This window comes from Streptomyces sp. MCA2 (assembly GCF_023544705.1).
Classification (GTDB): Bacteria; Actinomycetota; Actinomycetes; order Streptomycetales; family Streptomycetaceae; genus Streptomyces; species Streptomyces decoyicus.
On sequence record NZ_JAMJFM010000019.1, the window covers coordinates 1 to 55969 of the forward strand.

Consider the following 55969-nt stretch of genomic DNA (forward strand, 5'->3'; position numbering starts at 1 on the left):
CCCATGGACCAAGCACTGCGACTGATCCCGTCGACAGTCGGTACCCACCACCCCGAAGGCCCCGACGCCACGATCGTCGACATCGGCGGCCCCGACGCAGACGGGCTCGCCCGGTACCTCCTCAGCCTGGCCACACCCCTGCGAGTCCTGTCACCGGAGGCTGTACGGCAAGCCCTGCTGCGCCGTACCCAGGAACTCATCGAGGACAACGCGAATGGTCAGCCCCGGTAGCGACGTGGCACGAGAACGAGCGCCGAGCCCAAATGACGCGAGCAACGAGCTACTGATCGAAGAGACCCTGCCTAAGGCCCCTAAGGCCCGCCCGCCCTCGCCCCGTTCAGGCACCGCCCCCGGACTCGTGACCGTCACCGCGTGCGTCGAAGCGGCTGCGAGCGCTCTCGATCTCGTCGAGGTACCGGCGCGTCCACGCGCACATGCCGTTGACCGTGGCGAGCAGCGCCTCGCCCGCTTCGGTCAGGCGGTACTCGACGCGCGGCGGCACGGTGGCGTACACCTTCCGGTGTACGACGCCGTCGCGTTCGAGGCCGCGCAGGGTCTGGGTGAGCATCTTGTGGCTGATGCCGTCCACCGCGGTCCGCAACTCGGTGAAGCGCAGCGTCCGGTCGTCCAGGACGTTGATGATCAGCAGCGCCCATTTGTTGGCCACGCCCGCGAAGATCTCGCGGGCCAGCGAGTCGGCGCGCGTCACATCCGCGTCGTCGGGATGGCGCTTGTCGTCGGGATGGCGCTTGATCTGCTCGGTCACCACGAGGTGCCCCTCTCACCGAAAAGTGAGTTCGTCCTGCAGGGAGCCTACTTCCCTCGCGAAAGCCACCCACATGCTCGTACGCCGGCCGCCGCTCCTTCTGTGACGTCGTGCGATGAGGGCCGGAGGTCCTCTCGGCGTACCGCCGTGCCTCCGGGCCTATCCTTGTGGTCCAGCAGCCGTCCCCCGTACTTGCACTACGGGGGACGGCTGTTCTGTCGGTTCGCTCAGCAACTCCCTTTCCGGTCGGACCGGTTCAGGCGAGCTGCGGTTCGTCTCCGGCCGCGGTGCGCGAACCGGGGCCGGGCCTCAGGTGGTGCAGATGGACAGGGTGCTGGACGAGGAGACGCCCCCGCTGGTCGCGGTGTAGCCGGCGAACAGCACCTGCCCGATGTTGAGGGTGGCCGTGCAGCTGGCGTTGCCGCTCGCGTTGGCGACGGCGGTGCACACCACGGGGCCGGCGGGCCCGTCCAGGTGGAAGGTGACCGTCGCACCCGGAGTCGCGCCACTCGCGCTGAACGTGGCGGTGGCGAAGGCCCAGGGCAGCGGGGGGACGTTGAGCCGGTAGCAGGCGGGGTGCGCCGTGAGCCCCGTCGCCGCGCCCACGGTCACGGTGCCCGTTCCGGAGACGCCGACACAGGTGCAGGTGGTGCTGGCGGCCAGCACGGTGGCCGTGACCGTGGTGCTGCCGACGGGCAGCGTACTGGTCGTGACGCTGGCCTGGCCGGATGCGTTGGTGAGGCCGATTCCCACGGGCCCGCTGGTGGTGCTGAACAGTACGGTCGCGCCCGGGACCGGGACCCCGCCGCAGGTGACGGTGGCGGTGAGGGTCACCGGCTGACCGGCGGTCGGCTTGGCGGGCGAGGACGTCACGGTGACGGCGCAGCTCTGTGCGGCGCCGACGGTCACGGTTGCCGTCGCGGCGACACCGACACAGGTGCAGGTGGTGGTGGCGGCGATCACCGTGGCCGTGACGACGTTGGCGCCCGCCGGCAGCGTGCTGGTGGTGACGACGGCCTGTCCCGCGGCGCTGGTCACGCCGATTCCCACGGGGCCGCTGGTGGTGGCGAAGAGTACGGTCGCGCCCGGGACGGGTACGCCGCCGCAGGTGACGGTGGCGGTGAGGGTCACCGGCTGGCCGGCGGTCGGGTTGGCGGGCGTGGACGAGAGCGTGACCACGCAGTTCTGCGGCGCGGTGACGGTCACGGTTGCCGTCGCGGCGACGCCGATGCAGGTGCAGGTGGTGGTGGCGGCGATCACGGTGGCGGTGACGACGTTGGCGCCGGCCGGCAGCGTGCTGGTGGTGACGGTGGCCTGTCCCGCGGCAGTGGTGACACCGACTCCCAGGGAGCCGCTGGTGGTGGCGAAGAGTACGGTCGCGCCCGGGACGGGTACGCCGCCGCAGGTGACGGTGGCGGTGAGGGTCACCGGCTGGCCGGCGGTCGGGTTGGCCGGCGTGGACGACAGCGTGACCACGCAGTTCTGCGGCGCGGTGACGGTCACGGTTGCCGTTGCGGCGACGCCGATGCAGGTGCAGGTGGTGGTGGCGGCGATCACGGTGGCGGTGACGACGTTGGCCCCGGTCGGCAGCAGGCTCGTGGTGACGGTGGCCTGTCCCGCGGCAGTGGTGACACCGACTCCCAGGGAGCCGCTGGTGGTGGCGAAGACCACCGTCGCGCCGGAGACGGGTACACCGTCGCAGGTGACGGTGGCGGTGAGGGTCACCGGCTGGCCGGCGGTCGGGTTGGCCGGCGTGGACGACAGGGTGACCACACAGTCCGTCGCGGCCGTGACGGTCAGGGACGCCGTGACGGCGCCACTGGTGGCACCGGCGGCAACCACCGCGCCCGACGTGGTCCCTGTAAAGGTGACGCTCGCATTGCCGAGGGCGTCAGCGACTACCGACTGCGGGGCGACCGCGTCGTAGGTGAAGGTGATCACTTCCCCCGGTACGGCACCGGTGACGGCGGCTGTGAAGGTCTGGCCCACCGTGACGGTGGACGGAGTGAGGGTGAGAGCGAGTGCCATATTGGACAGCCCCTTTCGAAGGCTCCATGAAAGGAGGTGGGGAGCTGCTGCACGCCGGAGGACAGGGAACCGTCCGAGCGCGCTCACCTGCCGGGGGTGCCCTGAAGAACACGACGAAACCGCATCACGCCGGCAGCCGTCCATGGTCCCCCGACAGGGGATGGGCACCCCACCGTCGGTAGCACCGATTGAAGCGACCGGCCCGACGCCACACCACAGCCGGAGACCGGGTTAGCTCAAATGGCGCAGCGTGCATCGACGCGCCGTACCGACCCTTCGGCCGCCTGCCGACACGACGAAGGCCCCCGCCGGGCGACGGGGGCCGATCGTTCGGAGCTGCTGCCGGGACTCAGGCGGGGAACTGCCCGTCCTTGACGGCCGAGACGAACGCGGACCAGCCGCCCGCAGGGAAGACGAGCGCCGGGCCGTCCGGGTTCTTGCTGTCACGGACGGGGACGAGGCCGTGGGGCTGGGCCCGGGTGAGGGCTCGGGAGAATTCGAGGCACTCCCCGCCGTTGGCGTCGCTGTAGGAGGACTTGGTCCAGGCGAAGTCGCGGGTGAACTCGATGCACAGCCCGCCGTTGCCTTCGCTGTAGGACGACTTGACCCACTCGGCAGCGGCGAGATCCAAGTCGGGGTTCATGCTTGATACTCCTTCAGCAGCGTCTTGATCAGAGACAGCGATTGAGCCGGGGACAACGCATGCGCCCTGAGCAGATCATAGTCATGCAGGGCGGGTTCGACCGTTTGTGCGGACTCGTGCATCCGGTTTCCTACCCGCGTCTCCGTGTACAACACGGTGGGAGAGTCTGGGAAGCGCAACATGGTGAAGGGCATCGTGGATGTTGCGGGAATACCCGCCGAGAACGGCATGACCTGGAGCTCGACGTGTGGTGACGTGGCTACCGTCAACAGATAGTCAAGCTGCCCGGCCATGACCTCCGCGCCACCGACGACGGTTCGCAGGCACGCCTCATGAAGGATGAGCCACAGGAACGGCGGGACGTCCCGCTCCAACACCTCACGCCGCCGTAGCCGGGCCGCAACCTTGTCCTCGATCCCCTCCACACTGGCCTGCGGGTTGGATACGCGGAAGACAGCCCGCGCGTAGTCCTCCGTCTGAACGATGCCGGTCACGAGGTTCGTCTCGTAGGTCAGAATCCGCGAAGCCTTCCGCTCCAGGTTGAGGTACGGGACGAACCACGACGGGTGATCGCCCTCGTCGATCCGCCGCAGCAATCCCTCGAATAACTCACCTGTCCCGAAGGCAGTGTCACAGCCCTTGGCGAACCTCGCGCTGGGCCTGGGCAACATCTTCCCGGCCTCGACCCTGCTGACGTACGCCTCGGAGTAGCCCGCGGCTCTGCCCAGGTTCCTCTGCGTGATCTTGCGTGCGAGACGTACCTGTTTGACGTCACGCCCGAAGCGCTGGAGCGGGTTCAAGTGCTGGGGTGGGGTTGTCTCGTCCAATGACCTGACCTCTCGTCGTGTGATCGCGGGCAGCATCACGGCAGGCAGGCGACTTGCGCGCTGTCTGTTAAGTCCCCCGATTCTATTGCCCGTCGCGTTATCCGAGTGACCAAATGACTACACCCGGTATTCGACTTGGAGTGACGGAGTGGACGACATGACCGACCCTGTCGCGCGGCTTCTGCCGTGGGTGGGCCCGGAGGGCAAACCGTGTTTTCTCGTGAGCGACGGGACCGGCTACGTGTCCCGCGTCGCCGACAGCATCGAGGCGGCGCAGCTCGGTTCGGCCGCCGACCTCACCGAGGAAGCGCTGCGCGTCCTCGCCGAGTGCACCTGGACGCCCGGGGAAATCCACCTGCTGGCCGTCGAGTTGACCGCATCGCTCATCGACGTACGCCGGATCGCGGAGAGCCGGGGCGCACGCCTGCCGGCACCGGACCACGATCCCGACGTGAGCGCCACGGGTCGGGAGCACCCGCAGACGATGCCGTAGGGGGCGCCGCCAGCGGGCGTCCGGGACGGCGGCTAGGCCAATGCCTCCAACTGCGCCAAGTCCCCCTCCGTAAGGGAGATATGGGCCGCCTCCAGGTTCTCGTCCAGATGGCCGGGGGAGCCCGTGCCAGGGGTGGGCAGCAGTACGGGGGAGTGGTGCAGGAGCCAGGCCAGCGCGATCTGGCCGGTGGTGGCGCCGTGCCGGGCGGCGACCGCGGTGAGCGTGTCGTCCGCGCCGTCGGCCAGTGCGCCATGGCCCAGTGGGAACCAGGGCAGGAACGCCGTGCCCTGCTTCTCGCACAGCTTCAGTACGTCCTCCGCCGCGCGGTCCAGCAGGTTGTAGCGGTTCTGTACGGACGCGATGGGGGTGATCTCCTGCGCCCGGGTCAGTTCGTCGGCGTCGATGGAGTCCAGTCCGATGTGCCGGATCTTTCCGGCCTGTTGCAGCTCTCGCAGCGTGCCCAGCTGGTCGGCCATCGGTACGTCCGGGTCCAGCCGGTGCAGCTGGTAGAGGTCGATGGTGTCGGTCCGCAGCCGGCGCAGGCTCGCCTCGCACATGGCGCGGAGCTGTTCCGGGCGCCCCGCGATATGCCAGATGTCCGGGCCGGTACGGACCACTCCGCCCTTCGTCGCGATGACCAGGTCCGCCGGATACGGGTGCAGGGCGCGCGCCACCAGCTCCTCCGCCACGTCCGGGCCGTAGTTGTCGGCGGTGTCGATCAGGGTGACCCCGCGCTCGACGGCCCGGCGCAGCAGCGCGACGGAGCGCTGCGGATCGTCGTGCCGCGGCCCCCAGTAGCCGGTGCCGACGAGCCCGCCGGTCCCGAATCCCAGCCGCCGGACGGACAGCTCGCCACCGATCGGGAAGACGGTGTCCACAGTCCGGTCCCCCATAGCCATGTCCCCCACAGTCACGTCTCCCACCATCACGTCCCCCACGGTCTCGGCCCCACAGTCACAGCCCCCACAGTCACAGGCCCCTCGGCTTCCGCATCCGTTCCGCTTCGGCATCCATCCGCTTCAGCATCCAGGAAATGCGGGGCCGGAGCGGGGCGCGGTTCATAAGATCAACCGGTGCCTCCTGACATATCACTGTTCACCCTGACCATGCTGTGCCTGGCCGCCCTCGCGGCGGGCTGGATCGACGCCGTGGTGGGCGGTGGCGGATTGCTGCTGCTCCCCGCCCTGCTCGTCGGCCTGCCGCACACCCCGGCCGCGTACGTCCTCGGGACCAACAAGTCCACCGCCATCGTGGGCACCACCGCGGCCGCGATCACCTACGTCCGCAAGGCCCCGATCGATGTGCGCACCGCGCTGCGCATCGGGCTTGCCGCGATGGCCGGGTCGGTGGCCGGGGCGTTCTTCGCGGCCGGTATCAACAGCGAGGTGCTGCGCCCGCTGATCATGGCCGTCCTGCTGGGGGTGCTCGCCTTTGTGCTCTTCCGCCCGGCCTTCGGGACCGCGCCCGCGCCTTCGGGGCCGGTGTCCCGCACACGGGTCGTGGCGGCCATTCTCGTCGCGGGCCTGGGGATCGGCTTCTACGACGGGCTGATCGGGCCCGGGACCGGTGCGTTCCTCATCGTCGCGCTGACCGCGATCCTGCACATGGACCTGGTCAGCTCCTCGGCCACCGCCAAGGTCGTCAATGTCTGCACCAACATCGGCGCGCTGACGATGTTCGCGATCCAGGGCACCGTGCTGTGGCAACTCGGCGCCCTGCTCGCGCTGTTCAACCTCGTCGGCGGCATGGTGGGGGCCAGGATGGCGCTCAAGCGCGGCGCCGGCTTCGTCCGTGGCGTCCTGGTGGTCGTGGTCGTCGCCCTGCTGTGCAAGCTGGCGTACGACCAGTGGCTGGCGGTCTGAGCCACGGCCCGTCCGGTGAGCCACGGCCCGGCCGGTGCTGCCGGGGCCGCTCCGCTCAGAACCGGCAGTGGTACATCCGCGCCATGTCCCGCACCGCGGGCACCTTCAGCGACGCGCGGGCGGCCAGCCGGTAGGCCGCCGGCAGTTTCTCGATCCCCGGGATCTCCAGGGCGCTGAGGTGCTCGACGATCTCCAGCTCCGGGCTCAGCCGCGCGATGCCCGCGGGGTCCGTGCCCCAGTGCAGCCGTGCGCCGGCCTTCACGACGACGCGGTTGAGCCGCTGGGCGCGGATCGCGAAGCGGCTGAAGGCGTCGAAGGCCAGCTCACCGCCCGGTACGTGGGCCATCAGCCGCCGCAGCAGCGCCGTACCGTCCTCCTCGGTCAGATACATCAGCAGCCCCTCGGCCACGACCATCGTCGGCCGGTCCGAGGGGATCTGCGCCGTCCATGCCGGGTCGGTCACGGAGGACGGGATGGCGGTGTAGCCCGCGCGCTCCGGGTAGAGCTCCCGCCGCAGCGCGATGACCTCCGGGTAGTCGATGTCGTACCACCGCACCCCCGGGCCGGGGCCGAGACGCTGGACGCGGGTGTCGAGGCCGCAGCCCAGATGCACCACCGTCGCCTCCTCGTGCCGGGCGAGGAAGCGCGCCGTCCAGACGTCCAACTGACGGGCGCGCAGCGCGACTCCGGCCGCGTCGCCGGGGCTCAGCCGCATTCTGGTGAAGTCGTAGTCGAGCCGCCGCACGGTGTCGGCGGCCGTGGTGTCGCCGAGGATCGGATTCTTCGCGCGGCTGTCGATCGCGCGGCCGTAGAGCGTGGCGAGGAGGGTTTCCTTCTCCTCGGTCAGCTGCACCTTCGCACTCGGACTGGTCATACTCAGGAGAGTACATAACATTCAGAAAAATGTGAATACTAGAAAGATGGCTCCACCCCGGGGCCGCTAATCCCGCATCGCTCCCGCGCTCGCCGTGGGGCGCGCCCCCGCCGCAATCTCCGTGACGGCCGTCAGCAGCACCGCCGAGTCCTCGACGGCCAGCAGACCGTGCCGCTCGCGAGGATCGGCGACTTGACCGGTCGTCAGCTCCAGGCCGCCACCGGCTCCGGTCAGCCGGACCCGGCCGTGCAGCACCTGTAGGCTCGCCGCCGGCGGTGCGTTGTGTTCGTCCAGCTCGGCGCCCGCGACCAGCGCGATCACGGTCTGCCGCAGCGGGCCGTCGCGCAGGAAGAGCCGGGCACTGCGCCCGTGAGCGGAGGCCCTGGCCTCGTCGAGCTGTTGGCGGGCGAGCGCGTCGAGATCGTCCATGATGCTGGCCTTTCGCGTGCGGACCGGCGGCTGGGCTCCCTCTCCATCGTTGCCGGTGCACGGGGGGACGCAACCGGGGGCTCCGGCGCGGCCCCCGGCGCACGCGGTCCGAGCGGGGCGGCGTCCGGGTAAATACCGTCGCGGGGCGGGCCCGTCACTTACGGGATGATCATCTCGGTCCGTACGATGCGGTGCGGTCCGGTGTCCTCGGTCAGGTGTCCTCGACCGATGCGGCCCACCGTCCCGCCCGTCCCCCCACCGCGAAGGATGCGCCACCGTGGCCGACCCGACTGCCCCGAACCCGCCGCCCGATCCCACCGGGCGGCCGGCCCGATTCCTGACCGTCATGACGACCATCGACAGCGAAGCCAAGGCCGGGCAACTGGCGCGCGGTGCGATCGAGGGCAGGCTCGCCGCCTGTGCGCAGATCAGTGCGCCGGTGACCTCGGTGTACCGCTGGGGCAACGCGGTCGAGTCCGGTCAGGAGTGGCAGGTGCTGTTCAAGACGGCCGAAGCGCGCTATGCGGCGCTGGAGGCCTATCTCCTGGAGACGCACGACTACGACACCCCCGAGATCATCGCCACCCCGGTCACCCACGGTGGTGCCGGCTATCTGTCCTGGGTCGCGAAGGAGACGAGCTGACGTGCAGCGAGAGAACACCGGCCGCGACGCCATGACGCGCGCCGAGCAGGCCAGGCCCGGCAGCCGGCGGTGGCGGAGGGCCACGACGGCCGTCCTCGGCGTGGCGATGTGCCTGGCCGCCGCACCCCTCGTCCACGCGGTCGAGGACGCCCCGCGCGAGGCGCCGAGCGCCAACAAGCCCAGCCCCGATCCGGCTGCCACCTGGACCAGCCGGGACGCGGCCGCCTACTGGACGGCCGACCGGATGGCGGCTGCCGCGCCGGCCGAGGGCGATGCCCCGGCCGAACCCACCGCCCCGGAGGCCGGGCGCGACACCGCCGCCCCGTCCGCCGCGCCCGCCACGCGGTCCGCGACCCGCTCCGCCGCCCGATCCGACGCCACCGCACGGCACTTCGGCGGTATCCCGTCCGTCGGCGTGCTGTTCTCCGTCGACGGGGACACCAAGGCGCACCACTGCACCGCCAGCGTGGTGCACAGCCCGCACGGCAATCTGATCCTCACCGCCGGGCACTGCAATCCGGGAACCAGGGCGGCATTTGTCCCGCAGTATCGTTCCGGCGCGACCACCCAGCCGTACGGGGTCTGGGCGATCGACGACACCTTCGCCTACCCCGGCCGTGGCACCACGGGCGCCGCGGCGGACCTGGACTTCGCCTTCGCCACCGTCGCCCCCGACGAGGACGGCCGTCCCCTGGAGGAGATCACCGGCGGCAACACCCTTACCGCGACGCCCGGTTACACCAACGACGTCACCGTCGTCGGCTACCCGAACGTCCGCCACGACCCCGAGGACCGGGCCGTACGCTGCGCCGCCCGCACCAGCCGGCTGACCGGCACCCATGAACTCCGCATGGAGTGCGGCGGGTTCTACGGCGGCACCTCCGGCAGCCCCTGGCTGACCGACTTCGACGAGGAGAAGGGGACCGGCCGGGTCATCGGGCTGATCGGCGGCCTCAACGGCGGCGGCCCCAAGGGCCCGGACAGCGACCGCATCTCCTACAGCCCGTACTTCGGAGCGAAGGTCCTCGACCTCTACACGCGCGCGTCACAGGCGTGATCGGCGGGGGGACGGAGGCGCACCCTGGCGGCGCGTCTCCGTCCCCTGGCGGAGCGCCTCCGGCTCCCTAACGGAGCGCCTCCGTCACCCCCTTCTCGTGCGGGCCGAGGAAGTGCGGATCGGGCCGCAGCAGTGCGTCCGCCGCCGCCTTCCCGGCGGCGAGGATCTCCCGGACACCGCCGTACGCCCAGGTCACATCGTGCTTCGCGGCGACCCCGACGCCGTATGCGTCGACGCCGGCCGCCGTGCACAGCGCCAGGGCGCGCCGGATGTGGAAGCCCTGGCTGACCAGCACCGCCCGGTCCACACCGAAGATCCGGTGCGCCCGGCTACAGGAGTCCCAGGTGTCGAAGCCCGCATAGTCGCTGACGATCTTGTGCGCAGGGACGCCGTGCCGCAGCAGGTAGGCGCGCATCGCGTCCGGCTCGTCGTAGTCGTGCCGGCTGTTGTCGCCGGTGACCAGGACCGCGCGGACCGTGCCCCGGTCGTACAGCGCGGCGGCCGCGTCCAGCCGGTGGGCGAGGTACGGCGACGGGGCGCCGTTCCACAGGCCCGCGCCGAAGACGATGGCGACGGGCGCGGCGGGCACGTCCGCGACACCGCGCACCCGCGGGCCCGCGGTCGCGTTCAGCCAGGTCGCGGGCGCCAGCGCCAGCACCGTCAGCGCCACGACGACCTGATAGGCGCGGCGGCGGCCACGCCGGGTCCGCGGCAGCCGTAGCCGGCGTGCCCCGCTCCGTATGCGCCGCCCCAGCCCCGGCCCCAGCGCCCGCATCCCGTGCCCCCGTCCCCGATCACACCTACCGTGATCGATCTCGCAGGCAGCGACGCCCACCGCGCCGTGATGGTTGCACCGGCGGCCTGGCATCGTGGCAGAGGGAACACCCTGTCCCGGAGAGGAAGCACCGCCATGACCAGCGAGCCCGAGCGGCTGCCGTTCTTCGTCTACGGAACGCTGCGCCCCGGCGAGGCCAACCACGCCTGGGCCCTGCGCGGCCGGACCGCGGCCGAGGAACCGGCCCGCATCGGCGGCGCGCTGCTGTTCGACGGCCCCGGCTACCCCTACGCCACCACCGGACCCGCCGAGGCGGTGGTGCACGGCGCCCTCGTCCGGCCCCGCGACACCGACTACGACGAGGTGTGCGCCACCCTGGACCGGCTGGAGGACTACGCCCCCGGCGACCCGGAGAACCTCTACGAGCGGGTGCCCACCGAGGCCGTGTGCGCGGACGGCAGGACCGTACGGGCCTGGGTCTACCTGGCGGCCGCACCCCTCGCCGCGCGGCTGCGCGCCACCGGCACCCCCATCGAGGGCGGCGACTGGCCGGCGTCGAGGGCGGCGGCCGGCTGAACGGCCATGGGGGGACGGCGGGGGTGGAACGGCCTCGGGGGACCGGTCGAGAGGCGGCGGCCGCCGTGCGAACGAGACCGGTGCCCGGCCCGCCCGAGCGCCGCCGCGGCAGCGGACCGCACCCCGGTTAACCTGGACGACTCCTCTCCAAGGGCGCTCCCGCAATCCCCGGCGGGCGCCTTGGCCGAGGCCCCTTCCCGTACCGCAGAACAGGTGTGACCCGCGTGGCTTCCTCCCCGTCCTCCCCCTCCGCCGCAACCGCCCCCGCGCCGCTGCCCAAGGCGGAGCTGCATCTGCACATCGAGGGCACTCTGGAGCCCGAGTTGGCCTTCGCGCTCGCCGAGCGCAACGGCGTCACGCTGCCCTACTCCACCGAGGACGAGCTGCGCCGCGCCTACTCCTTCGCCGATCTCCAGTCCTTCCTGAACCTCTACTACGCGCTGATGGCGGTGCTGCGCACCGAGGACGACTTCGCCGACCTCGCCCACGCCTACCTCGCCCGTGCCCAGGAGCAGGGCGTACGGCACGCCGAGATCTTCTTCGACCCGCAGGCGCACACCGCGCGCGGCGTCCCGATCGGCACGGTCATCAACGGCCTGGCCCGCGCCCTGGACAGCGCCCAGGAGACCTACGGCATCAGCACCCGCCTGATCATGTGCTTCCTGCGTGACGAGAGCGCCGGGTCCGCCCTCGCGACCTTCGAGGCGGCCCGCCCCCACTTCGACCGGATCACCGCCGTCGGCCTGGACTCGGCCGAGGTCGGCCACCCGCCGTCGAAGTTCAAGGAGGTCTTCGCGCTGGCGCGGGAGGCCGGGCTCAAGTGCGTGGCGCACGCGGGGGAGGAGGGGCCCCCGGCGTATGTGTGGGAGGCCCTCGACGTCCTCGGTGTGGACCGGATCGACCACGGAGTGCGGTCCCTGGAGGACGAGCGGCTGGTGGCCCGCCTGGTGGCCGACCAGGTGCCGCTCACCGTCTGCCCGCTGTCCAACGTCCGGCTGCGGGTCATCGACGACCTCGCCGACCACCCGCTGCCCGCGATGCTGGACGCCGGGCTGCTGGTGACCGTCAACTCCGACGACCCCGCCTACTTCGGCGGCTACGCGGACGACAACTTCACCGCCGTACGCGACGCCCTCGGCCTCGACGGGGAGACCCTGCGCACCCTCGCCCGCAACTCCTTCCGCGCCTCCTTCCTCGACGAGGCGACCCGCGCGGAGTACCTGAAGGAAGTGGACGCGCACCGGGCGTAGCCGGGAGCCGGCGGCAGGGGCGTGGGTTTCTCCCCTGCCGTCCGCCCTTCCTTTCCGCCGTCCTTCCTCTGCCGCCCGTCCTTCCCCGCGCCGGCCGCCGGTGCGAGGCGGAGGGAACACGAAGTTCGCCGCGGGGAAACGGCACGGCAACGCCCGGCTGCCACGCTCACGCCATGACGGCGCCGCTACCGCACCCGACCTCCGCGTCCTCCGCCCCCCTCGGCAAGGAAGACCTCGCCGCCGAGATCAGCGCACAGCTCAGCACCCAGCTCCGCCGGGTCCGGCTGCGCGGCTTCCGCCACCCGGCACCCCCGGCCCCCACCCTCGTCGCCGTGGCACACGGCAGCCGCGACCCCCGCGCCCTGCCCACCGTCCGGGCGCTGCTCGACCGGGTCCGGGCGCTGCGCCCCGGCCTGCCCGTACGGCTCGGGCACATCGAGCTGAACCGGCCGCTGCTCGCCGACACCCTCGCGGAGCTGCACGGTGCGGCCGTCCTCGTGCCGCTGCTCTTCGGCCGCGGCCATCACGTCACCCACGACCTGCCCGCCGCACTGGCGGCCGCACCCCACCTGACCGGCCGCACAGCCGAGCCCCTCGGGCCGCACCCCCTCCTCGCGGAGGCCCTGCACGGCCGCCTCCTGGAGGCCGGATTCCCCGGGGACCGCTCCCCGCGCACCGCCGTGGTCCTGGCCGCCGCCGGCTCCCGGGCCGCGCGCTCGGCCCAGGACACCGAGCGCACCGCACACCTGCTCTCGGCCCGGCTCGGCGGCACCCCCGTGGTGCCCGCGTACGCGTCAGCCGCCGCCCCCACCGTCGCCGAAGCCGTCCGCGCGCTGACCGCCCGCGGCCACGACCGGATCGCCGTCGCCGGCTGCTTCACCGCCCCCGGACGCTTCGCCGCCCAGTGCGCGGCCGCCGCCCCCGGCCCCGCCGCCGCGCCCCTGGGCGACCACCCCGCACTGGCCCGTCTCGTACTGCACCGCTACGACCAGGCGCTCCTGGCGTGCGACCAGGCGCCCCTGGCGCGTACCGGATCCGACCCCGAGAGCGCCAGGGCGGCTACCGTCGCTGTATGACGGGCACACCACCGACCATCCCCGGCTACACCACGGCCGACACCGAACGCTGGGTCCCCGAGCCCGACAAACGGCCCGGACGCACCGCCTTCCAGCGCGACCGCGCCCGGGTGCTGCACTCCGCCGCGCTGCGCCGGCTGGCCGGCAAGACCCAGGTCGTCACCCCGGGCGCGCTCACCCCCGCCTGGGACGCCAGCCCGCGCACCCGGCTGACCCACTCCCTGGAGTGCGCCCAGGTCGGCCGGGAACTCGGCGCCGCCCTCGGCTGTGACCCGGACCTGGTCGAGACCGCCTGTCTGGCGCACGATCTCGGCCACCCGCCCTTCGGGCACAACGGCGAGCAGACTCTCAATGAAGTCGCCGCGCCCTGCGGCGGCTTCGAGGGCAACGCCCAGTCGCTGCGGCTGCTGGCCCGTCTGGAGCCCAAGCGATTCGTGCCCGCACCGGACGGCTCGACGGTCAGCGTCGGCCTGAACCTCAGCCGCGCCGCCCTCGACGCGGCCACCAAGTACCCCTGGCCGCGCGGCGCCCACCCCACCGACCCCGGGTCCCCGAAATTCGGGGTCTACGAGGACGACCTGCCGGTCTTCGACTGGTTCCGGCAGGACACGCCCGACGGGGCGCAGAGCTTCGAGGCGCAGGTCATGGACTGGTCCGACGATGTGGCGTACTCGGTGCACGACGTCGAGGACGGGCTGCACGCCGGGCACCTCGACCCCAACCTCCTGCTCGCCGACGCCGAGCGCGCCGAGATCTTCGCGGTCGCCGGTGCGCGCTATGCGCCGGGCGCCGGGGAGGGGGAACTCACCGCGGCGCTGGACCGCCTGCTGGAACAGGAGTGGTGGCCGCACGGCTACGACGGCTCCGCGCTCGCCCAGGCCCGCCTGAAGGACGCCACCAGCCAGCTGATCGGCCGCTTCTGTCTCGCCGCCGAGGCCGCGACCCGGGCCCGGTGGGGGAGCGGGCGGCTCACGCGCTACGGGGCGGAGCTGGTGGTTCCGGCCGAAACGCGGCTGGAATGCGCCGTTTTGAAAGCCGTCGCCGACCGGTACGTCATGCAGCGCCCCGACCAGGAAGCGCTCCGTGCCGACCAGCGTGTGGTCATCGCCGAACTGGCCGAGGCGCTGCTCGCCCGCGCCCCCGACGGCCTTGATCCGCAGTTCCGTTCGCTGTTCGACGCGGCCCCCGACGACACCGCACGGATGCGTGCCGTCATCGACCAGATCGCGGCCCTGACCGACATCTCGGCGCGCTCTCTGCACGCCCGTCTCACCCGAAAGCCTGGTCACACCAAGGCCAACAGAAGGTGACCCTAGGGGGGGAAGCCCCTCTTCCCCCCTCACGCTCCGTGCGGGACGCTCGAACCCGGCCGTTCTCGAACGGAGCACCCTGACATCAGTGAACAGAGAACCCTGACCACCGCGCACGGGACACCCGTTCAGCAGCGCACGGGAACCCCGACGGCACCGAAGGCATCCATCGGGGGAAGGCAGACCGGGGGCACACCGGGGGGCGTTTACGGACGCGGACGCGGACGTACGGCACCGCAACGAGGAGGAAGCAAGTGGTCGACGCACACCAGACGTTCGTCATCGTCGGGGGTGGCCTGGCCGGCGCAAAGGCCGCGGAGACTCTCCGCGCGGAAGGGTTCACCGGCCGGGTGATCCTCATCTGTGACGAGCGCGACCACCCGTACGAGCGCCCCCCGCTCTCCAAGGGGTTCCTGCTCGGCAAGGAAGAGCGCGACAGCGTTTTCGTCCATGAACCCGCCTGGTACGCCCAGGCACAGATCGAACTGCACCTGGGCCAGCCCGCCGTCCGCCTCGACCCCGAGGCGAAGACCGTCCGTCTCGGCGACGGCACCCTGATCGCCTACGACAAGCTGCTGCTGGCCACCGGCGCCGAGCCGCGCCGCCTGGACATCCCCGGCACCGGCCTGGCCGGCGTGCACCACCTGCGCCGCCTCGCCCACGCCGAACGGCTGCGCGGCGTCCTGGCCTCCCTCGGCCGGGACAACGGGCATCTGGTGATCGCCGGCGCCGGCTGGATCGGCCTGGAGGTCGCCGCCGCGGCGCGCTCCTACGGCGCCGAGGTCACCGTCGTCGAGGCCGCCCCGACACCGCTGCACGGCATCCTGGGGCCCGAACTCGGCGGCCTGTTCACCGATCTGCACCGCGAACACGGCGTGCGCTTCCACTTCGGCGCCCGCTTCACCGAGATCGTCGGACAGGACGGCATGGTGCTCGCCGTGCGCACCGACGACGGCGAGGAGCACCCCGCCCACGACGTGCTCGCCGCGATCGGCGCCGCCCCGCGCACCGCACTCGCCGAACAGGCCGGACTCGACCTCGCCGACCCGGAGGCCGGCGGCGGTGTGGCCGTCGACGCGGCGCTGCGCACCTCCGACCCGTACATCTACGCCGCCGGCGACGTGGCCGCCGCCGACCACCCCCTCCTGGACACCCGGCTGCGCGTCGAACACTGGGCCAACGCCCTCAACGGCGGCCCGGCCGCCGCGCGCGCCATGCTCGGCCAGGACATCAGCTACGACCGCGTCCCGTACTTCTTCTCCGACCAGTACGACGTCGGCATGGAGTACTCCGGCTACGCCCCGCCCGGCTCCTACGCACAGGTCGTCTGCCGCGGCGACGTCGCCAAGCGGGAGTTCATCGCGTTCTGGCTCGGCGAGGACGGACGGCTGCTCGCGGGGATGAACGTCAATGTCTGGGACGTCGCCGAAACCATCCAGCAACTCATCCGCGGCGGGGTGCGGTTGGAGCCCGGAGAGCTGGCCGATCCGGAGGTTCCGCTGACCTCACTGCTCCCGTAGCGTGCGCGTATGACGCAGATCCCCACCGGGCCCACCGGCCCCGGCAACACCGACGTCCCGGTCGTCACGCTCGACGACGTCCGGGACGCCGCCCGGCGGCTGACGGGCGTGGCACACCGCACGCCCGTGCTGCGCTCCCGCACCCTCGACGCACTGGCCGACGCCGAAGTCCACCTCAAGTGCGAGAACTTCCAGCGGGTGGGCGCCTTCAAGTTCCGCGGCGCCTACAACGCGGTCTCCCGGCTCTCCCCGGAACAGCTCGCCCGCGGGGTCGCCGCGTACTCCTCCGGCAACCACGCCCAGGCCGTCGCCCTGGCCGCCCGGGAGCTGGGCAGCCACGCCGTCATCGTGATGCCCGAGGACGCCCCGAAGTCCAAGACGGACGCCACCGCCGGATACGGCGCCGAGATCGTCCGCTACGACCGCTACACCGGCGACCGCGCCGCCCTCGGCCGGCAGCTCGCCGAGGAGCGCGGCCTCACCCTGATCCCGCCCTACGAGCATCCGCACATCATCGCCGGACAGGGCACCGCGGCCCTGGAGCTGATCGAGGAGACCGGCCCGCTCGACGCGCTGCTGACCCCCATCGGCGGCGGCGGGCTGATGGCCGGCTCGGCCACCGCCGCCACCGCGCTGGTCCCCGGCATCCGCATGATCGGCGTGGAGCCGGCGGCCGGCGACGACACCCTGCGCTCACTGGCCGCCGGCCACCCCGTCACCATCCCCGTCCCGCGCACCATCGCCGACGGCCAGGCGATCGAAACCCCCGGCGAGCTGACCTTCTCCGTCAACCGCCGCCTCCTCGACTCCGTCGTCCTGGTCAGCGACGACGAGATCCGCGCGGCCATGAAGTGGGCCTTCGAACGCCTCAAGATCGTCACCGAGCCCAGCGGCGCCAGCGCCCTCGCCGCCCTGCTCACCGGCCGCGTCGACCTTCCCCCCGTGCCCGGACGGCCTGGGCGCGACCCCCAACCGCCCCGCATCGGCGTGATCATCTCGGGGGGCAACGTGGGGCTGGAGCGCTTCCTGGAACTACTGGGGTGAGAGGAAGCGGCGCCGGGGGCTTCGTCCGCCCTCGCCGCTCTGTCCCTCCGGCACCCGGGGCTCCTCCGCCCCGCCGCGTGGCCCCTCCGGCGCTCGGGTGCCTGCACGCCGCCCGAACAGGAATCCCCCCGCCCGCCCGAGCGGCCCGGGCCCGTCGGCGGCTGCCGGTGGCCGGCGGTGTCCGACCCCGGCCGTAGAATTCACGCGTGGCAGGCAGGATCAACGATGACGATGTGAAGGCGGTGCGGGACGCGGTCCCGATCGACGCCGTCGTGTCCGAGTATCTCCAGCTCCGCAACGCCGGCGGTGGCAACCTCAAGGGCCTGTGCCCCTTCCACGACGAGAAGTCCCCGTCCTTCCACGTCAGCCCGGCCAAGGGCCTGTACCACTGCTTCGGCTGCCAGGAGGGCGGCGACACCGTCGACTTCATCATGAAGCTCGACCACCTCTCCTTCGCCGAGACCATCGAGCGGCTCGCCTCCCAGGCCGGTATCACCCTGCGCTACGAGGAGGGCGGCTACACCCCCGGCCGCCAGCAGGGCGAGCGCACCCGCCTGGTGGAGGCCCACAAGGCCGCGGCGCAGTTCTACGTCGAGCAGCTGGACGGCCCCGAGGCCGAGATCGCCCGCAAGTTCCTCGCCGAGCGCGGCTTCGACCAGGCCGCCGCCCAGCACTTCGGCGTCGGCTACAGCCCGGCCGGCTGGGACCATCTCACCCGCTTTCTGCGCGGCCGCGGCTTCAGCGACCAGGAGCTGGTCCTCTCCGGTCTCTCCCAGGAGGGCCGCCGCGGCCCCATCGACCGCTTCCGCGGCCGCCTGATGTGGCCGATCCGCGATATCGCCGGCGAGGTCGTCGGCTTCGGTGCCCGCAAGCTCCGCGACGACGACAACGGCCCCAAGTACCTCAACACCCCCGAGACCCCCCTCTACCGCAAGTCCCAGGTCCTCTACGGCATCGACCTCGCCAAGAAGGAGATCGCCAAGACCAACCGCGCGGTCGTCGTCGAGGGCTACACGGACGTCATGGCCTGCCATCTCGCCGGGGTCACCACCGCCATCGCCACCTGCGGTACGTCCTTCGGCGAGGGCCACATCAAGATCCTCCGCCGGCTGCTGATGGACAACGCCGGCTCCGAGGTCGTCTTCACCTTCGACGGCGACGCCGCAGGCCAGAAGGCGGCGCTGCGCGCCTTCGAGGACGACCAGAAGTTCGCCGCCGAGACCTCCATCGCCATCACCCCCGGCGGTATGGACCCCTGCGATCTGCGGCTCGCCAAGGGCGATGCGGCCGTCGCCGATCTCGTCGAGGCCCGCACCCCGCTCTTCGAGTTCGCGCTGCGCCATGTCGTCTCCCGGCACAACCTCGACACCACCGTCGGCCGCGCCGCCGCCCTCGACGAGGCCGCCCCCATCGTCGCGAACATCAAGAACAGCTCCATCCAGCACGAATCCGCCGTCCAGCTCGCCGGCATGCTCGGCATCCTGGACACCCAGTTCGTCGTCCGCCGGGTCAGCCAGCTCGCCCGCTGGGCCCGCGAACGCGGCCGCGAGGGCGGCCCCGACCAGGGCCGTCAGCAGCACCGCGGCCGGCCCCAGGCCGCCGAGCAGGCCCGCCCCGCGCCCGGCCCGCGCGGCCCGGCGCTCAACCTCCGCAGCCCCGCCCACCGCGTCGAGCGCGAGCTCCTCAAGCTCGCGTTGCAGCGCCCCGACCTGGTCTCCCCGGCCTTCGACGCCTACGGGGCCGACGAGTTCACCGCCCCGCCCTACGCCGTGGTCCGCCAGTGCATCGAGGACGCGGGCGGCACCGCGGCCGGCGCCCACGACAGTGCGTACGTCCCCCGGGTGCGGGAGGCGGCCGCCGACGACACCGTCCGGGCCATGGTCACCGAACTCGCCGTCGAACCCCTGCACACCCGCCGCGACCCCGACGAGGCCTATGCCGGCGTCCAGTTGGTCGCCGTCCGCCTCGCCGCGGTCAACCACCGCGTCACCGAAATCCGCGGCACCCTCCAGCGCCTCGGCCCCCGCGCCGACCCCGAACACCTCGCCGCCGTACAGAACGAACTCTGGGTCCTCCAGCAGTACGGCCAGTCCCTGCGCGAACGCGGTTACGCCGCCCTGTAGGGCGCCCTAACACCCCCGGGCACTCCCCGCGGTAGCCGTCCGGTCACGGACCGGACTCAAAAAGTGCTCGCACGCCCCTCGTGGCGGGAGTGTGTCGTACTCCACACTGAGGAGCGGTGCCTGAGTCCTCGGAGCGGGGCGGGCCCGGTCGCACCGTGCCGGAAGCCCCCGCGGACCCGCTCTCGACGTACGGGACGGACAGCGGCTCGGCCGCCTCCGTGCCCGACCTTTCTGCCGCCTCAGCAGCGATCACCCTGGAGGTCGCCCCCGTGCAGACCCAGACCCTCGCCGACGCGCCGGCCGCCGCAGAACCGGCCGCGGAACCGCTCCCGGACCCGGACACGGACCCGGCCCCCGAGCCGCTCACCGTGCCGCAGCAGGCCGAGCCACCCGCAGTGGAGATGGTCATCGAGGAGATCGTCCCGGAGCGGGTGCCGCGCCCCGAGACGGGCAGCCCGTCCTCCGATCTCTTCCGCCAGTACCTCCGCGAGATCGGCCGGATCCCGCTGCTCACTGCCGCCGAGGAAGTCGAGCTCGCCCGCCGCGTCGAGGCCGGTCTCTTCGCCGAGGAGAAGCTCACCAACACCCCCGACCTCTCCTCCCAACTCGCCTTCGACCTCGACAAGTTGGTGGTGCTGGGCCGGATGGCCAAGCGCCGTCTGATCGAGGCCAACCTGCGCCTGGTGGTCTCCGTCGCCAAGCGCTATGTCGGCCGCGGGCTGACCATGCTCGACCTCGTCCAGGAGGGGAACCTCGGACTGATCCGCGCGGTCGAGAAGTTCGACTACGCCCGCGGCTACAAGTTCTCCACCTACGCCACCTGGTGGATCCGCCAGGCGATGTCCCGCGCGCTGGCCGACCAGGCCCGGACCATCCGCGTCCCGGTCCATGTCGTCGAGCTGATCAACCGCGTGGTGCGGGTCCAGCGCCGGATGCTCCAGGAACGCGGCTGCGAACCGACCCCCGAGGAGGTCGCCGCCCACCTCGACCTGACCGGGGAACGCGTCAGCGAGGTGCTGCGGCTGGCCCAGGAGCCGGTCTCGCTGCACGCCCCCGTCGGCGAGGAGGAGGACGTCGCCCTCGGCGACCTCATCGAGGACGGCGACGCCGCCTCACCCGTCGAATCCGCCGCGTTCCTGCTGCTCCGCGAGCACCTCGACGCGGTCCTGTCGACCCTCGGCGAACGCGAACGCAAGGTCGTCCAGCTGCGCTACGGCCTCGCCGACGGACGCCCCCGCACCCTGGAGGAGATCGGCCGGATCTTCGGCGTCACCCGCGAGCGGATACGGCAGATCGAGTCCAAGACCCTCAACAAACTCCGCGACCACGCCTTCGCCGACCAGCTCCGCGGCTACCTCGACTGAGGCCGCCGGGGCCCGGCGGCCCGACAGGTCACCCCTCCCAGTGGAACGCCCCGGGATGGATCTCGTCGCGCACCGTCGTGTACTGCTGGCGCACGGCCTGGCCGACCGGCAGCTCCTCGCCCGGCTCGAACACCTGGCTCGCGGCGGCCGGCCACTGCGGCGGATCGACCCAGGCGGCCTGGCCACCCGGCCGGGGCTCCGCGCCGGGGGCCGGGGCGAGCGTGCCGTGCGCCACCCCCCACGCCCAGGCGGCCTGCCGCGCCGCGCCCAGCGCCGCGTACTCGGCCGGCTGCGGCACCACGACCGGCACCCCGAGCAGCCCCGGTGCCACCGCCTGCACGGCGCCCAGCTCCGCCGCCGCGCCCAGCAGGAACACCCGGCGCACCGCCACGCCCCGCCCGCGCAGCACGTCCAGTGCGTCCGCCAGCCCGCAGAGCATGCCCTCCACGGCCGCCCGCGCCATGTGCTCCGGCTTCATGCTCTCCCGCCGCATCCCGTGCAACGACCCGGCGGTGTGCGGCAGATGCGGGGTCCGCTCGCCCTCCAGATACGGCAGCAGCACCATGCCGTACGCACCGGGCGAGGACTGGAGCGCCAGCTCGGACAGGCCTTCCAGGTCCGTCCCCAGCATCTCCGCCGCACCGCGCAGCACCCGCACCGCGTTGCTGGTGTGCACCACCGGCAGATGCCGGCCGGTCGAGTCCGCGAACGAGGTGATCGTGCCGGTCGGGTCCGCCAGCGCCTCGTGGTGGATGCTGAACACCGACCCCGAGGCGCCCAGCGACACCACGGCGTCACCCACCCCGACGCCGAGCCCGAAGGCGGCCGCCATCGTCTCGCCCGTACCGGCGGAGATCAGCAGCCCCTCCGGGGTGAACCCGGCCGTCCCCGAGGGGCTCAGCACCTCCGGCAGCCGCACCTGATGGCCCAGCGCCAGCTCCACCAGATCCGGCCGGTACGACTCGGTCGCCGCCGACCAGAAGCCCGTCGCCGAGGCCCCGCCGCGGTCCGTCGTACGCCGCGCGGGCCGCCCCAGCAGCTGCCACGCCAGCCAGTCGTGCGGCTGCATGATCTCCGCGATACGGGCCGCATGCGCCGGCTCGGTACGCGCCAGCCAGCGCATCTTCGTCACCGCGTGCGTCGCCTGCGGCACCGCGCCGACGGCCTGCGCCCACGCGGTACGCCCGCCCAGCGAGTCGATCAGATCCGCGGCCGCGGACTGCGCCCGCCGGTCATTGCCCACCAGCGCCGGCCGTACGAGGTTGCCCTCGACGTCCAGCGGGACCAGGCCGTGTGGCTGCGCGGAGACGCCGATCGCCTGCACCCCTTCGAGCAGCCCGCCTCCCGCCGCCTCGCCGAGTGACATCAGCCACGCCTGCGGGTCGACGTCGGGCCCCTTCTCGACGGGGTGCGGCGCGTACCCGTGCCTGATGACGGCGCCCGTGTCCGCATCGCAGACGACGATCCGTGTGCTCTCGGACGAACTGTCCAATCCGGCGACTATCCCCATGGACCCAGATGATGCCCCATACGACGCATAGGGGCAGCGCCAGGGTTTGCCCCGGGGCTGCGGCTCAGGTGTTGCTGGTGCCCCAGTCGTCCTCATCGGGGGAACGCTGCTCGCGCAGTGAGCGCACCCGGCTGCTGACGGAGTCGGGCAGCCGGTCGCCGACCTTCGCCGACACCGTCCCGAACGCCTTCGACGCCGCCTCGCGCCCGGTCAGCGCGGCGGACTCCGCGGTGTTCCGCACCGCCGGGTTCTGGCTGATCCGCTGGGCGGCCTTGCGGAGCTGCTCGTACCGTTCCCGGCCGGCCCGTGCGCCGAGCACATACCCCGTGGCCAGTCCCGCGATGAACGTGAGCCGGTAGCGCATTGCTCCACCTTTCCTCTCGTCGGACCCGTCCGGTACCGGTACGGACCGGAGTGCCGGGCTGTGCCGCGCGCCTACCCTCCGGGGCCGGAGATCACCCGAGGTGACCTGAGGCGATACCGATTGGCGGAGCACCCCCCTGCTTGCGCTAATGTATGTGTCGCAGCGAGCGCGCGCCGTCCGGAAGACCGGACTGCGGTGCATTCGAGGCACACAGATCAATCCCCTGTAGCTCAATTGGCAGAGCAGCCGGCTGTTAACCGGCAGGTTACTGGTTCGAGTCCAGTCGGGGGAGCGCGGTCCCCTGTAGCTCAATTGGCAGAGCATTCGGCTGTTAACCGGAGGGTTACTGGTTCGAGTCCAGTCGGGGGAGCAGAGGGAAGAGGACCCCGGAAGGGGTCCTTTTTCTTGTGCCGTGGAACCGAACGCCCGGTGATCGAAGTCCTCTTGGGCGTGCGTGGTCGCACGACGGCGGCCCTCACGGGCAACAGATCGTATGAGCGGCTATGCTGCGGCAGACGGCGCGCACAAATGTGCGCGACGCGCCGTGGGGGGCGGTAGCTCAGCCGGTTAGAGCAGCGGACTCATAATCCGTCGGCCGTGGGTTCGAGTCCCACCCGCCCCACCGCAGTGCCCAGGGTGAAGGTTCTTTCTACCTCGGGAAGCGTGAGAACGGGGGCCACCGCGTCAGCGCGGCGGCCCCCGTTCATCCGTTCAGGCCAAGGGCCAGTGGACACGGGGTCAGATCTCCCTCCGGGGAGCGGTCGTTGAAGTTCCCGGCCCGCACCAGTTCAAGGGCGCTGACCGCGCAATGCTCGCGAATCCACTTCACGAGGCGTTGGCGGCGTCATCCCGATCCGTTCGGCCGCGGGACCGGACCCCCGCATGCGAGGGGGCCACGCGATCAGCGACGCCTCGGAGGTCTTGAGCCAAGTGTCCGGGCCGGCCGGCTCGGACCGGCGCATCACCAGATCGACCGCCGGCAGACGGGCGGTCTCTTTGATTGCGGGCCCATAGGCCCGGGCCAAAGCTGCCGACGTCTGCCGTCCGGGCGGTCGGCGTCCGCGGTATCGACCGTGCCGGCCTGGTACGTATGGCGTCGTGGCCGGGGTGGTGGACTGCCGGCCTGGTCTCTTCCACCGTGCGTCGTACGGGGATTGGTGCCGTCCCCGGCGGCCGGCGGCTGCGGGTGGATGATCCGCAGACTGGCGTGGACCTGCCGTCCGGAGCTGTCCTGGTGGATGTGGAGCCGGGCCGCGAGGGTGCGCACGATGTGGAGGCCGCGGCCGTGCTCGTCCGGGTCGTCGCCCGAGGGGGACGGCATCGGCGGGCCCAGGCCTCCGTGGTCGGCCACCGTAATGTGCAGCATGTCCGGACCGAGGGTCAGACGGAGCGTCATGTCGCTGTGTCCGTGCTGCGCCGCGTTGGTCGTCAGTTCGCTCACGATGAGCACCGCGGTGTCCTGCTCGTCGTCGGGCAGGTGCCACCAGGCGAGCAGGGCGGCGGCGAAGCGTCGGGCACTTCTGACACAGGCATTCTGTGCGGGCAGGGCCAGCACGGCGTGCTGTGCGGACCGTGACGTGAGGGTGGACTGCGGCGTGCCGCGCGTCGAGATGCCTTGCGTGCCGGTGGCCCGGGGCTGGGGCACGGTGTCGGACATGATGTCACTTCCATGGTCAGGGGCTGCCGGGGCGCCGGAGCCGCTGGGCTGCGTGCCCGCGGGTGGCTGCGACTCGCAGTGCGCCGACGCGGGAGAGCGGGGCCCGGATTCGGAGCGGGGCCCGAAGGCATCCCGGGGACTGCCGCATGCCGTCGAGCTTGGTCGGTGGGCGGTGCGGTGGTCATGCGCGCACCACCCGGGGACCGGCAGCGGCCAGCTCATCGGCGAGGGCGGGGTCCAGCCCCGAGTCGCTGATGATCACGTCGACCTCGTCCAGATGGCCGAAATGGGCGAAGTGGTCGATGGAGAACTTTGTGTGGTCGGCGAGGACGGCGACGCGCCGGGCGCCGGCCATCATGCACTGCTTGACGGCTGCCTCGGTGGTGTCGGGGGTCGTCAGTCCCCGTACCACCGAAATGCCGTTCGTGCCCATGAAAGCGACGTCTACGTAGGTGACGGCGAGGGGGGCACGGGTCCACTCGCCGACCGTGGCCCGGGTACGGGTGCGCACGCGGCCCCCGATGAGGAAGAGGCTGAGGTGAGGGTGGGGGCCAATTGGACTGCGATGTCCAGGCCGTTGGTGATGACGGTCAGCTCGCGGTCGGTGGGGAGCAGACCGGCCAGGCATCCGGTGGTGGTGCCGGCATCGAGCAGGATGGCGCCGGCCTCGGGGACCTCGGCAAGCGCCGCTGTGGCGATGCGTTCCTTCTCCTCGGCCAGCATGGTCGCGCGATGGGCGAGTGCGGGCTCGAATCCGAAGCGCTCGACCGGGATGGCTCCGCCGTGTACCCGACGGAGCAGACCGTGACGCTCAAGCGTGGTCAGGTCGCGCCGGATGGTCTCCGCGGTGACGTCGAGCTCGGCCGCCAGCGTGGTGACCTCGACCCGGCCGTCGTGGCGGGCCTGCTCCACGATGCGTTGATGGCGCTCTTCCGCGTACATGTGGTTTCACCGCCGTTAGAGACTCATTAGCTCCGGTTTACGCCTCGATGTGAAGATAGGCAAGATATTCAGGCAATAAATTTCGCAAATTGTGTGATCTTTGGCGAAAGATACATTAACTAGGTCGTGCCTGCGTGCGGGAGCCACCAGATGGGAGGCCGTGGACCGGCTCCCGGCCGCAACCGGGCTCATCCGTGCATGTACGCCCTTGGCCCGCCTTCCGTACGGCGGTTCGACATCTGGTCGTCAGGGGGTTCAGCCGGCGGCGAGCCGGCTCCAGACAGGGCCGAGAGCGTCGATGGCCGCCAGATACACCTGGTACGTCTCGCCCAGTACCGCGACCCGGCCGGCCTCTGGTTCGTAGCAGCGGCCGCCCGTGGGGAGGGCACGGGCGTCATCGATTCCTGCGAGCAATCCGATCGCGGTGCCGGCGAGCAGAGCGGCACCGCGGGCCGCGCTCTCGTCGACATGGGGGACCTCGACCGGCCGGTTCAGCGCGTCGGAGAACATCTGGGCCCAGGTCTCACTGCGTGCCGCGCCGCCGGTCAGCCGTGTCACGCCGGTGAGGGGAAGCGCCGAGGACAGCGCATCGACGTGCCATCGGTGGTTGAGCACGACGCCCTCCAGAAGTGCCCTCAGCAAGTGGCCTCGGGTATGCCAGCCGCGCAGGCCCAGGAACGTCCCGGAGGCGGGCCAGCTGTGCGGAGAACCGTAGACGAACGGGTGGAACAGCACTTCCGAAGGTCCGGCAAGCTGGGCGCCGACCTCTCGGGTGATCACGTCATACACGCTCTCCCCGGACACCGTGGGCACGCCCACCACCCGCAGGAACCACTCCAGGCTGGCGACCGAGGCGGGCGAGGTGGACATGCTCATCCACTGGTGTGGACGGACGAAGTTGCGTACCTGCCAGCGAGGGTCGATCACCACGCGGTCGCTGACCACCTGATTGACGCTGAACGTCCCGGCGATCAAGCAGAGATCTCCGGGGGCGGTGCCGCCGATGCCGATCGCTGCGGCATCGACGTCGTGCGCACCCGTGACAACCGGCGTGCCGACGCTGAGCCCCGTCACCGCCGCCGCTTCAGCGGTGACGCGCCCGGCCACGGCGTCGCAGGGCAGGACAGGCGGCAGCTTCCCGGACAGTTCACCCAGTCCGTACAGCTCGAGCAGCTGCGGGGAGTAGGTGTGGGTGTGCACGTCGGTGAATGACGCACTCGCCTCGGTGGGATCGGTGGCGACCTCGCCGGTCAGCTTGAGGCGGAGCCAGTCCTTGCAGAACATCAGCCACCGGGACCGCTCCAGCGCTGCCGGTTCGTGGGTTTTCCACCAGGCCAGCACGGCCGCCGGCGACGCGGCGAACGGCACCTGACCGGACAACTCCAGCACCTGCGGCCAGACGGGTGTGTCTCGCCAGCGGTCGAGCATCGTGTGGGCGCGCGTGTCCATGGCGACGATGGCCGGCCGCACGGGTTCGTAGCGCTCATCGACCGCGTACAACCCGTCGTTGTGGCCCGAAAGGCCGACCGCCGCGACCTCCCGCCCTGTCGTCACCCCGCCCTCGGCCAGGCACATCCGGATGGCCTGCTGCGTGGCCAGCCACACCTCATGCATATCGCGTTCCACCCAGCACGGACGGGGGGTGTGCAGCGGGACCTTGATGCTGCCCTTCGCCACCTGCCGTCCGGCGGCGTCGAACAGCACCGCCTTGGTCACGGTCTGACCGGCGTCCACACCGAGCAACAGCTTCCGCACGTCCGATTACACCCATTCCAACTCGCGCGCGTTGACGGCTTCGAGGCATCGGCCGGTGCGCGCCAACTCGTCGACGGCCTGCGCGACCAGGTGTGCCGAGCGCAGGTTCGTGGTCACGGTGTCGCCCGCGTAGTGGGTGGTGAGCGTGACATTGTCCAGTGCACGCCAGGGGCTGTCGGCGGGCAGCGGTTCCTGGTCGTGCACGTCCAGGCCCGCTCCGGCGATGCTGCCCGTGGCCAGTGCCTCGTACAGGGCTTCGGTGTCGACCAGCCGGCTGCGGGCCGTGTTGAGGAAGAAGGCCGTACGTTTCATCAGCGCGAACTCCCGGCGTCCGATGAACCTTTCGGTCTCGGGAGTCAGCCGGGCGAGGACGTGCACGAAGTCGGACTCCAGGAAAACGGTGTCCAGATCGGCTCGCGACGCACCGTGCTCGGCGATCACTGCGTCGGGCAGGTACGGGTCGTGCACCAGGATGCGTGCGCCGAAACCCCGCAGACGACGGGCCAGTTCGCGCCCTACATGGCCCATGCCGACCAGTCCGATGGTGCTGCCGCCGATCTCGTGCCCCGGGCCGCCGAAGTCCTTGCGCCACCCACCGGCCTTGACCGACGCGTCCGCGCGGGCGATGTCGCGGGCTTCGGTGAGCATGAGTCCCAGCGCCAGTTCGGCGACGGCTGAGGCATTGCGGCCGAACACCGGCACCACGGCAATGCCCCGGTCGGTGGCGCAGGGGATGTCGACGTTCTCCAGCCCGGTACGCGCCACGCACACCGCACGCAGCTTCGGCGCGGCCTGAAGCACCGCCCGGGAGACCGGTGCGAAGTGCACGGCGAGCACTTCCGCGTCGTCGAGCACATCGATGATCTCGCCAGGTACCGGCACGGCGGCAGGCCCCTTGCGTTCCATGGTCTGCTGAGCCGAGTGCTGGTCGGCCTTGGTGCCGGACCAGTCGACGGTACGCACCGGGCCGAAGCGCGGGCCGCACACCTCGGTCAGTGCATCGACATAGAGGGCGGCGGGGACGAACTGGTCACCGACGACGAGTGTGTGCATGGGAACCTCCTGAAACTTCGGGCGGCGCCGGGGGCCGGGGGACATCCGGCGGGAGCGCGGTGTCGCCCGGACCGTGGGAGTGCGGCGGATCACGATGACGGCGGCCGGCCCGGCGGGGCGGGCCCTTCCGCGATGGTGCCGGGTGGCGCCCTCACTTGACGGCGCCCATGGACAGGCCCCGCACGAGTTGCCGCTGGGCGGCCCAGCCGGCGAGCAGGACCGGGAGGCAGGCCAGCGTGGCGGCGGCGGACAGCTTCGCCCAGTACAGGCCCTCGCTGGTGATGAAGCCGACGAGGAACACCGGGATGGTGGCGGCACGGAACGAGGTCAGGTTGAGCGCGAGGAAGAATTCGTTCCAGGAGAAGATCAGGCAGATCAGGGCGGTCGCGGTGATCCCCGGCAGGACCATGGGGAGCAGCACTGCGGTCAGTTCCTGGCGCGTGGTGGCACCGTCCACCCGGGCGGCTTCCAGCACCTCGCGGGGGACTTCGAGGAAGAAGGATCGCAGCATCCACACCGCGATGGGCAGGTTCATGGCCGCGTACAAGATGACCAGCGCGCCGATGCCGTCCAGCGCACCCAGGTCGCGCACGGCCAGGTAGAGGGGGATGATCGCGGCCACGACCGGGAGCATCTTGGTGGAGATGAAGAAGAACAGCGCGTTGCGCCACTTCTTCACGGGCCGGACGGACAGGGCGTAGGCCGCCGGGGCCGCCAGGATCAGCGCGAGAACCGTGGAAATGACCGAGGCCAGCGCGGAGTTGGCCAGGTACGTGCCGATGCCGCTGGAGAACACCGCGCGGAACTGGGCCAGTGTCGGGGAGAAGACGAGGTGCGGCGTGCGGGTGTAGGCGGCGGACTCGGGCTTGAACGCCGTGAGCACCATCCACAGCACCGGGAAAAAGAACACGATCGCGGCCAACCACGCGCCGGTGGCCCGGGCACTGCGCCCGAGCCGACGGCGGCGCGGGGGACGGTGTGCGGGAGGGGTCATCCGGCGCTCCTCTCCGTGCCGGCGAACACGGTGAACAGCAGGCGCAGGGCCACCGAGGCGACCACGATCGTGCCGGCGACGGTGACCACGCCCAACGCGGACGCCTGGCCCACGTCAAATCCGAGGAAGGCCCGCTGATAGACGTAGTAGGGCAGGTTGGTGGTGCGGGTGCCCGGCCCGCCCTGAGTCATCATGTAGATCACGTCGAAGGTGTTGACCAGATAGATCGCGCCCAGCAGCACGCCCAGTTCGATGTAGCGGCGCAGATGCGGCAGGGTGATCCACCGGAACGTCGTCCACGGGCCGGCGCCGTCCACCCGAGCGGCCTCCAGGACGTCGGCCGGCTGGCTCTGCAGCCCGGCCAGCACGATCAGCATCATGAACGGTGTCCACTGCCACACCAGTACGGCCACCACGGACGCCATCGGGAACCGGCTGACGAAGTCGGTGGCCGGCACGCCGAACCACGACAGCACATCGCCGACGATGCCGTAGACCGGATCGAGCATCGTGGTCTTCCACAGCAGTCCCGATACCGTCGGCATGATCAGAAACGGCGAGATCAGCAGGGTGCGCGCCACGCCACGGCCCGGGAACCGCCGGTCCAGCAGCCCGGCCAGGGGCACACCGAGCGTCATGGCGAGGGCCACCGCGAGCACGGTCATCTCGATCTCGGTGAACAGGGCGCTGCGGAAGGCGTTGTCGGTGAAGACGTTCGCATAGTTGGCCAGACCGACCCAGCGCTCCGACCCGGGCCGCACCAGGTTCCAGGACTGGAACGAGTAGAGCACCGTGAAGACGAACGGCACCTGCGTGACGACGACCATGTAGAGCAGCGCCGGCAGGAGCGGCCACCTGCGCCGCCACGTCGTGGGAGCCATCGGTCCGGCCGCCGCTGCGGAGCCTGCGGGCAGGGCGGCGTCACCCACCACGGTGTCCCTCCCGGTGACTCGGCTGCCGGTAGCCACGGCCGACGGTCTGCGCGTACTGCTGGGACTGGTCCAGCGCGGCCCGCACGGACTGCTGCCCGGCGATCGCGGCGTTGATCTGCTGGCTCACCCGGGTGCCCAAGTCCTGGAACTCGGGGATGTCCAGAAACTGCACGCCGGTGTACGGCACGGGCTGCACGGTCGGGTGCTCCGGGTCGGCCTGGCGGATCGCCGCCAGCGTCGGCCCGCTGAACGCCCGGGAGATCTTCCGGTACTGCGGAACGGCGTAGGTGGACTCGCGGCTGCCCGGCGGCAGCCTGGACCAGCCCAGCCGGTGCCCCACCAGCTTGATGTAGTCCCGCGAGGTGGCCCAGGCGATGAACCGCCAGGCCGCGTCCTTGTGCACGGTGGTGGTGGGGATCCCGAACGACCAGGAGTAGAGCCAGCCCGACGACGCCGTCGCCTCCACCGGAGCGGCCACATAGCCGACCTTGCCGGCCACTGTGCTGCTCGCCGGGTCCTCCAGCAGTCCGGCCGCCGAGGTCGCGTCGTACCACATGGCGGCGTTGCCCTGCGCGAAATGGGTGGCGCACTCGGTGAAGCCCGCGGTGGCCGCCGCGGGCTCGCCGTCCCGGCGCACCAGACCGACGTAGAAGCCGACGGCTCGTCGCACGGCCGGTGACGTGAGCTGGGCGTTCCACCGCATGTCGTACCAGCGGCCGCCGAAAGTGTTGATCACCGTGTCCAGCGGGGCGAGCACCTGGCCCCAGCCGGGGGCGCCGCGCAGGCAGATCCCCGCCCTGCCCTGCTGGGGGTCGTGGAGCCTGTCGGCGAAGTTCGCCACCTGCCGCCAGGTGGGGTGCGGCGGCATGGTCAGGTGGCGGGCGGCGAAGAGGTCCTTGCGGTACATCAGGAACGACGACTCGCCGTAGAACGGCACCGAGTAGAGGTGACCGCGGTAGGAGAGGGACCTGCGGATCGGGCTGAGGAAGTCGGCCGGGTCGTAGCCGGGGGTTCGGTCAGCCAGCGGCTGCAAGTCGGTCAGCCAGCCGTTGCGCGCCCACATGGGCGTCTCGTAATTGCTGATCATGACCACGTCGAACTCACGGCTACCGGTGGCAACCGACTCGGTGATCTTCTGCCGCGCCACGTTCTCCGGCAACGTCACGTAGTGCACGCGGATGCCCGGGTGAGATCGCTCGAAGTCCGGAGTGAGGGTCTCCACGTCCTGCATCTGCGGATTGGCGACGATGGCCACGGTGACGGTCGTCCCGCCGGGCGTACCACCGATCGCGCCGAACCCGGTGCAACCGGCCGCCAGGAGGCTCACCAGGAAGGGGGCGGCGGCCGCGATTGCCGTCAGCCACCGAGCTCGGATCGGCTGGGACATGGCGGTTCCTTCCCGGTGGTCCGCGCCGACGGGACCGGTGTCAGGGGCGCGGCAGCACACCGGGATTCGTGACTCCGGCCGTACGCGGGCGCGTAGTCCGCCGGCGGGCACGCGCACCCGCCGACCGAGCAGCGGCCGGTCCGAAGCCGTCGGGCAGGCTGATCGCGGCTCGTGGGTCCGCTCGTTGCGCGATCGTCGCATGACCCCGGTTACCGCAGAGAACGGACACGCGGCCGAGGACATCATGTCCGTCCCCTGCACCAGCCCCGCAGGCGCCGTACGGCGCTTCTTCGACCGCCGGTGGAAGGCGGCTGGTCGTTGGAGCCCGCGTCGGGCGGCCGAGGGCATGCGTCAGTCGCTGAGGCGTTCGCCGGTGGAGGTGGAGAAGACGTGGGTCTCGCCCGGGCGAGGGACGACGTGCAGGACGTCGCCCTTGCCCGGTATCCGGCGGCCGCCGACGCGGATCACGATGTCCGTGGAGGCGCCGCCGATGTCGGCGGTGCCGTAGACGTACCCGTCCGCGCCGAGCTCCTCCACCACGTTGACGGTGACCGCGACACCGGCCGGTGCGTTCTTGGCGAGCGGGCCGGCGTCGCCGCCCACGATGTCGAAGTGCTCGGGGCGGACCCCGACGGTCACCGTGGCCTCGCCGCTGCCGGCGGCGGCGAGGGCCTCGCGGTTGACCGGCACGACGCTGTTGCCGAACTTCACACCGCCGTCGGTGATCGCGACCTCGACCAGATTCATGGCCGGGGACCCGATGAACCCGGCCACGAAGAGATTGGCGGGCCGGTCGTACATGTGGCGCGGCGAGTCCACCTGCTGGAGCCGCCCGTCCTTGAGCACGGCGACCCGGTCACCCATCGTCATCGCCTCGACCTGGTCGTGCGTCACATACACCGTGGTCGTCCCGAGCCGCCGCTGAAGGCTCGCAATCTGCGTACGGGTCTGCACACGCAGCTTGGCATCGAGGTTCGAGAGCGGTTCGTCCATGAGGAAGACCCGGGGTTCGCGGACAATGGCGCGGCCCATGGCCACACGCTGGCGCTGGCCTCCGGAGAGCGCCTTCGGCTTGCGGTCCAGGTACTCGGTCAGGTCGAGGATCTTCGCGGCCTCCTCGACCCGCGTGCGGATGTCCGCCTTGTTCACCCCGGCGATCTTGAGCGCGAAGCCCATGTTGTCGCCCACGGTCATGTGCGGGTACAGCGCGTAGTTCTGGAACACCATGGCGATGTCCCGGTCCTTCGGGGGCAGATGGGTCACCTCGCGGTCCCCGATGCGGATCGCTCCGTCGTTGACGTCTTCGAGCCCGGCGAGCATCCGGAGGGAGGTGGACTTGCCGCAGCCGGACGGCCCGACGAGTACGAGGAATTCGCCGTCCGCGATGTCTATCTCCAGCGCGTCGACGGCCGCCCGGTCGGAGCCGGGATAGTTACGGGTCGCCTTGTCGAACGTGACAGTGGCCATGGTGGTGGGTCCCTTCACCGGCAGGAACGTGCCGGACGATCCGAGTAGAGGGTGTGCGGGCAGTGCGGGCGCATCCCGCGGTACGGCTCAGGGGGGCGCGAGCTGTCCTTGGGGCGGGAAGGCGCGCAGCTCCCGAAGCGTGGGGGGATCGGCGCCGGGGCGCGTACAGGTGAACGCGGCGACCCGGGCCGCCGCATCGAGCATCCGGCAGGCGTGCCCGCGGCCGAGGGCGCGCAGCGCGTCCCGGCGGTCGCCGCCGAGGAGCCCGGCCAGGTCGAGCCAGTGGAGCAGACCGGCGGTGAACGCGTCCCCCGCCCCGACGGTGTCGGTGACGGTGACCGGCGGGGCCGGACGGAACGTCGTGCCGGAACGCGTGACGGCGAGGCTCCCGCCGCCGCCGAGAGTGACCACCACCAGGGCCGGTCCGCTGCGCTGCCAGCGGCGGGCGAGATCCACGGGGCTTCGCGCGGGGTCGAGCCAGGCGAGATCCTCCTCACTGACCTTCACGACGTCGGCGAGCGCGATCTGCCGCTCGATGCGGTCCCGCGCCCGGTCCCGGGATCCCAGGAGGGCGGGGCGCACATTGGGGTCGAGGCTGAGCGTGACAGCGCCGGCGTCGCGTTCCCGGGCCAGAAGTTCCTCGACGGCTCCGGCTCCGGGGTCCAGACCTGTGGCGATCGAGCCGGTATGCAGACAACGGCTGCCGCCGGGGAGCGTCGGAGGGGCCGGGAGGTCCCAGCTGATCCCGAAGTCGTAGCGTGCGCCGCCGCTCCGGTCGAGGGTGGCGATCGCCGTGCTGGTGGCGTTTGCGGCGCCGGGCGTCAGGTGGAGCCGCACGCCGGCGGCGGTCAGATGCTCGCGGACGAGCCGCCCCAGGCGGTCCTGCCCGAGCTGGGTGATCAGCGTGACCGGGACTTCGAGCCGGGCCAGGGCGGTGGCGACATTGGCGGGGGAGCCGCCGGGGTGCTCAGTAGGGGCGGAAGGCGCTCCGGCGGCGTGCACCAGATCGACCAGGGCCTCGCCGACAACAGTGATCATCTGTTCTCCGGAACGGTGACCGACGATTCGGGTTCTCCGTCGGAGCCGGTGCGCTGACAGACCCCGATCGGTTGACGAGACGATAGATCCAGCCAACAATTCTCGCAAGATGTGTTAACAAGCCAGATCTCTTCTGGTAACAATGCTGTCGACGGCCCGGCGCGTTCCACCACCCCGGAGCGCACGGGTTCCCCACAGCCTCGTCCAGGCTCGAGTTTTCCCTTCGGCCGGCAATCGCTGCTCAGGACGTCCTGGATGAGCGAAGTCCAGTGGTGCCGTGCCTCCCCGACCTGGAAGGCACCACTGGACCCGCATTCACCGGCAGCGACGGGTACGGCGCCATCCGCACCGGCCCCGTGCCTGCTGACGCGCACCACACCCCGCTCGCACGGATCCGTGCGAGTCCACTGCGGTCCCAAGCCGCCCACGGCACACAGCGTTCCTGGCGCCTTCCCCGGGCGCCGGGACCGCCCCGGCTCCCACCGTGCAGGTCCCGCGGTACGCGCCGCCCAGTCCCACCTCTCAAGGAGGACCAGTGATCAGATTCAGATCAAAGCCGCTGTGCGCGGCTGCCATCTTCACCGGCATGGCGATGGTGGCAACCGGTTGTGCGGGTGCCGGCGGCACCGCGGCCGGCGGCAGTGGCCGTTCGATCAGCGTGTTGATGGTGAACAACCCGCAGATGGAGGACCTGCGGCACCTCACCGCGCAGAACTTCACCCGGCAGACCGGCATCCACGTCAATTTCACCGTTCTCCCGGAGAACGACCTGCGCGACAAGGCCAGCCAGGAGTTCTCCAACCAGGCCGGCCAGTACGACGTGGCAACGCTCACCAACTACGAGGTGCCCTTCTACGCCAAGAACGGCTGGCTCACCCCGCTCGACTCCCATGTGGCAAAGGACCGGGCGTTCGACCAGGGCGACATCCTCAAGCCCATGGCCGAGTCGCTCACCTCAGCCGACGGCAAGCTCTACGCCGAGCCCTTCTACGGCGAGTCGTCATTCCTCATGTACCGCAAGGACGTCTTCGCGGCCAAGCATCTGACCATGCCCGCCCACCCGACCTGGCAGCAGGTGGCCGACCTGGCCGCCAAGGCCGACGGCGCCAAGCCGGGGATGCGCGGCATCTGCCTGCGCGGGCAGCCGGGATGGGGCGAGCTGTTTGCTCCGCTGACCACGGTCGTCAACACCTTCGGCGGCACCTGGTTCACCAAGGACTGGCAGGCCCAGGTGGACTCGCAGCCATTCCGGAAGGCGACGCAGTTCTACGTCGACCTGGTGCGCAAGCACGGCGAGGCCGGCGCTTCACAGGCCGGATTCACCGAGTGCCTCAACAACATGAGCCAGGGCAAGACCGCCATGTGGTACGACGCCACCTCCGGCGCGGGCGCCCTGGAGGACCCCAAGCAGTCCAAGGTGGCCGGGAAGATCGGATACGTTGCCGCGCCGGTCGACAAGACCGATAGCTCGGGCTGGCTGGCCACCTGGGCATGGGGCATCGAGAAGGCGAGCAAGCACCAGGACGACGCCTGGAAGTTCATCTCCTGGGCGTCGAGCAAGGGCTACGAGAAGCTGGCCGGGGACAAGCTCGGCTGGTCCCGTATCCCCGCCGGCAAGCGCGCCTCGACGTACACGAACGCCGACTACCGCAAGTCCGCTTCCGCTTTCGCGGAACCGACGTTGAACGCCATCAGCACGGCCGACCCGCGCCACCCGGGTGTGCAGCCCCGGCCGACCGCCGGCATCCAATTCGTCGGCATCCCGGAGTTCACCAGCCTGGGCACCCAGGTCTCACAGGGCGTCAGCTCGGCCATAGCCGGTCATACGACGGTTCCGGCTGCGCTCGACAAGGGCCAGCAGCTCGCCGAACTGGTCGCCAGGAAACACCGCTGACCCGAGGGCGTCCGGCTCGGCCCGGGTCGGGCCGGACATCCCCCGGATCCCCTTCAGCTCCAGATGAGAGACAGACATGAGCCTGATGAACCGCGCCACCAGCACGACCGCGCGGGTGGCCGCAAGCAGCCGATCACCCGGCCCCGAACCGCGCACCCGACTGGCCAGAACGGGCGCCTGGGCGCGGCGTGCTCCGCTGCTCCCCGCGATGATCTTCCTGGTCGTCGTCACGCAGCTGCCCTTCGTCGTGACCCTGGTGATCTCCTCGTTCAGCTGGAACTCCCTCGATCCCACGTCCCGTCGCTTCACCGGGCTGTCCAACTACGCGCGCGTGTTCACCGACAGCGAGTTGCGCTCCGCAGTAGGCACGACCGTCGTCATGACCGTGTCCATCGTCGCCGTCTCCCTGGCGCTCGGCCTGGCCATCGCGCTGCTGCTCAACCGGGCATTCCTCGGCCGCGGCATCGTGCGGACCCTGTTCATCGCCCCCTTCCTGCTCGTGCCGGTGGCCGCGGCACTGCTCTGGAAAGACGCCCTCTACAACCCCAACTACGGCCTGCTCAACGGGCTTCTCACCTGGGCCGGCCAGCTCTTCGGCAGTCACCACCCGGTGCAGCCGGACTGGCTCTCCACCATGCCCAGGACCGCGGTGGAGGCCTCTCTGATCTGGCAGTGGACGCCGTTCATGATGCTGATCCTCCTGGCCGGCCTGCAGAGCCAGTCTGCCGACGCCATCGAGGCCGCCCGGGTCGACGGTGCGAACCCCTGGCAGATCTTCCGCTACCTCACCCTGCCCCACCTGCGCCGCTACCTGGAGCTGGGCACGCTGCTCGGGTCCATCTACATCGTGCAGAACTTCGACGCCGTCTTCACCCTCACCTCCGGCGGACTGGGCACCGCCAACCTGCCGTATTCGATCTACGAGACCTTCTACCAGGCGCACGAGTACGGCCAGGCATCGGCCAACGCCGTGGTCGTCCTCGTCGCCACGATCATCATTGCGACCTTCGCCCTGCGCGTGGTGTCGTCGCTGTTCCGCGAGGAGACCCAACGATGACCACCCAGCTCCACACCGGTACCAGCGCGCCGCCGCCCACCGGGAGCGCGCGCCACCGCCTGCCGACGCCCCCGCCGGCCCGACGGAAAAAGGGATGGAACAGAGTCTGGGGGCTGACCGCCTGGGTCACCGGCCTCTTCTTCTTCCTCCCGGTGGCGTGGATGGTGCTCACCTCCTTCCACTCCGAGACGGACGCCGCCACCAACCCCCCGTCCCTCGCGGCTCACCTGACGCTGTCCGGCTACCGGGAATTCTTCGGCAGCACCACCGGCCAGAGTCCGCTGCCCGCGCTGATCAATTCGGCGACGGCCAGCATCGGCTCCACCGTTCTCGTGCTCCTGCTGGCGGTACCGGCGGCCTACGCCCTGGCCATCAAGCCGGTACGCAAGTGGCAGGACGTGCTGTTCTTCTTCCTGTCCACCAAGATGCTGCCGACAGTGGCGGGCCTGCTGCCCATCTACCTGTTCGCCAAGAACACCGGACTGCTGGACAACATCTGGCTGCTCGTCATCCTCTACACGTCCATGAACCTGCCGATCGCCGTGTGGATGATGCGGTCGTTCCTCGCCGAGGTGCCGATCGCGATCCTGGAGGCCGCACAGATCGACGGCGCCAGTCTGCTCACCACCCTGCGCCGCATCGTGGCACCGATAGCAGCTCCGGGTATCGCCGCGACCGCGCTCATCTGCTTCATCTTCAGCTGGAACGAGATGCTGTTCGCCCGGGTCCTCACGGGCGTGGCGGCGGTCACCTCGCCCGTCTTCCTGACCGGCTTCGTCACCAGCGAAGGACTGTTCCTCGCCCAGGTCTGCGCCGCAGCCACGCTCATCTCCCTTCCCGTGCTCGCCGCCGGCTTCGCGGCCCAGGACAAGCTCGTCCAGGGGCTGTCCCTGGGTGCCGTCAAGTGAGCGGCCGAAACCCCGGCCCCGGGCCATCCGGCGCGCACGACCCGGCCCACACCTCCCAGCCCCGGCCCGCCCTGCCGGCCCCGCCCGAAGGACGACTGTGAACCCTCTGCCCTCACACATCCCAGCCACCATGCGTGCCGCCGTGCTCCGCGCACCCAAGGACCTCGTCATCGAGGAGCGGCCGGTACCGGTCCCGGGACCCGGCCAGGTACTCGTCCGCGTCGAAGCGGTCGGCATCTGCGGCTCCGACGTCCACTACTACCAGCACGGCCGGATAGGAGACTTCGTCGTCCGCGCCCCCATGGTGCTCGGCCACGAGCCCAGCGGGACAGTCGTCGCCCGCGGACCGGGCGCCGGCTTTCACCCCGTCGGCCGGCGCGTGTCCCTCGAACCGGGCATCCCGTGCGCACGCTGCGCCCAGTGCCGTAGGGGCCGCTACAACCTCTGCCCCGAGGTCTCCTTCTACGCCACCCCACCCGTCGACGGCGCACTGTGCGAATACGTCGCCGTGGACGAGGACTTCGCCCACGCCGTCCCCGACAGCCTGAGCACGGATTCCGCCGCTCTCCTGGAGCCCTTGTCCGTCGGCGTATCGGCCTGCCGCAAGGCCCGCGTCTCCCCGGGGGCACGGGTGCTGGTCACCGGCGCCGGACCCATCGGCCTGATTGCCGCGCAGACCGCCCGCGCCTTCGGCGCCGCCGAGGTCATGGTCACCGACATCGCCCCGCACCGCCTCGACCTGGCCCGCGAACTGGGCGCCACGCACACCGTGGACTCCCGCACCACCCGGATCGCGCAGACCGGATTCGAGCCCGACGTACTACTGGAGTGCTCCGGAGCCCCGGCAGCCGCGGACGAGGCGATACGCGCGGTGGGCCGCGACGGGCAGGTCGTCCTCATCGGCATGGGCGGCGACACGATCCCACTTCCTCTGGCACATGTGCAAAACTTCGAGATCGAGGTCACCGGCACCTTCCGCTACGCCAACACCTGGCCGACAGCGATTTCGCTGGCCGCCTCCGGCGAGGTCGAACTCGACAGGCTGGTGACCCACCACCACCGGCTGGAGGACACCGAACGAGCACTCACCGCGGGTGCCCTCGACCGGACCGCGATCAAGACCGTCGTGCGTCCGCAGGAGAACTGACCGCCCCGTCGGCAGGACTGGGAAGGGAGCCATACGTGCCCAACAAGGCACGGTCGTCGCAGGCCACCGTCGAACAGCGGCGCCAGAGCATCCTGCGCTACGTCGTCGAGCACGGCGAGACCCGCATCGACGAACTGGCGGACCGCTTCCAGGTGAGTCTGATGACGATGCACCGCGACCTCGACGACCTGGCCGGCCGCCATCTGCTCCGCAAGAAGCGCGGCCGGGCTGTCGCCTTTCCCGCTCTGACCATGGAGACCGCCACCCGCTTCCGCGAGGGCGAGAACCTTCCGGCCAAGAAAGCCATCTGCGCGACCGCGGCGGCGTGGATCCAGCCCGGCAACACGGTGGTGATGGACGACTCCACCACGCTGTACCCGCTGGCTGCTGCCCTCGCGGGCATGGAGCAGCTCACGGTGGTCACCAACTCGGTCGGTATCGCCCGACTCCTGGGTACCGCACCGGACATGACGGTCACGCTCCTGGGAGGCCAGTACCGCGGTGAGTTCAACTCGTGCACCGGACCCGAGGTGGCGCGCGCGCTGTCCCGGATCCAGGCGGACATCGCCCTGATGTCCGCCACCGCCATTCTCGAAGGGCGGCTCTTCCACCCCTTGCGCGAATATGCCGATGTCAAGGAGTCCATGATCGCCTGTTCCGACCGCGCCCTGCTGCTCGCCGACCACTCCAAATTCGGCAAGACCGCCACCCACGCGTTCGGAGCGATCAGCGACTACGAGACGGTCATCACGGACTCCGCCACTCCCGAAAGCGAGATCGCGGCCATCCGCAACCTCGGGGTACCCGTCGAGGTCAGTGACCCCATGGCGTGACCTTCTGGACGAGGGCGGGAAAGGGGGAGCTCGCGCAGCATGGCAGGGACCTCTGGGAGACCGGCTCCGCGCCCTGCTCGACTGCTGCGGTCCACGGGACACCTGCCGGGGGGAAGAGGCGGGGCTGTTCAGTGCGACTGAGGCGGAGGGCAGTGGCCACTGCCCTGCACGAAGGACCTGTTCGGTGACGCGGGGCAGGTCAGAGGGCTTAGCCGCACCCATCGGGCCGACCTTCCCCGGGTACTCCCCGACGCCACCCGGGCGCACGGACGTCGCTTCCTGACGCGGGCATCGTCATGGGCCGGCTACCTCCGAACCGCCCGTGTTGCCACCTCCCTCGCGGGTATCTCACCAGGCTGAAACGGCACCGGCGCGCTGATCGTGCGTAGGGGGCATCACATGGGCTCGAGGGGGTGCGGGAGCGGAATCGGCAGGCCGGGGTATGCCCAGAAGCCTGCCCCGCATCGTGGTTCACCCGCCGGCCCCGATGTCGGAGCCCGCTGTGCTGGGCCACAGCAACGCCGCCTCGCCGGCAATGGTCACCCACCAGAACAACGTGAACGATGCTGAGCTGCACCTGTGGCACCTCACCAGCGGAAGGCTTCAAACCCTGCCGCTGCTCTACCGCTGCAATGCCCTGACGCTCTCTTCCACCGGACAGTTGACCATCGGCGGGCCGGACGGTCTCCACGGGATACGCCTTGATCTCGATCGTCTCTGGGACTGATCACTCTCCACGTCGCAGGCCCACGAAGATCGGGGAGACACCCCCTCGGGCAGGGCGCACATGTGGCCGCGCCGAGTGCCGGAGACGATGCCCCATAGGGAGTACAGCCGCTCGCCCTTGACGAAGTCGGGGAATGTGCTGGTCTGTTCGGTCGGAACCCGCCACGCACACTGAACGGCGTCACGCGGGGGTCACGCAGGCTCAACGCCGCGGTCATGGGCGTGCTCCCACTCTGGATCCATCTATGGGCTCTAGAGAGAAGAGGAGGCGCAGTGATGACAGTCATCCGGAAGCGCTTTACCCATGTGGTCGGCGCGTCTTTCGCAGCGGCGGCGCTCGTCGGAGCGATGGGAGCGGTAGGGGCGACAGGCGCTGAACCAGCGGCTGCGAAGGCTCCCACCCAAGCGACACAAGCGGCGCCAGGAGCAGCAGACGTCCTGTGCGTCAGCAAGTTCACCGGCAAGGTGATCGATGTTGCTCCGGGCTCGTTCAGGGCGCTCTGCAAGCGGGGCGGCGGAGGCGGCGGAGGCGGGGGTGGCGGACGCACCACAACCGGCGCCACCACCGTAACCGGCGCCAGCACGACAACCGGCGCCGTAACCGGTGCCACGACCACCGGCGCCACCACGACGACCGGCGCCAGCACCACCACCGGCGCCAGCACGACGACCGGCGCCCAGACCACCACCGGCGCCACGACGACCGGTGCCCAGACCACCACCGGCGGTACGACGACCGGTGCCCAGACCACCACCGGCGCCACCACGGGCGCCACCACCACGACCGGCGCCACCGGCGCCACCACCAGCACCGGCGCCACCACGACCGGCGCCACCTCAACCAGCACGGGTGCCACCACCACCGGAGGCGGCACCACTGGTGCGACCGGCGCGACCGGTGCGACCGGCGCGACCGGTGCCACGGGTGGCACCACAGGAGCCGGCGGCTGAGCGCATGGCATCAGCACAGGCGGCCGAGCCGACAATGCCTGAGGCAGGGCACGTGCTCGGCAGAGCTCTCGGCTCACGCTGAGGGGCGGGCACCATCCCGCAGTCCCCCTGGCGGTTCGAGCCCACCACGGGCCGTTCCGCCAGGGGGCCGCGTGCGCCGGGCAGCACCTGCGTACGCGCCGGACATCAGCTGCGTAGGGGCGCACGGTGCGTCAGACGGGCACGCTCCGGCTGTCGTTCCGGTCGTCCGGACCCTTGCTCCGGGGCAGTCGTGAGGTGAGGCGGTCGCGCGCGGCCGCGATCCTCGACCCGCCCCAGCGCAGGAAGTTCGTCGGCAGAAAGACCATGTCGGAGGCGATCATCGCCAGCGAGAAGAACGGCAGGCCGCAGATCACCGCGATGGTCGCGTGTTCGGTCATCAAGATCGCAAGCATGACGTTCTTCACCCGTCGGTTGAGGAGGGTGAAGGGAAACGCGACCTGTGCGACCACGGTGCCGTAGGTGATCAGCGTGACGACGATGGAGCGGCTGTCGAGTACCTGGGACAGACCGGTCCACGGGCTGAAGTAGTCCAGATGGAGTGGGTAGTGCAGGGCGCTGCCGTCCTGCCAGCGGGCACCCTGGATCTTGTACCAGCCTGCGGTGGCATAGAGCAGGCACACCTGGGCGCCGATCACCAGCATCGCCGCGTTGTGGACGAGGTTGGCGACGACATCCAACAGCGCCCTCGCGTCCGGGGCACGACGGCGCCCCGCCCAGAACCACAGGGCCTGGATCAGCCACAGTCCCCAGAGGATCAGTACCCAGCCCGTGGGGATCTTGGCGAATCCCGTCATCTGTGCGAGGGCGAGGCCCGCGCCGGCGAGGGCCCACAGCGCCACGCTCATCCGGTCGCAGCCGTCCGGGTGCGGCATCCCCTTGCGCTCCCGCCGTCGGGCGTCCAGCGACCACACCTGCCCGCACCGCGTGAGCACCAGATAGCTCGCCATCAGGTGGATGAGGGTGTCGCCGCCGTCGCCCAGGAGGACGCTGCGGTTCATCAGAGACAGCACGCCGACCATGAACAGAATCGACATCGTGCGGGTGTGCCACCCCAGGAGCAGCAGCACACTCGCGACGATCACCCCGTGGTAGACCAGCTCGAACCACAGCCTGTTGTTCGACCACATCAGGACCGTGAACGCGTCGTTCGAGGCGATGAGGCGCTGGGCCAGGTCGAATCCCCACGGGTTGGTGGTGCCGTACAGCTCCAGCCGGTGCGGCCACTCGCGCAAGAGGTAGAGCGCGAAGGTCAGGGCGAAGCCGATCCGGATGACCGCGGCCTGGTAGGGCGCGAGGGCCGCACTCGTGATCTTGTTCAGGAGCCTGGCGATCGCCGCGTCGAGCCTGGTGCCCATGTCCTTGAAGGGGGAAGGCGTCCGGGCCGTGTCCTTCTCGACGCTCACGTGAACTCCTTCTTGGAGACCGGCCACCATGGGAGCATCTGGAAGGTCTTCTGGGTGCTCCCGCTGTCGCTGCTCCACTTGGGCGGGATGATCGGGGTGTTCGTCGCGTAGATCTGCACCTTGACCACCTGACCGCCGTCGATCCGCGGGCCGAGCCGCTGAGCCGCGATCCGGCGTACGTAGGCCTCGGCGAGTTCGCCGCGCAGGCCCATCGCCCGCCCCTTGGCATCGTGCGTCCTGTTGTAGAAGTCCCAGGCCTGACGCAGCAGGTTCTGGTGCGCGTGACTGGGCACGGGGTTGTGCCTGATCTCGCGGATGTCCTGGGCGGTCAGCGCCAGCCAGTTCGTCGTGCGCCGGGCGCCGTCGGGGAACGCGACCAGGGCGCGCGCGTACACGGCGATGTTGTCCTGGAGCGGGTTCGGCGCGAAGAGCTGCCAGTTCTGGTCGAACTCCGGATAGACGTAGCCCTTGACCGGCCGCTCGTACTTCTTGCTGATGGCGTTGGGCGGGGCGACGAACAGGAACAGCAGAACCAGGTGGAGCGTGACACCGATCGTCAGCAGCCCGATGGCCGCCATGATCACGATCCGCGACAGCAGCGGCCAGGACCCGTTCGGCGCCGGCGGCAGCCCGCGGGCGGCAGCGGACCGTCCTGGCTTCTTGCCTTCGCCGGCACCGTCCGTGCCGGTCTCGTCCGAGGACCCGCGTGGCTCCACCATGCTCCCCCGTTCACGGGTCCCGGAAATCGACGAATTCGCCGACGGATCACCTGGTCATTCAGGTCACCGCCGCTACCTCAGAATAAAGAGACCCATACCGATGCAAACGTGTTGTTGCGCCGAATGGCTGAGGGGGCGGTCCGGTGCGCCGGTGCGAGGGGGCTGTGTACCTCGAAGCCCGGCGGTTCCTCGGAGCCCGGCGCCGCCGCCGGGGCGCCGTCACCGGCCGGGGTGCGGCCGCAGCAGCCCGTCCATCAGGCGGCGCAGCCGCGGTGTGGGGCGCAGTCCGAGCTCGTCGCGGAGGCGGTGCTCGTAGCGTTCGAAGTCGTCCAGCGCCTCGGACAGGTTGCCTTCCGCCAGGTGGGCGCGGATCAGTGACGCCTGGCTGGTCTCCCGCAGCGGATTTGCCTGTACGGCCGCGTGGGCGGCCGCCACCGCCCCGGCGAACTGCTTCGTGTCGATGAATTCTCCCGCCAGCGACTCCAGCGCGTGGAGCCGCAGCTGCTGCCAGCGTTCCGCCTCCTGCAATGCCCAGTCGTCGTACCAGCCGGGCAGTACTTCGCCGGAGAGCTGGTCGACGGTCGCCGCACTGAGCTGGAGCTCTTCGGCGGGGACGCCGGGGTCGAGTATGCGCTGGGCCAGCGATCGCGCGTGGTGCAGATCGACGCTGACGTCCCGCGCGAGGCGCACGTCGGTGGGGCTGACCTCCAGGGCTCTCCTGCCGATGCTGCGCAGGCGCGACAACGCCGACCGCAGGTTCGTGTGCGCGCTCTGCTCACATGCCTCGGGCCAAAGACTTCCGGCGACCAGGGACCGAGGGGCAGCAGTACGGCCGTTGAGCGCGATGAACGCCAGGAGCCGCTTCGAGCCGACGGGTACCACCACCGGCACATCGCCGACCACGAGGTCGAAACCGCCGAGAAGGGCGATCTGCAAGGCCGGCCAGTGATTCACGTGCGGTCTGGACAACATGAGCTCATCTCGGCTCATAGCGGTTGATCGCGGAGAGGCCCGTCTGCTCGGCATACACCCCATCGGGGGCCCTGCCGTCGCCTGAGGTTCGCCATCATCTGTGCACCTCCCACAAATTCATGTTGCTCCGCCCGGGATGCGTTGTCGAATTGTTCTAGTTTGATGGGAGATGTCGCCTCTGGCGAGATGCCATCGAGGCGGCTGGGGCTTATCCTCCAGGCCGCTGTCCTGGGTACGGCCTGGTGGCAGGGGCGTCGTTCCGTCACCGAACGGGGGTTGCCGGTCACCGTCGACCAGTCGAGACCGCCCGGTCCGCTCCGCGCGGTCCTCTTCGCCCGGTCCTCGCCGGCCGGTGCGCCGCGCGAACGCCGTTGCGCCTCTCGGCTTCGACGACGTGCCGTCCCTCTCCGGGCGTGGTCATCTGGTCTTCCAGGACCCGTCCGGCCGTCAGGAGCGTTGGACGGGAAGGGCAGGTGATGACGATGGAGCTGTTCCCGCCGATCCCGTTCGCCGAATGGCGGGACACCAAAGAAACGCTCCACCGTTTTGCGCAGATCGTCGGGAAGATCCGGCTCGCCGCCAGTGTCCGGCGCAATCACTGGTGGAACGTCCCGTTCCATCTGACCGGACGCGGCATCACCACCCGTCCGATGGGGCAGTCCGACGGCAACCCGCTCTTCACGATGGACTTCGACTTCGTCGGCCACCGGATGGTCATCGCGACGGGGGACGGCCGGACGCTCTCCTTTCCGCTCGTCGGCCACTCCGTGGCGTCCTTCTACGAGGCGGTCATGGCGTCGCTGGCCGCGCTGGGCGTCCGCGTGGAGCTCGCCATTCCGCGGCCGTTCGATCTGCCCGACGCCGCCCGGCCGTTCGCCGAGGACACCGAGCACGCGGCCTACGACGCCGGGCACGCCCACCGCTACTGGCGGGTCCTCAGCCAGGTGGCGTCGGTGCTGGAGGACTTCGCCGCGGGCTACTCGGGGAAGGTCAGCCCGGTGCACCACTTCTGGCACACCTTCGACATCGCCCACACCCGGTTCTCCGACCGGCACATCGACCAGCCCGGTCAGGTCGACCCGGTGACCCGGGAGGCGTACTCCCGGGAGGTCATCAGCTTCGGTTTCTGGTTCGGCGACGACTCCTTCACCGCGCCCGCGTTCTACTCCTACACCGCTCCGGAGCCTGCGGGGCTGGCCGAGGAGCCGCTCGAACCCGCTGCGGCACAGTGGGCCGCCCGCGGGGACAGCCACTTGGCGGTGCTGCCGTACGACGAGGTCCGCACCGCGGCCGATCCCCGTGCCGCCGTGCTCGGCTTCTACGAAAGCGCGTATCAGGCCGGCGCCCGGCGTGCCGGATGGGACATCGAACGGCTCGCCTGCCCCGGCGGGGTGACGGACCCGTACCTGCGGTCCCGTCTGTGACGACCCGCCGTGCGGGCTGCCCTCAGATGACCGGCGGGCGGCCCAGCCGCGTCATCCGCCACACCGTGCGCCAGCGCATCGGCCGCCGCCGTCCGCACGGGGTGCGTACTCCTTCGGCGAAGCCGGCGGCCCAGGCGCGCATGCCCGCCGCCGAGCGGCTGCGGACGGCCGTCAGGACGGCCCATACGCCGAGGTAGAGCGGCACCAGGAGCGCGGGGAGGTGCCGCTTGGCCAGCCATACGCGGTTCCTGGCGACCATGCGGTGGAAGACGGCGTGCCGGGTGGGCGAGGTGTACGGGTGCTGGAGCACCACCTCGGGCGCGTAGCGGATGTGCCAGCCGTCGTCCAAGGCGCGCCAGGCCAGATCGGTTTCCTCGTGGGCGTAGAAGAACTCGTCGGGCCAGCCGCCGATCCGGTCCAGCATCGGGACGGACAGGGAGTGTCCGCCGCCGAGGAACGTGGTGACCAGGCCGCCGCGCGCGGGGTCGCCGACCCGCAGGCGGGGGACGTGCCGGCGCTGGGTGCGGCCCAGCTCGTCGGCGATGCGGAAGCTCACGATCCCCAACTCCGGGTCGTTCGCGTGCAGTTCCGCCAGCCGGCTGAACACGTCCGGGCTGATCAGCAGGCCGTCGTCGTCCAGATCGACCACCAGATCGATGTCCCCGAGCTTGCGCAGCTCGTCCAGGGCGACGTTCCGGCCGCCGGCGACGCCCAGGTTGTCGCTCAGCTCGACGCCCGTCGCGCCGTGCGGCAAAGGGGGGAGCGGCGAGCCGTTTCCGATGACCACGACGTGGGCCGGCGGGAGGTCCTGCTTGGCGACCGAGTCCAGCAGCGCCTGGAGTTCGGCGGGACGGTTCCCCATGGTCAAGATGGCGACGCCTACGCGCAGATGACGCACAGAAGAAAGCTCCGTTCTTGGCGGTCCTTTCGCGATGCTAGCCGCCGGGGGAGGCGACTGCGTGCCACGGCACCTCCTCGGCGACATCCCGGCCGGGGCGGCCCCGGGAGTCGTTCATGGCGCGCCGGACGCATCCCGCGGGCCGGTGGAATCCAGTGTGTCCCCGGGCGGGACGCGGTGGCCGGGTGCTCCCGTGCGGCGCACCATGGAAGGACCAGGGGGTATGCACGGACGGCCCAGGGGGGTGGATGGAGGAAGCCCTCATGATGGAAGTCAAGACGGTCGACAAGCCGGATGAACGGCGCGACTTTCCCCTGGGCCACCTCGAAGCCCTGCACCTCACCGGGCTGGACTTCGCCGTGGCCACCTTCGAGCCCGGCTGGCACTGGACGGAGTCGGTGGGGCCGATCGCCGGGACCACGAGCTGCGAGGTCCACCACAACTGCTTCATGGTCCAGGGTCGGATGCGGCTCAGGATGAACGACGGCGCGGAGTCCGAGGTGGGCCCCGGCGATGTCTTCGTCTGTCCGCCCGGGCACGATGCCTGGGTCGTGGGGGACGAGCAGGTCATCCTGTACGACTTCGCGGGCGGTATGGCGACCGACTACGCCAAGGCGAAGAGCTAGGGCCTGTCGTTTGGATCAGGCCCTGGATGGTGGCATTTACGCGCTCCGGGGAGACCGCATCGCGAAGCTCCCCGAAGCGCCCGGGGGCGGCGTGTGTCCAGGGGGTACGGGGGTGTCCTCGTCGTGGTGGGGGAGCCCGGCGGGCGGCGTGGGGATTCCCACCCGAATCGCTATGTCTAGGAACGCGATCGGTGGGCAGGGGTGCGGGACGGTCCGGCCTGCGGAATACGTCATGGGCGATGCCCGTTACCGCAGCCGGAGACCGACTGGCAATCGTCGACAGACCGGAAGCAGGGAAACACGCATGAGCACCATCGAGCTCACCAAGGAAAACTTCGACGAAATCGTCTCCGGCAACGATTTCGTTCTCATCGACTTCTGGGCCGAGTGGTGCGGTCCGTGCAAGCAGTTCGGCCCGGTCTTCGAGCGGTCTTCCGAGACGCACGAGGACCTGGTCTTCGCCAAGGTCGACACGGAGGCGCAGCCCGAGCTGGCGCAGGCCCTCCAGATCCAGTCCATCCCGACCGTGATGATCGTCCGCGAGAACATCGCGGTCTTCGCACAGCCGGGCGCGCTGCCCGAGGAGGCCCTGGAGGACGTCATCGGCCAGGCCCGCGCGCTGGACATGGACGAGGTCCGCGCCTCGGTCACCGAGGCCGCGCAGGGCGAGCCGGCGGAGGCCGAGCAGGGGCAGCAGGCGCAGGGCTCGTGAGCGACCTCCTTCTGGTCCGGCACGGCGAGACCGAGTGGAGTCGGGACGGCAGGCACACCAGCTGGACCGACCTGCCGCTGACCGCCAAGGGTGAGGAGCAGGCCCGCGCACTGCGGCCGCTGCTGTCGGACCGGAAGATCGGGCAGGTGTACGCCAGCCCGATGGAGCGGGCGCTGCGCACCGCCGAGCTGGCGGGCCTCGTCGGCCCGCAGATCGACCCCGACCTGCGCGAATGGGACTACGGCGGTTACGAGGGCGTCGCCACCGCCGAGATCCACCGCAGCAGGCCAGGCTGGTATCTGTTCTCCGACGGCGTCACCGAGGGGCCCGAGGGGCATCCCGGGGAGTCACCCGAGCAGGTCGGGGCGCGCGCCGACCGGGTGCTGGCACGGATCGCGTCCCAGCTCGCCGTCGACGAGGGCGATGTGGCGCTGGTGGCGCATGCGCACTTCCTGCGGGTGCTGGCCGCCCGGCGGCTCGGGCTGCCGGCCTCGGCCGGCGGGCTGTTCACGTTCGAGACCGGCGCGGTCGGCGTCCTGGGGACCGAGCACGACCGCCCCGCGGTGGTCGCCTGGAACGCCCGGAGCCTGTAGCGCCCGAGCCCGTCACGCGCAGAGCCCGTGGCGCGCTCGGCACGCTGCGGTACGAGGCCGGCCGGGGCCGTTACGGAGCCATCGGATCGAGGTGCAGGGGCTGCACCTTGCCCTCGATCATGGCCCCGAGCCCCATGACGGCACAGGTGTCGGGGCGGTCCGCGGTGTGCACCGGCATGGTCGTGGCCTGATGGATCATCGGCTCCAGTCCGGGGATCAGCGCGCTGCCGCCCGCGAGCACGATGCCACGCTCCCCGAGGTCGGCGACCAGATCCGGCGGGCAGCGCCGCAGCACGGCCCCGATGGCGTCGAGGATCGCGGTCAGCGGGGTGGTGATGGCGTCCCGTACCCGCTCGGTGTCGACGTGGACGGAGCGCGCCATCCCGCTGACCACGTCCCGGCCGTGCACCTCGGTGGAGCCGGGGGAGAGGCCGTCGCCACCGGAGAGGATCAACTGGAGCGGCCGTACCGCCGGGCCCGCCAGCATCAGCTCGTGATGCAGCCGCAGATGCTGGACCACCGCGTGGTCGATGGCGTTGCCGCCCACCGGCACGGTCTCCGCGGCCACGATCGAGCCGAGGGAGAGCACCGCGACCTGCGTGGTTCCCGCGCCGCACACCACGATCATGGTGGCCTCGGGCTGCTCCACCGGCAGCCCGGAGCCCACCGCGGCGGCGACCAGCGTGTCGACCAGCTCCACCCGCCGGGCCCCCAGCCCCGTGAGCGTCTCCACGGCCGCCCGCTGCGCCAGCGGCTCGCTGCCGTACGGGAGGCAGACCGCGGCCCGCATCGTCGGCCGGCGCCGCCAGGTCTTGCGCAGCCTCTCGCCGACCAGGGTGCGCAGCAGCCGCTGGGCCATGTCGATGTCGACGACGGTGCCGCCGGAGACCGGGCGCACCACGCGGATGTAGTCGGGTGTGCGGCCGTCCATCACCTCGGCCTGGGCGCCGACGGCCAGCAGCGCCCCGGTGCGGGTGTTGATGGCGGCGACGGTCGGTTCATCGACGACCAGCCCCTGGTTCTTCACGTACACCCTGGTCCGGGCCGCTCCGATGTCGACGGCGGCCGAGCACCGCCGCAATTGGGCGAGGCTGATGGTCATGGGTGATTCCTCCCCGTTGGCCGGTATGGACGGAGCGCTCGTGCGGCCTGTTCGCAGGGACCGCTCGTGCGCCATCCTCCGGTCGTGCACTGCGGGCCGCCTGCTGGGAAGGTCCGCTCGGGGGACGGGGAGGGGGCGGTTAGGGCAAAGGGGTGAGGCCGTCGCGATCTGCCGGTGCGGCGGGGGCCGGGCCGGTCAGCCGCTGGTACAGCCCCCAGGTGAATTCGGGGACGATCTCCTGGGGTGTGCCGTCGGGGCCGGGGGCGGTGCAGGACAGCCGCCAGCGGGTGGGGGCGCTGCCCTCCATCGGACGGGCCGGGGCGAAGGCGCGGGCGACCTCGTCGACCGTGCAGGACCAGGGCCGCAGATCCTCGGTCGTCCGCAGGTCAGGGGCGGTGGCGCCGGGTGCCCGGACGAGCCAGGCGTTCCAGACGGCGCCCCCGGTGCCGGTGAGGACCTCGAACCGCAGATCGGGCCAGAGCGGAACGGGCCAGGCCAGGGCCTCGCAGGTGAGGTCGCCGATCCGCCGGGCGGTGACGGACTCGGGGGTGCCGAGCAGCGCACGATACGGCTGGACGCCGCCGCGCGCCCGCGGGACGTGCATCCGTGCCTGCCAGCGGCGGTTGGCCTCGCGCAGGTCGGCGCGGGAGACCCGCAGGGTGCGCAGGGCGTCCTCGACCAGGCCGGGGTGGTGGTCGGCCATCCGGCGCAGCAGGACGAGCTGGAAGGCGACCGGTCCCGGCAGAGCGGAGGGGGCGCCGGAGCCTGCGGGCGGGTCGTGGTCAGCGGTGCCGTTCATGAGGGACATGGTGGTGGATGGCGCGGGTTCCGGGGCGGGAGGGCCGCCGTCGGGGAGCTCAGCCGGCGCCGGCCGCCCCGGCCGCCCGGCCCTCGACGAGCGTCTCCATGCCATCCAGCAGACGGTCCAGCCCGAACTCGAAGAGCGACTCCAGGTTGACCACGTCGTCGTCGATCCCGGAGACCCCCGCGTACATGGGATAGGAACCCGAGGTGAGGATGCCGTCGAACACCGGCTCCATCGTCGCCATCCACTGGTTCTGGTCCATGCCGGTCTCCTGCTCGGCCTCCAGATCGTCCTCGAACCCGGCGGCGGTGGACAGCACGAAGCCCAGCAGCGTCAGCGCCATATGGATCAGCGTGACCGGGTCCATGCCCCGGACCCGCGCCATGGTCCACTCGATCAGCGCCATCGCCCGCGGCATCGGCTGCGGCCGGGTGAGCGACAGGTACTGCGCCAGCCACGGGTGACGCCGGTAGAGCTCCCATTGCAGCCGTGCGCCGGCCGCCATCCGTTCGCGCCAGCCGTCCGGCGCCGGTTCGGGCAGCTCGATGTCGTGGAACGCCGCGTCCGCCATCAGCAGCACCAGCTCGTCCTTGCCCGCCACATGACGGTAGAGCGCCATCGAGGACACCCCGAACTCGGCGGCGACCCGGCGCATCGACAGCGCCCGCAGCCCCTCGGCATCGGCGACCTTGACCCCGGCCCGTACGACGCTCTCGCGGCTGAGCCCGCTGTCCGTCTCGCGCGGCCGCCGCTCCCGCGCCGCCCCGCCGCGGGGGGTCCGCTGCGGCTCGGCCACGACCGTGCCGACTCCCGGTACGGCCCGTACGAGGCCCTCCTGACGCAGCGTCGTCAGCACCTTGGTGGCGGTCGCCATCGCCACCCCCCACTCCTGGGTGATCCGCCGGGTCGAGGGCACCCGGTCGCCCGGCGTCAGCTCGCCGGTGTCGATACGGCGGCGGATCGTGTCGACGATCCGGCGGTAGGGCGGCGGGGCAGGCTGCTCCACGGGGGGACCTCCGTACTAGTGCACCAGGGTGGTTCGGCGGGATGTGAGGGTAACAGGGTGTCCTTCATCAGGGCGTCGCACTAGGTAAGTGCACTAGTGTGACGCACCTCCAATTCCCTTGTCAGTCCTACTGTTTGCACCGTAAGCGCACGCTGCTTACCCTGTCACCCATGTCGTTTACTGCGTACACATCCCAACCGTTGGCCGGCCGCCGGGAGTGGACCGCCCTGGGCGTCCTCCTGTTGCCGTGCCTGCTCGTCTCGATGGACGTCTCGGTGCTGTACTTCGCGGTGCCGTTCCTGACCGCGGAGCTGGAGCCCAGCAGCGTCCAGCAACTGTGGATCCTGGACGTCTACGGCTTCGTCCTGGCCGGCCTGCTGATCACCATGGGAGCGCTCGGCGACCGCATCGGCCGCCGCAAGCTGCTGCTGTCCGGCGCCCTCCTCTTCGGACTCGCCTCCGGGGCCGCCGCCTACGCACAGAGCGCCGAAATGCTCATCGCCGCACGGGCGTTGCTCGGCATCGGCGGCGCGACCCTGATGCCGTCCACGCTCGCGCTGATCCGCAACCTCTTCCACGACGCCGGGCAGCGCGGCAAGGCGGTGGCGATCTGGTCGACGGCGGTGACCGGCGGCATCGCGATCGGCCCGGTGCTCAGCGGGGCGCTGCTGGAGCACTTCTGGTGGGGTTCGGTGTTCCTGGTCAACGCTCCGGCGATGGTGCTGCTGCTGGTCTGCGGGCCGCTGCTGCTGCCGGAGTTCAAGAACCCGGCGGCCGGACGTTTCGACCTGCCCGGCTCGCTGCTGTCCCTGCTCGCGATGCTGCCGGTGGTCTACGGGGTCAAGGAGATCGCCCGCGACGGACTGGCGGCGTGGCCCGTACTCGCCGTCGTGGGCGGCCTGCTGGCCGCCGCGGCCTTCGTGTACCGCCAGCGCACCGCCCGCCATCCGATGCTCGACCTGGAGCTGTTCCGGCACCGCGGGTTCAGCGTCTCGGTGCTGATGAATCTGCTGGCGATGTTCGCGATCGTGGGCTGTGCGGTGTTCTTCACCCAGTACCTCCAGTCCGTACGGGGCATGAGTCCCATGGAGGCGGCGCTGTGGAATCTGCTGCCGACCCTCGCGGTGGGCGGGATGGCGCCGGTGGCCGCCGTGCTCGCCCAGCGGATGGACCGGGCGTATGTCATCGCCATGGGGTGCGTCATCGCGGCCGGCGGCTTCGTCTGGCTCTCCTGGCTGGAACCGGGCTCGGCCCTGTGGTTCGTCCTGGTGGGCTCGGCGGTCTACGCCTCGGGCCTGGTCATGGTGATGTCGCTCGGCAACGAACTGGCCATCGGTCTCGCGCCGCCCGAGCGGGCGGGCTCCGCCTCGGCCGTGCTGGAGTCCGGCACCGAACTGGGCGGCGCACTGGGCATGGCGATCCTGGGCAGCATCGGGAGCGCGCTCTACCGCACGGACATCGGTGACGCCCTGCCCGCCGGCCTTCCGGCGGACGCGGCCGACGCGGCACGGGAGACGCTGGCGGGCGCCGCCGCCGTGGCCGGTGAACTCCCGGGCCGGGCGGGCGAGGCGCTGCTGACCGCGGCCCGCGCCGCGTTCACCGGGGGGCTACAGACGGCGGTGCTGGTCGCCGCGGGCGTCATGGCCTGTGCCGCGGTGGCGGCGCTGACGCTGCTGCGGGGGCTGCGGACGGCGGGAGTTGAGGGGGAGGCGGACGCCATGGGGGCGGTCGGTGCGGAGTGCGGCTCCTGACGGCCGCGCCCGGTTCACTCGGGCGCGACGCCCAGCATCCGTTGCAGCAGCTCCTTCAGCAGCGTCCGTTCGGCGACCGTCAGCCGGCCGAGGGGTTCGCGCGCGAAGTGGAGTGACGTACGCAGCGCCTCGGCCGTGCGCGCGCCCTCGTCGGTCGGGGCGGCGAGCTTGACGCGGCGGTCGGCCGGATCGGGGCGGCGCTCGACCAGGCCGCGGGTCTCCAGGCGGTCCACGATGCCGGTGATGTTCGACGGCTCGCACTTCAGGCGCTCGGCGACCTTGCGCATGGGCAGCGGCTCGGCGGAGAGCAGGCTGAGGACCCTGGCCTGGGCGCCGGTGAGGGAGTGCTCGGCCGCGGCGTGCTCGTACTCCTCGTAGTAGCGGGCGACGACGGTGCCGATGAGCTCGACGACCTCGACGGTCAAGGAGTCTGCGCGGGGGGTCATGCATACGAGGATACCCATTTACTTGACAACATGAAATATCGAGGGGCATGGTTGTTTCAGTACCTGAAGCTTTAGGAGGATCGCGTTATGTCCGCACTGCCCACGACCGGCCGCGAATGGCACCTCGTCGCCCGCCCCCACGGCTGGCCCACCCCGGAGGACTTCGCGCTGCGCGAGGCCGCGGTGCCCGAGGTCGGCGAGGGTCAGATCCTCGTCCGTACGCAGCACTTCTCCGTCGACCCGTACATGCGCGGCCGGATGAACGACGTGAAGTCCTACGTCCCGCCCTTCCAGCTCGACCAGCCGATGGACGGCGGCGCGGTCGGCGAGGTCATCGCCTCGCGCGATGACTCCATCGCCGTCGGCGACCATGTCCTGCACGGCCTCGGCTGGCGTGAGTACGCGGTGCTGGACGCCAAGCGTGCCGCCAAGGTGGACCCGTCGCTGGCTCCGCTCACCGCCTACCTCGGTGTGCTGGGCATGCCGGGCCTGACCGCGTATGCGGGTCTGCTGGAGGTGGCGTCCTTCAAGGAGGGCGACGCCGTCTTCGTGTCCGGCGCGGCCGGTGCGGTGGGCAGCGAGGTCGGCCAGATCGCCAAGCTCAAGGGCGCCTCCCGGGTCATCGGCTCGGCCGGCTCCGACGACAAGGTCAAGCTCCTCGTCGAGGAGTACGGCTTCGACGCCGCCTTCAACTACAAGAACGGCGATGTCGCCAAGCAGCTCAAGGAGGCCGCGCCGGAGGGCATCGACGTCTACTTCGACAACGTCGGCGGCGACCACCTCGAAGCGGCCATCAGCTCCCTCAACGTCCATGGCCGTGCCGCCATTTGCGGCATGATCTCGATGTACAACGCGACGGAGCCGAGCCCCGCTCCGCGCAACCTCGCGATGGTGATCGGCAAGCGGCTGCGCCTCCAGGGCCTGCTGGTCAGCGACCACGCCGCACTTCAGCCGCAGTTCGTCGAGGAGGTCTCCGCCTGGATCCGCTCCGGCGAGCTGAAGTACAGCGAGACCAAGGTGGCCGGCATCGAGAACGGCGTCGAGGCGTTCCTGGGCCTGCTGCGCGGTGAGAACACCGGAAAGATGATCGTGAGCCTCACGGACTGACGGGGGCTTTGGCTGCCTGGCGCGGGGCTTGGCGGTCTGACGGTGACCCTGGCGGCTGCTGCAGGCCCTGGCGGGGAGGGTGTGTGACTCCCCGACGGGGCCTTGCGCCCGACCGTTAGGCTCAGCGGCAAGCCGTCGCGATCCGTGGGCGCGAGTCGCGGCGAACCACAGGAGGATTTGGTATGTCCATCCAGACCGTCGACGTCGTCTACACGGCCGTCGCCACCGCTGAGAACGGCCGTGACGGCCGCGTCGCCAGCGATGACGGCAAGCTCGACGTGATCGTCAACCCGCCCAAGGAGCAGGGCGGCAGTGGCGCCGGCACCAACCCCGAGCAGCTCTTCGCGGCCGGTTACAGCGCCTGCTTCCAGGGCGCGCTCAGCGTCGTCGCCCGCCGGGAGAACGCCGATGTCTCCGGCTCCCGGGTGACCGCCCAGGTCGGCATCGGCAAGACCCCGGACGGTGGCTTCGGCCTCACGGTCGAGATCTCCGCGGCGATCCCCAACGTCGACGCGGCGACCGCCAAGGACCTCGTGGAGAAGGCGCACCAGGTGTGCCCGTACTCCCACGCGACCCGCGGCAACATCGAGGTCAAGCTGACCGTCGCCTGACGCACGGCTGCACCACCGGCACGCACACAGGGGCCGCATCCCGCGACGGGGTGCGGCCCTTGGCGTGTCTGTGGAGGTGGGTGCGGCCCCCGCACCCGGCCCCCGGTGCGGCCCCCGCACCCGGCCCCCGCACGCCCGCACCCACCCAGCTACCCCGATGTGACGCAGGCCACCTTCGCCGTATCTTGACGCACCCACCGTGTAATCGATTTCGTAGCCCCCACGAAATGCTCAAGAAATCGATTACATGTTGATCATGCGCACCCGCTCTCCCGCACGGTGAGCGCGCGCACGGACAGAATGGCAACGGCGCCATGGCGAACATCAAAGATGTGGCAGAGCGGGCGGGAGTCTCCGTCGCCACGGTCTCCCGCGTCCTCAACGGCCACAGCCCGGTCGCGGAGACCCGCGAGCGGGTGCTCGCCGCCGTACAGGAGCTGGGCTACCGACCCAACAACGTCGCCCGCGCGCTGCGCA

At 70.9% G+C, this 55969-nt stretch carries 55 protein-coding genes, 3 tRNA genes and 1 pseudogene (1 of these 59 cut by a window edge); 31 read left to right on the plus strand and 28 right to left on the minus strand.

What is annotated here, in order from left to right:
- Positions 1 to 231, plus strand: a 231-nt coding sequence (locus M8I34_RS17670) for a WYL domain-containing protein (protein ID WP_250050395.1), incomplete at its 5' end; no start/stop codon positions are given.
- Between the two features lie 106 nt (positions 232 to 337).
- On the opposite strand, the gene M8I34_RS17675 is transcribed toward M8I34_RS17670, so the two are convergent.
- The 4 genes from M8I34_RS17675 to M8I34_RS17690 all read right to left on the minus strand — a co-directional run bounded on the left by M8I34_RS17675 (position 338) and on the right by M8I34_RS17690 (position 4264).
- Complete coding sequence (locus M8I34_RS17675) at positions 338 to 769, minus strand: helix-turn-helix domain-containing protein (RefSeq protein WP_250050396.1); 432 nt, start codon at positions 767 to 769, stop codon at positions 338 to 340.
- Between the two features lie 306 nt (positions 770 to 1075).
- A complete protein-coding gene (locus tag M8I34_RS17680) occupies positions 1076 to 2794 on the minus strand; it encodes an Ig-like domain-containing protein (protein ID WP_250050397.1) in 1719 nt (572 codons plus the stop codon).
- Between the two features lie 349 nt (positions 2795 to 3143).
- On the minus strand, positions 3144 to 3437 hold the full coding sequence (locus tag M8I34_RS17685; RefSeq protein WP_250050398.1) for a DUF397 domain-containing protein: 294 nt from the start codon (positions 3435 to 3437) through the stop codon (positions 3144 to 3146).
- Complete coding sequence (locus M8I34_RS17690) at positions 3434 to 4264, minus strand: helix-turn-helix transcriptional regulator (protein WP_250050399.1); 831 nt, start codon at positions 4262 to 4264, stop codon at positions 3434 to 3436. Before M8I34_RS17690 ends, M8I34_RS17685 begins: the two co-directional genes overlap by 4 nt.
- A 157-nt stretch (positions 4265 to 4421) precedes the next feature.
- Here M8I34_RS17690 and M8I34_RS17695 point away from each other — a divergent pair, with 157 nt between their 5' ends.
- Positions 4422 to 4757 (plus strand): hypothetical protein, encoded by a 336-nt coding sequence (locus tag M8I34_RS17695; protein ID WP_250050400.1) that lies wholly within the window; start codon positions 4422 to 4424, stop codon positions 4755 to 4757.
- 32 nt (positions 4758 to 4789) lie between these two features.
- Here M8I34_RS17695 and M8I34_RS17700 read toward each other — a convergent pair whose 3' ends face one another.
- Positions 4790 to 5650: an aldo/keto reductase gene (locus M8I34_RS17700; protein WP_250050401.1), complete on the minus strand. Its 861-nt coding sequence runs from the start codon at positions 5648 to 5650 to the stop codon at positions 4790 to 4792.
- A 180-nt stretch (positions 5651 to 5830) separates the two neighbouring features.
- Here M8I34_RS17700 and M8I34_RS17705 point away from each other — a divergent pair, with 180 nt between their 5' ends.
- A complete protein-coding gene (locus M8I34_RS17705; RefSeq protein ID WP_250050402.1) occupies positions 5831 to 6619 on the plus strand; it encodes a TSUP family transporter in 789 nt (262 codons plus the stop codon).
- 55 nt (positions 6620 to 6674) lie between these two features.
- Here the strand turns inward: M8I34_RS17705 and M8I34_RS17710 are convergent, their stop codons facing one another.
- Together M8I34_RS17710 and M8I34_RS17715 are read right to left on the minus strand one after the other, a co-directional pair.
- Positions 6675 to 7493, minus strand: a complete 819-nt coding sequence (locus M8I34_RS17710) for a class I SAM-dependent methyltransferase (protein ID WP_250050403.1) — start codon at positions 7491 to 7493, stop codon at positions 6675 to 6677.
- A 66-nt stretch (positions 7494 to 7559) separates the two neighbouring features.
- On the minus strand, positions 7560 to 7922 hold the full coding sequence (locus tag M8I34_RS17715) for a cupin (protein ID WP_244414912.1): 363 nt from the start codon (positions 7920 to 7922) through the stop codon (positions 7560 to 7562).
- 277 nt (positions 7923 to 8199) lie between these two features.
- Here M8I34_RS17715 and cutA point away from each other — a divergent pair, with 277 nt between their 5' ends.
- Both cutA and M8I34_RS17725 read left to right on the plus strand, forming a co-directional pair.
- Positions 8200 to 8565, plus strand: coding sequence for a divalent-cation tolerance protein CutA (gene cutA / locus M8I34_RS17720; RefSeq protein ID WP_250050404.1), 366 nt, complete (start codon positions 8200 to 8202; stop codon positions 8563 to 8565).
- Between the two features lies 1 nt (position 8566).
- Entirely contained in the window at positions 8567 to 9622 is a 1056-nt protein-coding gene (locus M8I34_RS17725) for a hypothetical protein (protein ID WP_250050405.1), read from the plus strand.
- A gap of 67 nt (positions 9623 to 9689) precedes the next feature.
- Here M8I34_RS17725 and M8I34_RS17730 read toward each other — a convergent pair whose 3' ends face one another.
- On the minus strand, positions 9690 to 10397 hold the full coding sequence (locus tag M8I34_RS17730) for a vancomycin high temperature exclusion protein (RefSeq protein WP_250050406.1): 708 nt from the start codon (positions 10395 to 10397) through the stop codon (positions 9690 to 9692).
- 135 nt (positions 10398 to 10532) lie between these two features.
- On the opposite strand from M8I34_RS17730, the gene M8I34_RS17735 reads away from it, so the two are divergent.
- The 8 genes from M8I34_RS17735 to M8I34_RS17770 all read left to right on the plus strand — a co-directional run bounded on the left by M8I34_RS17735 (position 10533) and on the right by M8I34_RS17770 (position 20660).
- Complete coding sequence (locus tag M8I34_RS17735; RefSeq protein WP_250050407.1) at positions 10533 to 10973, plus strand: gamma-glutamylcyclotransferase family protein; 441 nt, start codon at positions 10533 to 10535, stop codon at positions 10971 to 10973.
- Between the two features lie 224 nt (positions 10974 to 11197).
- On the plus strand, positions 11198 to 12223 hold the full coding sequence (locus M8I34_RS17740; protein WP_250050408.1) for an adenosine deaminase: 1026 nt from the start codon (positions 11198 to 11200) through the stop codon (positions 12221 to 12223).
- Positions 12224 to 12396: 173 nt separating this feature from the next.
- On the plus strand, positions 12397 to 13299 hold the full coding sequence (locus M8I34_RS17745) for a sirohydrochlorin chelatase (RefSeq protein WP_250050409.1): 903 nt from the start codon (positions 12397 to 12399) through the stop codon (positions 13297 to 13299).
- Positions 13296 to 14609 carry a deoxyguanosinetriphosphate triphosphohydrolase gene (locus tag M8I34_RS17750; protein WP_250050410.1) on the plus strand — a complete coding sequence of 438 codons (1314 nt, stop codon included), beginning with the start codon at positions 13296 to 13298 and terminating at the stop codon, positions 14607 to 14609. Before M8I34_RS17745 ends, M8I34_RS17750 begins: the two co-directional genes overlap by 4 nt.
- 254 nt (positions 14610 to 14863) lie before the next feature.
- Complete coding sequence (locus M8I34_RS17755) at positions 14864 to 16129, plus strand: NAD(P)/FAD-dependent oxidoreductase (RefSeq protein WP_030984635.1); 1266 nt, start codon at positions 14864 to 14866, stop codon at positions 16127 to 16129.
- 9 nt (positions 16130 to 16138) lie between these two features.
- Entirely contained in the window at positions 16139 to 17173 is a 1035-nt protein-coding gene (locus M8I34_RS17760; protein WP_250050411.1) for a pyridoxal-phosphate dependent enzyme, read from the plus strand.
- Positions 17174 to 17379: 206 nt separating this feature from the next.
- Positions 17380 to 19296 carry a DNA primase gene (dnaG, locus tag M8I34_RS17765; RefSeq protein ID WP_250050412.1) on the plus strand — a complete coding sequence of 639 codons (1917 nt, stop codon included), beginning with the start codon at positions 17380 to 17382 and terminating at the stop codon, positions 19294 to 19296.
- Between the two features lie 116 nt (positions 19297 to 19412).
- Positions 19413 to 20660 carry an RNA polymerase sigma factor gene (locus tag M8I34_RS17770; protein WP_250050413.1) on the plus strand — a complete coding sequence of 416 codons (1248 nt, stop codon included), beginning with the start codon at positions 19413 to 19415 and terminating at the stop codon, positions 20658 to 20660.
- 28 nt (positions 20661 to 20688) lie between these two features.
- Here M8I34_RS17770 and M8I34_RS17775 read toward each other — a convergent pair whose 3' ends face one another.
- Positions 20689 to 22170: an FGGY family carbohydrate kinase gene (locus M8I34_RS17775; RefSeq protein ID WP_250050414.1), complete on the minus strand. Its 1482-nt coding sequence runs from the start codon at positions 22168 to 22170 to the stop codon at positions 20689 to 20691.
- Between the two features lie 64 nt (positions 22171 to 22234).
- Positions 22235 to 22534 carry a YtxH domain-containing protein gene (locus M8I34_RS17780; RefSeq protein ID WP_250050415.1) on the minus strand — a complete coding sequence of 100 codons (300 nt, stop codon included), beginning with the start codon at positions 22532 to 22534 and terminating at the stop codon, positions 22235 to 22237.
- Between the two features lie 219 nt (positions 22535 to 22753).
- On the opposite strand from M8I34_RS17780, the gene M8I34_RS17785 reads away from it, so the two are divergent.
- The 3 genes from M8I34_RS17785 (at position 22754) to M8I34_RS17795 (ending at position 23156) form a co-directional block, all read left to right on the plus strand.
- Positions 22754 to 22826: transfer RNA gene (locus tag M8I34_RS17785), tRNA-Asn, on the plus strand.
- A 5-nt stretch (positions 22827 to 22831) separates the two neighbouring features.
- Positions 22832 to 22904: transfer RNA gene (locus M8I34_RS17790), tRNA-Asn, on the plus strand.
- 178 nt (positions 22905 to 23082) lie between these two features.
- Positions 23083 to 23156 (plus strand) — tRNA-Ile (locus M8I34_RS17795).
- Between the two features lie 339 nt (positions 23157 to 23495).
- On the opposite strand, the gene M8I34_RS17800 is transcribed toward M8I34_RS17795, so the two are convergent.
- From M8I34_RS17800 to M8I34_RS41925, 10 genes and pseudogenes are all read right to left on the minus strand, one after another.
- Positions 23496 to 24191, minus strand: a complete 696-nt coding sequence (locus tag M8I34_RS17800; protein WP_250050416.1) for an ATP-binding protein — start codon at positions 24189 to 24191, stop codon at positions 23496 to 23498.
- A 181-nt stretch (positions 24192 to 24372) separates the two neighbouring features.
- Positions 24373 to 25133, minus strand: a pseudogene (locus M8I34_RS17805) (DeoR/GlpR family DNA-binding transcription regulator).
- Positions 25134 to 25388: 255 nt separating this feature from the next.
- Entirely contained in the window at positions 25389 to 26888 is a 1500-nt protein-coding gene (locus tag M8I34_RS17810) for an FGGY-family carbohydrate kinase (RefSeq protein WP_250050417.1), read from the minus strand.
- 6 nt (positions 26889 to 26894) lie between these two features.
- Positions 26895 to 27941: a 2-hydroxyacid dehydrogenase gene (locus tag M8I34_RS17815; protein WP_250050418.1), complete on the minus strand. Its 1047-nt coding sequence runs from the start codon at positions 27939 to 27941 to the stop codon at positions 26895 to 26897.
- Positions 27942 to 28092: 151 nt separating this feature from the next.
- Positions 28093 to 28935 carry a carbohydrate ABC transporter permease gene (locus tag M8I34_RS17820; protein ID WP_250050419.1) on the minus strand — a complete coding sequence of 281 codons (843 nt, stop codon included), beginning with the start codon at positions 28933 to 28935 and terminating at the stop codon, positions 28093 to 28095.
- A complete protein-coding gene (locus tag M8I34_RS17825) occupies positions 28932 to 29867 on the minus strand; it encodes a carbohydrate ABC transporter permease (RefSeq protein ID WP_250050420.1) in 936 nt (311 codons plus the stop codon). Before M8I34_RS17825 ends, M8I34_RS17820 begins: the two co-directional genes overlap by 4 nt.
- Positions 29857 to 31254, minus strand: coding sequence for a sugar ABC transporter substrate-binding protein (locus M8I34_RS17830; RefSeq protein ID WP_250050421.1), 1398 nt, complete (start codon positions 31252 to 31254; stop codon positions 29857 to 29859). The genes M8I34_RS17825 and M8I34_RS17830 overlap by 11 nt, the downstream gene beginning before the upstream one ends.
- 351 nt (positions 31255 to 31605) lie before the next feature.
- A complete protein-coding gene (locus M8I34_RS17835; RefSeq protein ID WP_250050422.1) occupies positions 31606 to 32721 on the minus strand; it encodes an ABC transporter ATP-binding protein in 1116 nt (371 codons plus the stop codon).
- A gap of 87 nt (positions 32722 to 32808) precedes the next feature.
- Positions 32809 to 33759, minus strand: coding sequence for a carbohydrate kinase (locus M8I34_RS17840; RefSeq protein WP_250050423.1), 951 nt, complete (start codon positions 33757 to 33759; stop codon positions 32809 to 32811).
- A gap of 522 nt (positions 33760 to 34281) precedes the next feature.
- On the minus strand, positions 34282 to 34434 hold the full coding sequence (locus tag M8I34_RS41925) for a hypothetical protein (RefSeq protein ID WP_374210930.1): 153 nt from the start codon (positions 34432 to 34434) through the stop codon (positions 34282 to 34284).
- Between M8I34_RS41925 and M8I34_RS17845 the strand changes: the two genes are divergently transcribed.
- The 7 genes from M8I34_RS17845 to M8I34_RS17875 all read left to right on the plus strand — a co-directional run bounded on the left by M8I34_RS17845 (position 34424) and on the right by M8I34_RS17875 (position 41275).
- Positions 34424 to 35653 carry a sugar ABC transporter substrate-binding protein gene (locus tag M8I34_RS17845; protein WP_374210931.1) on the plus strand — a complete coding sequence of 410 codons (1230 nt, stop codon included), beginning with the start codon at positions 34424 to 34426 and terminating at the stop codon, positions 35651 to 35653. The two genes, M8I34_RS41925 and M8I34_RS17845, sit on opposite strands and share 11 nt — an antisense overlap.
- Positions 35654 to 35738: 85 nt before the next feature.
- Positions 35739 to 36710 carry a carbohydrate ABC transporter permease gene (locus tag M8I34_RS17850; protein ID WP_374210932.1) on the plus strand — a complete coding sequence of 324 codons (972 nt, stop codon included), beginning with the start codon at positions 35739 to 35741 and terminating at the stop codon, positions 36708 to 36710.
- Entirely contained in the window at positions 36707 to 37618 is a 912-nt protein-coding gene (locus M8I34_RS17855) for a carbohydrate ABC transporter permease (protein WP_250050425.1), read from the plus strand. Before M8I34_RS17850 ends, M8I34_RS17855 begins: the two co-directional genes overlap by 4 nt.
- Positions 37619 to 37748: 130 nt before the next feature.
- Positions 37749 to 38765 (plus strand): NAD(P)-dependent alcohol dehydrogenase, encoded by a 1017-nt coding sequence (locus M8I34_RS17860; RefSeq protein WP_250050426.1) that lies wholly within the window; start codon positions 37749 to 37751, stop codon positions 38763 to 38765.
- Positions 38766 to 38800: 35 nt separating this feature from the next.
- Complete coding sequence (locus tag M8I34_RS17865; protein WP_250050427.1) at positions 38801 to 39598, plus strand: DeoR/GlpR family DNA-binding transcription regulator; 798 nt, start codon at positions 38801 to 38803, stop codon at positions 39596 to 39598.
- Positions 39599 to 40100: 502 nt separating this feature from the next.
- Entirely contained in the window at positions 40101 to 40325 is a 225-nt protein-coding gene (locus M8I34_RS17870; RefSeq protein ID WP_250050428.1) for a hypothetical protein, read from the plus strand.
- A gap of 464 nt (positions 40326 to 40789) precedes the next feature.
- On the plus strand, positions 40790 to 41275 hold the full coding sequence (locus tag M8I34_RS17875) for a hypothetical protein (RefSeq protein ID WP_250050429.1): 486 nt from the start codon (positions 40790 to 40792) through the stop codon (positions 41273 to 41275).
- Positions 41276 to 41487: 212 nt separating this feature from the next.
- Here the strand turns inward: M8I34_RS17875 and M8I34_RS17880 are convergent, their stop codons facing one another.
- The 3 genes from M8I34_RS17880 to M8I34_RS17890 form a co-directional block, all read right to left on the minus strand.
- Positions 41488 to 42720: an HTTM domain-containing protein gene (locus tag M8I34_RS17880; protein ID WP_250050430.1), complete on the minus strand. Its 1233-nt coding sequence runs from the start codon at positions 42718 to 42720 to the stop codon at positions 41488 to 41490.
- Positions 42717 to 43439 carry a DUF5819 family protein gene (locus tag M8I34_RS17885; RefSeq protein ID WP_250050431.1) on the minus strand — a complete coding sequence of 241 codons (723 nt, stop codon included), beginning with the start codon at positions 43437 to 43439 and terminating at the stop codon, positions 42717 to 42719. Before M8I34_RS17885 ends, M8I34_RS17880 begins: the two co-directional genes overlap by 4 nt.
- Positions 43440 to 43658: 219 nt before the next feature.
- Positions 43659 to 44393: a BTAD domain-containing putative transcriptional regulator gene (locus tag M8I34_RS17890; RefSeq protein WP_250050432.1), complete on the minus strand. Its 735-nt coding sequence runs from the start codon at positions 44391 to 44393 to the stop codon at positions 43659 to 43661.
- Positions 44394 to 44893: 500 nt separating this feature from the next.
- Between M8I34_RS17890 and M8I34_RS17895 the strand changes: the two genes are divergently transcribed.
- On the plus strand, positions 44894 to 45835 hold the full coding sequence (locus M8I34_RS17895) for a DUF5996 family protein (protein ID WP_250050505.1): 942 nt from the start codon (positions 44894 to 44896) through the stop codon (positions 45833 to 45835).
- A 22-nt stretch (positions 45836 to 45857) separates the two neighbouring features.
- Here the strand turns inward: M8I34_RS17895 and M8I34_RS17900 are convergent, their stop codons facing one another.
- Positions 45858 to 46733: a glycosyltransferase family 2 protein gene (locus M8I34_RS17900; protein WP_250050433.1), complete on the minus strand. Its 876-nt coding sequence runs from the start codon at positions 46731 to 46733 to the stop codon at positions 45858 to 45860.
- Between the two features lie 263 nt (positions 46734 to 46996).
- Here M8I34_RS17900 and M8I34_RS17905 point away from each other — a divergent pair, with 263 nt between their 5' ends.
- The 3 genes from M8I34_RS17905 to M8I34_RS17915 all read left to right on the plus strand — a co-directional run bounded on the left by M8I34_RS17905 (position 46997) and on the right by M8I34_RS17915 (position 48664).
- The gene (locus M8I34_RS17905; RefSeq protein ID WP_030984658.1) at positions 46997 to 47359 is read left to right on the plus strand and encodes a cupin domain-containing protein; all 363 of its coding nucleotides are present in this window, start codon (positions 46997 to 46999) and stop codon (positions 47357 to 47359) included.
- Between the two features lie 304 nt (positions 47360 to 47663).
- Positions 47664 to 48071: a thioredoxin gene (gene trxA / locus M8I34_RS17910; protein WP_250050434.1), complete on the plus strand. Its 408-nt coding sequence runs from the start codon at positions 47664 to 47666 to the stop codon at positions 48069 to 48071.
- Entirely contained in the window at positions 48068 to 48664 is a 597-nt protein-coding gene (locus M8I34_RS17915; protein ID WP_250050435.1) for a histidine phosphatase family protein, read from the plus strand. Before trxA ends, M8I34_RS17915 begins: the two co-directional genes overlap by 4 nt.
- A gap of 70 nt (positions 48665 to 48734) precedes the next feature.
- Here M8I34_RS17915 and M8I34_RS17920 read toward each other — a convergent pair whose 3' ends face one another.
- From M8I34_RS17920 to M8I34_RS17930, 3 genes are all read right to left on the minus strand, one after another.
- Positions 48735 to 49766 (minus strand): rod shape-determining protein, encoded by a 1032-nt coding sequence (locus M8I34_RS17920; protein WP_250050436.1) that lies wholly within the window; start codon positions 49764 to 49766, stop codon positions 48735 to 48737.
- Positions 49767 to 49905: 139 nt separating this feature from the next.
- Positions 49906 to 50565 (minus strand): hypothetical protein, encoded by a 660-nt coding sequence (locus tag M8I34_RS17925; RefSeq protein WP_250050437.1) that lies wholly within the window; start codon positions 50563 to 50565, stop codon positions 49906 to 49908.
- Positions 50566 to 50623: 58 nt separating this feature from the next.
- Complete coding sequence (locus M8I34_RS17930; RefSeq protein WP_250050438.1) at positions 50624 to 51577, minus strand: TetR/AcrR family transcriptional regulator C-terminal domain-containing protein; 954 nt, start codon at positions 51575 to 51577, stop codon at positions 50624 to 50626.
- Between the two features lie 170 nt (positions 51578 to 51747).
- Here M8I34_RS17930 and M8I34_RS17935 point away from each other — a divergent pair, with 170 nt between their 5' ends.
- Positions 51748 to 53328: an MFS transporter gene (locus M8I34_RS17935; protein ID WP_250050439.1), complete on the plus strand. Its 1581-nt coding sequence runs from the start codon at positions 51748 to 51750 to the stop codon at positions 53326 to 53328.
- 14 nt (positions 53329 to 53342) lie between these two features.
- Here the strand turns inward: M8I34_RS17935 and M8I34_RS17940 are convergent, their stop codons facing one another.
- Entirely contained in the window at positions 53343 to 53774 is a 432-nt protein-coding gene (locus M8I34_RS17940; RefSeq protein ID WP_030081341.1) for a MarR family winged helix-turn-helix transcriptional regulator, read from the minus strand.
- A gap of 87 nt (positions 53775 to 53861) precedes the next feature.
- Between M8I34_RS17940 and M8I34_RS17945 the strand changes: the two genes are divergently transcribed.
- The 3 genes from M8I34_RS17945 to M8I34_RS17955 all read left to right on the plus strand — a co-directional run.
- Complete coding sequence (locus tag M8I34_RS17945; protein WP_030984672.1) at positions 53862 to 54881, plus strand: NADP-dependent oxidoreductase; 1020 nt, start codon at positions 53862 to 53864, stop codon at positions 54879 to 54881.
- 182 nt (positions 54882 to 55063) lie between these two features.
- The gene (locus tag M8I34_RS17950) at positions 55064 to 55492 is read left to right on the plus strand and encodes an organic hydroperoxide resistance protein (protein WP_030984674.1); all 429 of its coding nucleotides are present in this window, start codon (positions 55064 to 55066) and stop codon (positions 55490 to 55492) included.
- 314 nt (positions 55493 to 55806) lie between these two features.
- Positions 55807 to 55969, plus strand: partial view of a LacI family DNA-binding transcriptional regulator gene (locus M8I34_RS17955; protein WP_250050440.1) — the 5' end (the start) only. 839 nt of this gene lie beyond the right edge of the window; 163 of the gene's 1002 nt are visible here — the first part of the coding sequence; the start codon lies at positions 55807 to 55809; its stop codon lies off the right edge, out of view.

Bases quoted from the DNA above. Each gene is read 5' to 3' on its own strand.
- M8I34_RS17710 (WP_250050403.1), bottom strand. From the start codon at position 7,493: ATGACCAGTCCGAGTGCGAAGGTGCAGCTGACCGAGGAGAAGGAAACC.
- M8I34_RS17745 (WP_250050409.1), top strand. From the start codon at position 12,397: ATGACGGCGCCGCTACCGCACCCGACCTCCGCGTCCTCCGCCCCCCTC.
- M8I34_RS17830 (WP_250050421.1), bottom strand. From the start codon at position 31,254: ATGTCCCAGCCGATCCGAGCTCGGTGGCTGACGGCAATCGCGGCCGCC.
- M8I34_RS17695 (WP_250050400.1), top strand. From the start codon at position 4,422: ATGACCGACCCTGTCGCGCGGCTTCTGCCGTGGGTGGGCCCGGAGGGC.
- M8I34_RS17750 (WP_250050410.1), top strand. From the start codon at position 13,296: ATGACGGGCACACCACCGACCATCCCCGGCTACACCACGGCCGACACC.
- M8I34_RS17680 (WP_250050397.1), bottom strand. From the start codon at position 2,794: ATGGCACTCGCTCTCACCCTCACTCCGTCCACCGTCACGGTGGGCCAG.
- M8I34_RS17855 (WP_250050425.1), top strand. From the start codon at position 36,707: ATGACCACCCAGCTCCACACCGGTACCAGCGCGCCGCCGCCCACCGGG.
- M8I34_RS17945 (WP_030984672.1), top strand. From the start codon at position 53,862: ATGTCCGCACTGCCCACGACCGGCCGCGAATGGCACCTCGTCGCCCGC.
- M8I34_RS17730 (WP_250050406.1), bottom strand. From the start codon at position 10,397: ATGCGGGCGCTGGGGCCGGGGCTGGGGCGGCGCATACGGAGCGGGGCA.
- M8I34_RS17885 (WP_250050431.1), bottom strand. From the start codon at position 43,439: ATGGTGGAGCCACGCGGGTCCTCGGACGAGACCGGCACGGACGGTGCC.
- M8I34_RS17700 (WP_250050401.1), bottom strand. From the start codon at position 5,650: ATGGGGGACCGGACTGTGGACACCGTCTTCCCGATCGGTGGCGAGCTG.
- M8I34_RS17935 (WP_250050439.1), top strand. From the start codon at position 51,748: ATGTCGTTTACTGCGTACACATCCCAACCGTTGGCCGGCCGCCGGGAG.
- M8I34_RS17840 (WP_250050423.1), bottom strand. From the start codon at position 33,759: ATGATCACTGTTGTCGGCGAGGCCCTGGTCGATCTGGTGCACGCCGCC.
- M8I34_RS17905 (WP_030984658.1), top strand. From the start codon at position 46,997: ATGATGGAAGTCAAGACGGTCGACAAGCCGGATGAACGGCGCGACTTT.
- trxA (WP_250050434.1), top strand. From the start codon at position 47,664: ATGAGCACCATCGAGCTCACCAAGGAAAACTTCGACGAAATCGTCTCC.
- M8I34_RS17950 (WP_030984674.1), top strand. From the start codon at position 55,064: ATGTCCATCCAGACCGTCGACGTCGTCTACACGGCCGTCGCCACCGCT.
- M8I34_RS17940 (WP_030081341.1), bottom strand. From the start codon at position 53,774: ATGACCCCCCGCGCAGACTCCTTGACCGTCGAGGTCGTCGAGCTCATC.
- M8I34_RS17820 (WP_250050419.1), bottom strand. From the start codon at position 28,935: ATGACCCCTCCCGCACACCGTCCCCCGCGCCGCCGTCGGCTCGGGCGC.
- M8I34_RS17800 (WP_250050416.1), bottom strand. From the start codon at position 24,191: ATGTCCGACACCGTGCCCCAGCCCCGGGCCACCGGCACGCAAGGCATC.
- M8I34_RS17815 (WP_250050418.1), bottom strand. From the start codon at position 27,941: ATGCACACACTCGTCGTCGGTGACCAGTTCGTCCCCGCCGCCCTCTAT.
- M8I34_RS17860 (WP_250050426.1), top strand. From the start codon at position 37,749: ATGCGTGCCGCCGTGCTCCGCGCACCCAAGGACCTCGTCATCGAGGAG.
- M8I34_RS17735 (WP_250050407.1), top strand. From the start codon at position 10,533: ATGACCAGCGAGCCCGAGCGGCTGCCGTTCTTCGTCTACGGAACGCTG.
- M8I34_RS17780 (WP_250050415.1), bottom strand. From the start codon at position 22,534: ATGCGCTACCGGCTCACGTTCATCGCGGGACTGGCCACGGGGTATGTG.
- M8I34_RS17895 (WP_250050505.1), top strand. From the start codon at position 44,894: ATGGAGCTGTTCCCGCCGATCCCGTTCGCCGAATGGCGGGACACCAAA.
- M8I34_RS17920 (WP_250050436.1), bottom strand. From the start codon at position 49,766: ATGACCATCAGCCTCGCCCAATTGCGGCGGTGCTCGGCCGCCGTCGAC.
- M8I34_RS17775 (WP_250050414.1), bottom strand. From the start codon at position 22,170: ATGGGGATAGTCGCCGGATTGGACAGTTCGTCCGAGAGCACACGGATC.
- M8I34_RS17835 (WP_250050422.1), bottom strand. From the start codon at position 32,721: ATGGCCACTGTCACGTTCGACAAGGCGACCCGTAACTATCCCGGCTCC.
- M8I34_RS17715 (WP_244414912.1), bottom strand. From the start codon at position 7,922: ATGGACGATCTCGACGCGCTCGCCCGCCAACAGCTCGACGAGGCCAGG.
- M8I34_RS17845 (WP_374210931.1), top strand. From the start codon at position 34,424: ATGGTGAACAACCCGCAGATGGAGGACCTGCGGCACCTCACCGCGCAG.
- M8I34_RS17685 (WP_250050398.1), bottom strand. From the start codon at position 3,437: ATGAACCCCGACTTGGATCTCGCCGCTGCCGAGTGGGTCAAGTCGTCC.
- M8I34_RS17850 (WP_374210932.1), top strand. From the start codon at position 35,739: ATGAACCGCGCCACCAGCACGACCGCGCGGGTGGCCGCAAGCAGCCGA.
- M8I34_RS17925 (WP_250050437.1), bottom strand. From the start codon at position 50,565: ATGAACGGCACCGCTGACCACGACCCGCCCGCAGGCTCCGGCGCCCCC.
- M8I34_RS17760 (WP_250050411.1), top strand. From the start codon at position 16,139: ATGACGCAGATCCCCACCGGGCCCACCGGCCCCGGCAACACCGACGTC.